The 55,788-nt window shown below is 28.8% G+C and carries 54 protein-coding genes and 3 tRNA genes; 20 read left to right on the forward strand and 37 right to left on the reverse strand.

The window, feature by feature from the left end; translation table 11 throughout:
* Positions 1-151: 151 nt before the first annotated feature.
* Together DS884_RS02575 and DS884_RS02580 are read right to left on the reverse strand one after the other, a co-directional pair.
* Positions 152-1,051, reverse strand: a complete 900-nt coding sequence (locus tag DS884_RS02575) for a hypothetical protein (protein ID WP_113785676.1) — start codon at positions 1,049-1,051, stop codon at positions 152-154.
* A 380-nt stretch (positions 1,052-1,431) separates the two neighbouring features.
* Complete coding sequence (locus tag DS884_RS02580) at positions 1,432-1,878, reverse strand: GNAT family N-acetyltransferase (RefSeq protein ID WP_113785677.1); 447 nt, start codon at positions 1,876-1,878, stop codon at positions 1,432-1,434.
* 98 nt (positions 1,879-1,976) lie between these two features.
* Here DS884_RS02580 and DS884_RS02585 point away from each other — a divergent pair, with 98 nt between their 5' ends.
* Positions 1,977-2,411 (forward strand): GNAT family N-acetyltransferase, encoded by a 435-nt coding sequence (locus DS884_RS02585; protein ID WP_113785678.1) that lies wholly within the window; start codon positions 1,977-1,979, stop codon positions 2,409-2,411.
* 2 nt (positions 2,412-2,413) lie between these two features.
* Here DS884_RS02585 and DS884_RS02590 read toward each other — a convergent pair whose 3' ends face one another.
* The 5 genes from DS884_RS02590 to mtaB all read right to left on the reverse strand — a co-directional run bounded on the left by DS884_RS02590 (position 2,414) and on the right by mtaB (position 6,425).
* On the reverse strand, positions 2,414-2,620 hold the full coding sequence (locus DS884_RS02590; protein ID WP_113785679.1) for a hypothetical protein: 207 nt from the start codon (positions 2,618-2,620) through the stop codon (positions 2,414-2,416).
* On the reverse strand, positions 2,621-3,526 hold the full coding sequence (locus DS884_RS02595) for a lytic transglycosylase domain-containing protein (protein WP_093871792.1): 906 nt from the start codon (positions 3,524-3,526) through the stop codon (positions 2,621-2,623).
* A 27-nt stretch (positions 3,527-3,553) separates the two neighbouring features.
* Positions 3,554-4,219: an alpha/beta fold hydrolase gene (locus DS884_RS02600; RefSeq protein ID WP_113785680.1), complete on the reverse strand. Its 666-nt coding sequence runs from the start codon at positions 4,217-4,219 to the stop codon at positions 3,554-3,556.
* Positions 4,219-4,974 carry a DUF6438 domain-containing protein gene (locus tag DS884_RS02605; RefSeq protein ID WP_113785681.1) on the reverse strand — a complete coding sequence of 252 codons (756 nt, stop codon included), beginning with the start codon at positions 4,972-4,974 and terminating at the stop codon, positions 4,219-4,221. Before DS884_RS02605 ends, DS884_RS02600 begins: the two co-directional genes overlap by 1 nt.
* A gap of 134 nt (positions 4,975-5,108) precedes the next feature.
* Positions 5,109-6,425: a tRNA (N(6)-L-threonylcarbamoyladenosine(37)-C(2))-methylthiotransferase MtaB gene (gene mtaB / locus DS884_RS02610; RefSeq protein WP_093871789.1), complete on the reverse strand. Its 1,317-nt coding sequence runs from the start codon at positions 6,423-6,425 to the stop codon at positions 5,109-5,111.
* A 123-nt stretch (positions 6,426-6,548) separates the two neighbouring features.
* On the opposite strand from mtaB, the gene DS884_RS02615 reads away from it, so the two are divergent.
* The 4 genes from DS884_RS02615 to DS884_RS02630 are packed head-to-tail and all read left to right on the forward strand — an operon-like array spanning position 6,549 to position 9,480.
* Positions 6,549-7,049 carry a GNAT family N-acetyltransferase gene (locus DS884_RS02615; RefSeq protein ID WP_113785682.1) on the forward strand — a complete coding sequence of 167 codons (501 nt, stop codon included), beginning with the start codon at positions 6,549-6,551 and terminating at the stop codon, positions 7,047-7,049.
* Positions 7,046-7,366, forward strand: coding sequence for an antibiotic biosynthesis monooxygenase family protein (locus DS884_RS02620; protein WP_113785683.1), 321 nt, complete (start codon positions 7,046-7,048; stop codon positions 7,364-7,366). Before DS884_RS02615 ends, DS884_RS02620 begins: the two co-directional genes overlap by 4 nt.
* A 4-nt stretch (positions 7,367-7,370) precedes the next feature.
* Positions 7,371-7,883 (forward strand): DUF4442 domain-containing protein, encoded by a 513-nt coding sequence (locus DS884_RS02625; protein ID WP_113785684.1) that lies wholly within the window; start codon positions 7,371-7,373, stop codon positions 7,881-7,883.
* Complete coding sequence (locus DS884_RS02630) at positions 7,840-9,480, forward strand: ABC transporter substrate-binding protein (protein ID WP_233487097.1); 1,641 nt, start codon at positions 7,840-7,842, stop codon at positions 9,478-9,480. Before DS884_RS02625 ends, DS884_RS02630 begins: the two co-directional genes overlap by 44 nt.
* A gap of 22 nt (positions 9,481-9,502) precedes the next feature.
* Here the strand turns inward: DS884_RS02630 and DS884_RS02635 are convergent, their stop codons facing one another.
* The 6 genes from DS884_RS02635 to DS884_RS02660 all read right to left on the reverse strand — a co-directional run bounded on the left by DS884_RS02635 (position 9,503) and on the right by DS884_RS02660 (position 14,356).
* Positions 9,503-9,934, reverse strand: coding sequence for a hypothetical protein (locus DS884_RS02635; RefSeq protein WP_113785685.1), 432 nt, complete (start codon positions 9,932-9,934; stop codon positions 9,503-9,505).
* A 164-nt stretch (positions 9,935-10,098) separates the two neighbouring features.
* Entirely contained in the window at positions 10,099-10,995 is an 897-nt protein-coding gene (locus DS884_RS02640) for a sterol desaturase family protein (protein ID WP_113785686.1), read from the reverse strand.
* A gap of 64 nt (positions 10,996-11,059) precedes the next feature.
* A complete protein-coding gene (locus DS884_RS02645; RefSeq protein ID WP_093871783.1) occupies positions 11,060-11,647 on the reverse strand; it encodes an alpha-ketoglutarate-dependent dioxygenase AlkB in 588 nt (195 codons plus the stop codon).
* A 27-nt stretch (positions 11,648-11,674) separates the two neighbouring features.
* Entirely contained in the window at positions 11,675-12,673 is a 999-nt protein-coding gene (locus tag DS884_RS02650; RefSeq protein WP_113785687.1) for a phytanoyl-CoA dioxygenase, read from the reverse strand.
* A gap of 55 nt (positions 12,674-12,728) precedes the next feature.
* Entirely contained in the window at positions 12,729-13,601 is an 873-nt protein-coding gene (locus DS884_RS02655) for a trypsin-like peptidase domain-containing protein (protein ID WP_093871781.1), read from the reverse strand.
* Between the two features lie 134 nt (positions 13,602-13,735).
* Entirely contained in the window at positions 13,736-14,356 is a 621-nt protein-coding gene (locus DS884_RS02660; RefSeq protein WP_113785688.1) for a hypothetical protein, read from the reverse strand.
* 344 nt (positions 14,357-14,700) lie between these two features.
* Between DS884_RS02660 and DS884_RS02665 the strand changes: the two genes are divergently transcribed.
* A complete protein-coding gene (locus tag DS884_RS02665; RefSeq protein WP_113785689.1) occupies positions 14,701-17,343 on the forward strand; it encodes a T9SS type A sorting domain-containing protein in 2,643 nt (880 codons plus the stop codon).
* Positions 17,344-17,399: 56 nt separating this feature from the next.
* On the opposite strand, the gene DS884_RS02670 is transcribed toward DS884_RS02665, so the two are convergent.
* The 5 genes from DS884_RS02670 to DS884_RS02690 form a co-directional block, all read right to left on the reverse strand.
* Positions 17,400-18,275: a zinc-dependent peptidase gene (locus DS884_RS02670; protein WP_113785690.1), complete on the reverse strand. Its 876-nt coding sequence runs from the start codon at positions 18,273-18,275 to the stop codon at positions 17,400-17,402.
* Positions 18,276-18,368: 93 nt separating this feature from the next.
* The gene (locus DS884_RS02675) at positions 18,369-19,406 is read right to left on the reverse strand and encodes a M28 family metallopeptidase (protein ID WP_176974434.1); all 1,038 of its coding nucleotides are present in this window, start codon (positions 19,404-19,406) and stop codon (positions 18,369-18,371) included.
* Between the two features lie 70 nt (positions 19,407-19,476).
* Complete coding sequence (locus tag DS884_RS02680) at positions 19,477-20,277, reverse strand: ABC transporter ATP-binding protein (protein WP_317047319.1); 801 nt, start codon at positions 20,275-20,277, stop codon at positions 19,477-19,479.
* A gap of 15 nt (positions 20,278-20,292) precedes the next feature.
* Positions 20,293-21,324, reverse strand: coding sequence for a FecCD family ABC transporter permease (locus DS884_RS02685; protein ID WP_113785691.1), 1,032 nt, complete (start codon positions 21,322-21,324; stop codon positions 20,293-20,295).
* Entirely contained in the window at positions 21,325-21,903 is a 579-nt protein-coding gene (locus DS884_RS02690; protein WP_113785692.1) for a non-canonical purine NTP diphosphatase, read from the reverse strand.
* A 222-nt stretch (positions 21,904-22,125) separates the two neighbouring features.
* Here DS884_RS02690 and DS884_RS02695 point away from each other — a divergent pair, with 222 nt between their 5' ends.
* Positions 22,126-22,986: a hypothetical protein gene (locus DS884_RS02695; protein WP_113785693.1), complete on the forward strand. Its 861-nt coding sequence runs from the start codon at positions 22,126-22,128 to the stop codon at positions 22,984-22,986.
* 5 nt (positions 22,987-22,991) lie between these two features.
* On the opposite strand, the gene rlmH is transcribed toward DS884_RS02695, so the two are convergent.
* On the reverse strand, positions 22,992-23,465 hold the full coding sequence (rlmH, locus tag DS884_RS02700) for a 23S rRNA (pseudouridine(1915)-N(3))-methyltransferase RlmH (protein WP_113785694.1): 474 nt from the start codon (positions 23,463-23,465) through the stop codon (positions 22,992-22,994).
* A 123-nt stretch (positions 23,466-23,588) separates the two neighbouring features.
* Here rlmH and DS884_RS02705 point away from each other — a divergent pair, with 123 nt between their 5' ends.
* The 8 genes from DS884_RS02705 (at position 23,589) to DS884_RS02740 (ending at position 32,158) form a co-directional block, all read left to right on the forward strand.
* Entirely contained in the window at positions 23,589-24,962 is a 1,374-nt protein-coding gene (locus DS884_RS02705; RefSeq protein ID WP_113785695.1) for a glycoside hydrolase family 71/99-like protein, read from the forward strand.
* A gap of 83 nt (positions 24,963-25,045) precedes the next feature.
* Positions 25,046-25,906 (forward strand): carboxylating nicotinate-nucleotide diphosphorylase, encoded by an 861-nt coding sequence (gene nadC / locus DS884_RS02710; RefSeq protein WP_093871770.1) that lies wholly within the window; start codon positions 25,046-25,048, stop codon positions 25,904-25,906.
* A gap of 39 nt (positions 25,907-25,945) precedes the next feature.
* Complete coding sequence (locus tag DS884_RS02715) at positions 25,946-28,051, forward strand: M3 family metallopeptidase (RefSeq protein ID WP_113785696.1); 2,106 nt, start codon at positions 25,946-25,948, stop codon at positions 28,049-28,051.
* A 20-nt stretch (positions 28,052-28,071) separates the two neighbouring features.
* Positions 28,072-28,641 carry a pentapeptide repeat-containing protein gene (locus DS884_RS02720; protein ID WP_093871768.1) on the forward strand — a complete coding sequence of 190 codons (570 nt, stop codon included), beginning with the start codon at positions 28,072-28,074 and terminating at the stop codon, positions 28,639-28,641.
* A 14-nt stretch (positions 28,642-28,655) separates the two neighbouring features.
* Entirely contained in the window at positions 28,656-29,597 is a 942-nt protein-coding gene (locus tag DS884_RS02725; RefSeq protein WP_113785697.1) for a YihY/virulence factor BrkB family protein, read from the forward strand.
* A gap of 83 nt (positions 29,598-29,680) precedes the next feature.
* Positions 29,681-31,045, forward strand: coding sequence for a histidine--tRNA ligase (gene hisS / locus DS884_RS02730; protein WP_113785698.1), 1,365 nt, complete (start codon positions 29,681-29,683; stop codon positions 31,043-31,045).
* A gap of 44 nt (positions 31,046-31,089) precedes the next feature.
* Positions 31,090-31,782, forward strand: coding sequence for a GTP cyclohydrolase I FolE (folE, locus tag DS884_RS02735; RefSeq protein ID WP_093872081.1), 693 nt, complete (start codon positions 31,090-31,092; stop codon positions 31,780-31,782).
* A 184-nt stretch (positions 31,783-31,966) separates the two neighbouring features.
* Positions 31,967-32,158 (forward strand): cold-shock protein, encoded by a 192-nt coding sequence (locus DS884_RS02740; protein ID WP_093871765.1) that lies wholly within the window; start codon positions 31,967-31,969, stop codon positions 32,156-32,158.
* A gap of 314 nt (positions 32,159-32,472) precedes the next feature.
* Here DS884_RS02740 and DS884_RS02745 read toward each other — a convergent pair whose 3' ends face one another.
* Together DS884_RS02745 and gyrA are read right to left on the reverse strand one after the other, a co-directional pair.
* Positions 32,473-33,717 (reverse strand): tetratricopeptide repeat protein, encoded by a 1,245-nt coding sequence (locus tag DS884_RS02745; RefSeq protein WP_113785699.1) that lies wholly within the window; start codon positions 33,715-33,717, stop codon positions 32,473-32,475.
* A gap of 14 nt (positions 33,718-33,731) precedes the next feature.
* Positions 33,732-36,248, reverse strand: coding sequence for a DNA gyrase subunit A (gyrA, locus tag DS884_RS02750; protein ID WP_113785700.1), 2,517 nt, complete (start codon positions 36,246-36,248; stop codon positions 33,732-33,734).
* A gap of 319 nt (positions 36,249-36,567) precedes the next feature.
* On the opposite strand from gyrA, the gene DS884_RS02755 reads away from it, so the two are divergent.
* Positions 36,568-39,123, forward strand: coding sequence for an ATP-dependent Clp protease ATP-binding subunit (locus DS884_RS02755; RefSeq protein ID WP_093871762.1), 2,556 nt, complete (start codon positions 36,568-36,570; stop codon positions 39,121-39,123).
* A 53-nt stretch (positions 39,124-39,176) separates the two neighbouring features.
* On the opposite strand, the gene DS884_RS02760 is transcribed toward DS884_RS02755, so the two are convergent.
* Positions 39,177-39,944 carry a C40 family peptidase gene (locus DS884_RS02760; RefSeq protein ID WP_113785717.1) on the reverse strand — a complete coding sequence of 256 codons (768 nt, stop codon included), beginning with the start codon at positions 39,942-39,944 and terminating at the stop codon, positions 39,177-39,179.
* Between the two features lie 22 nt (positions 39,945-39,966).
* Positions 39,967-41,142, reverse strand: coding sequence for an acetyl-CoA C-acyltransferase (locus tag DS884_RS02765; RefSeq protein WP_113785701.1), 1,176 nt, complete (start codon positions 41,140-41,142; stop codon positions 39,967-39,969).
* Positions 41,143-41,248: 106 nt separating this feature from the next.
* Between DS884_RS02765 and DS884_RS02770 the strand changes: the two genes are divergently transcribed.
* From DS884_RS02770 to DS884_RS02785, 4 genes are all read left to right on the forward strand, one after another.
* On the forward strand, positions 41,249-43,312 hold the full coding sequence (locus tag DS884_RS02770; RefSeq protein ID WP_113785702.1) for an HD family phosphohydrolase: 2,064 nt from the start codon (positions 41,249-41,251) through the stop codon (positions 43,310-43,312).
* Between the two features lie 95 nt (positions 43,313-43,407).
* Positions 43,408-43,491, forward strand: a tRNA-Ser gene (locus tag DS884_RS02775).
* Positions 43,492-43,508: 17 nt separating this feature from the next.
* Positions 43,509-43,583: transfer RNA gene (locus tag DS884_RS02780), tRNA-Pro, on the forward strand.
* 29 nt (positions 43,584-43,612) lie between these two features.
* Positions 43,613-43,686 (forward strand) — tRNA-Arg (locus DS884_RS02785).
* A 133-nt stretch (positions 43,687-43,819) separates the two neighbouring features.
* Here DS884_RS02785 and DS884_RS02790 read toward each other — a convergent pair.
* The 14 genes from DS884_RS02790 to DS884_RS02855 form a co-directional block, all read right to left on the reverse strand.
* Positions 43,820-44,737, reverse strand: coding sequence for a hypothetical protein (locus DS884_RS02790; protein WP_113785703.1), 918 nt, complete (start codon positions 44,735-44,737; stop codon positions 43,820-43,822).
* Positions 44,738-45,013: 276 nt separating this feature from the next.
* Positions 45,014-45,709: a hypothetical protein gene (locus DS884_RS02795; protein ID WP_113785704.1), complete on the reverse strand. Its 696-nt coding sequence runs from the start codon at positions 45,707-45,709 to the stop codon at positions 45,014-45,016.
* Positions 45,710-46,201: a DUF3592 domain-containing protein gene (locus DS884_RS02800; protein WP_113785705.1), complete on the reverse strand. Its 492-nt coding sequence runs from the start codon at positions 46,199-46,201 to the stop codon at positions 45,710-45,712.
* Positions 46,202-47,878, reverse strand: a complete 1,677-nt coding sequence (locus DS884_RS02805; RefSeq protein WP_113785706.1) for a S8 family serine peptidase — start codon at positions 47,876-47,878, stop codon at positions 46,202-46,204.
* Positions 47,879-48,024: 146 nt separating this feature from the next.
* On the reverse strand, positions 48,025-48,501 hold the full coding sequence (locus DS884_RS02810; protein WP_113785707.1) for a hypothetical protein: 477 nt from the start codon (positions 48,499-48,501) through the stop codon (positions 48,025-48,027).
* A gap of 51 nt (positions 48,502-48,552) precedes the next feature.
* Positions 48,553-49,224, reverse strand: coding sequence for a hypothetical protein (locus tag DS884_RS02815; protein WP_093871753.1), 672 nt, complete (start codon positions 49,222-49,224; stop codon positions 48,553-48,555).
* A 35-nt stretch (positions 49,225-49,259) separates the two neighbouring features.
* Positions 49,260-49,784, reverse strand: coding sequence for a hypothetical protein (locus DS884_RS02820; protein ID WP_113785708.1), 525 nt, complete (start codon positions 49,782-49,784; stop codon positions 49,260-49,262).
* A gap of 532 nt (positions 49,785-50,316) precedes the next feature.
* On the reverse strand, positions 50,317-50,925 hold the full coding sequence (locus tag DS884_RS02825) for a barstar family protein (protein ID WP_158530811.1): 609 nt from the start codon (positions 50,923-50,925) through the stop codon (positions 50,317-50,319).
* Positions 50,926-51,202: 277 nt separating this feature from the next.
* The gene (locus tag DS884_RS02830) at positions 51,203-51,670 is read right to left on the reverse strand and encodes a hypothetical protein (protein ID WP_113785710.1); all 468 of its coding nucleotides are present in this window, start codon (positions 51,668-51,670) and stop codon (positions 51,203-51,205) included.
* Positions 51,671-51,983: 313 nt separating this feature from the next.
* Entirely contained in the window at positions 51,984-52,550 is a 567-nt protein-coding gene (locus DS884_RS02835; RefSeq protein ID WP_113785711.1) for a hypothetical protein, read from the reverse strand.
* 50 nt (positions 52,551-52,600) lie between these two features.
* Complete coding sequence (locus DS884_RS02840; protein WP_113785712.1) at positions 52,601-53,299, reverse strand: hypothetical protein; 699 nt, start codon at positions 53,297-53,299, stop codon at positions 52,601-52,603.
* Positions 53,300-53,452: 153 nt separating this feature from the next.
* On the reverse strand, positions 53,453-53,905 hold the full coding sequence (locus tag DS884_RS02845) for a hypothetical protein (protein ID WP_113785713.1): 453 nt from the start codon (positions 53,903-53,905) through the stop codon (positions 53,453-53,455).
* A 209-nt stretch (positions 53,906-54,114) separates the two neighbouring features.
* Entirely contained in the window at positions 54,115-54,810 is a 696-nt protein-coding gene (locus DS884_RS02850) for a hypothetical protein (RefSeq protein ID WP_113785714.1), read from the reverse strand.
* 148 nt (positions 54,811-54,958) lie between these two features.
* A complete protein-coding gene (locus DS884_RS02855) occupies positions 54,959-55,648 on the reverse strand; it encodes a tetratricopeptide repeat protein (protein ID WP_113785715.1) in 690 nt (229 codons plus the stop codon).
* Positions 55,649-55,788: the final 140 nt, after the last annotated feature.

A 55,788-nucleotide genomic window follows, 5' to 3' on the forward strand; every position in this document is an offset into this window, starting at 1 on the left:
TCGAGTACTTGTTGCTAACGTGTTTGTATAAGATTAGTTGCGTTGTTTAAGCAACTAATTTAGCAAATACAAACTGAATAGAAAATCCGCGAGGATTTTCGTAAGTAGGCTTGCACTAGCAATTAATTTTATACGGTGTTGTAAAATGTATTTATTCCATTTTCATTGTTCGAAAAAGTCCGTTCAAATAATTTTGATTTTTCGAGTATTCATAATAATTCTTTTCTTTTAGTATTGAGCTCAAAGCAAGATTTTCAGCTTTTTTTCTTGTTCTCCTTTTTTTAATTAAACACTGATGATGATAAATTAAGGTATTGTAAAACCTATTGATGAAAAAGTATTTAAAACTTTCATTGTCATTGTCTTTCCTTATTTTCATCTTAAAGTCTTTGAAACCAAAATCTAAATATTTATAGTATTCTTGTCCATTAAATTTTGGAAATTTTTCAATGTTTTTTTTAGCTTTTTTATAATTTGGTGGTTTTACTACATTCATATAACCCCAAATTGTGTGATAGCATAAATTCATAGCAGTCAAAAAGAAAATTCCTTTTTCGGTTTCATCTTCAAGATTATAATTGTCAATTACAAAGTCGACATTCGATAAATCGAATGGTTGATTTTTGTTCCCAATTCCTGTAAAAACCATACTATAATAGTTTTCAATTAATTCGTAACGAGAAACATTCTTATTTCTCCATTCGGTTAATAGTTCAATATTGTCTTTGGGTTCTTTTTTTCGAACATTTGCGTTAACTTTCATTATTAGATAAAGATTAAGCAAAGTTATTTCATCTGGTAGTTTAAGAAATTCCTCCGAAGTCAGTTTGTTTTTTGGACTTATGCATTCTTTTATAAATAGTTTAGTTGTTTTAAGCTCAGATGAATTTATTTTATCAATTTTTTGAAAAGTCAATTCGTTTGGGTTGTTTCTAAAAACGAAGTTTCTGTAAATTTTTCCAAGTTCAATTATTCCGTTATTCAAATCCAATGCGAATGTTGATTGAATACTAAATATTAATAAAAGAATTAGTGTTATTCGTTTGTTCATAGGTTTCTTTATATGTTTTACAACTCGTTATATAGAGAACAAAGTTCTCGTTTATTGGATTATAGTTCCGGATAAAAGAAACTTTAGGTAAATATATAAAGAATTACAGAAATTACTTAGGTAACCTGTAAACCTTTATTTTTGATAAATATATAACCTAAAAAAATAGATATAGCAATTGAGTGCTCTAACAATTCTTAACAATACCAAACATAAGAAATATTATTACTATTTACAATCATATTTGTGTTATAGCTCGCTCATAGGAAACTAGAAAATCAAACCTTATCTAGAGAAATTATCACTCAATTATACTATATATATTGTTGAAGAATGCAGATAGAATTTACTATTTCACTTAAATAGAAACTTAATGTCGATTAATAAAAAGAGTTATCTTCTCTTAAAACTTTTAGAAAATGAAAACCATAGATTTCGAAGCCTTCATTATAATAGAATTTATGAGACTTTCTATTTCCTGTATAGGTATTTAATTCCATTGCTTCACATCCTTTTGATTTAGTGTATTCATAAATCCAATTAAAAAATTGCTTACCAATGTTTTTCCCACGATATGTTTCATCTATAACAACATGATCAGGTTCAACACTTTTACCAATATAATGCCTTGTGCTATACCAAAGTCCGCAAATGCCTATTAATTTATCATTTTCAAAAGCACCTACACATTCGTAGTTTGAATAGGTAGTCATTTCTTCAACACGTAATTTTAAAATATCACTAGGAGTAGTAGTGTTTACAACTGTTAATAAAGGTATGATTTTAGAAATACGTTCTTTATCAATAGGTTTAAATATTAAATTCATCAATAAATAGTTAAATATTAAATGCTTCTTATTTTTTAGATTAGATAAGAATTTTTTTATACTAAATTTGTGTAAAATTAAGGGATAAAATTATAAAAATGGATACTGTAATTAAAAAAATTAAGACAGAAGACACTTATTTGATAAGAAAAGAAGTTTTAAGAAAAGGAATTGACTTACCGTATAAGTTTGTGGGTGATTTTGATGATGAAACATACCATTTAGGAGCTTTTTTTAATGATAAGCAAGTAGGTATTGTAACATTGATGAAAAGTGAAAATAATATCTTTGTAGATAATCAATATCAATTAAGAGGAATGGCAACTTTAACAGAAGTAAGAGGAAAAGGAATTGGTAAACAAATTGTAAATGAAGCACTATCCTTATTAAGGAATGATGGAGTTACTACTTTATGGTGTAATGCACGAGAAGAAGCTTCTTCTTTTTATAAAGGATTGGGTTTTAATATAGTAGGAGAGTCCTTTGTTGTAGAAAAAGTAGGTGTACATTATGTAATGACTATTGACTTATAAAGCTATTCTTTATTTCTTAATTTTTTAATACCGTCAAACAGAAACCAACTTGCAAAAAGGGCTCTTACAACCAGAAAAATTAATTTATTCTCGGTATGGAAGTTAAGCAATACTCTATAGGAGTTTTTTTCTTGTAAAACACTGTTAATTGTACCAACAATTATAAATACACCAATTACGATATATAGGTAAGGAAGAATTTTTTTCATTTATTTAGAGGTAGGTATTTTTATAATATATTCTTTTCTACTTTTATTATTTAATTTTGTTTCTCTAAGCCAAGGATTTACTATTTTTAAATCTTTATAGGTAATTCCATAATTTTTAGCAAAGCTTGCAATGTTAGTAATGGCAGTGTCAACTTTAACTTCATAGGTTGAAGGAAATGTATATAGATCTTCTTGATCAAAAACAAATCCATATTTTTTAGGGTTTGATAAAACTTCTTTTAAAGCCAATATTCTGAAAATATACCTTCCTGTTTCGGTATTCAATAATAAATCGTAATAATCAGTTACTTGTTGTTGCTTTAAACGTTGAGAAATTCTTCCATTCCCAGCATTATAAGCTGCAGCAGCAAGTGTCCAAGAGCCAAATTTTCTTTTAGCTTTTTTTAAGTAAGCAGCAGCAACTCTAGTTGATTTTTCTAAATTATAACGTTCATCAACATTTCTATTAACTTCTAATCCAAACTCACGACCAGTTGATGGTAAAAAATGCCAATAACCAGCAGCCCCTTTTGATGACGGTATGTTTATTAAAGCACTTTCTGCTACGCATAAGTATTTAAAATCATCAGGTAAGTCATATTTCTTTAATAAAGGTTCAATGATAGGAAAAAACTTATGAGCACGTTTTATAAGTAATAAACCGTTTGATTGCCAATAGGTATTCACCAATAACTCACGATCCATTCTTTCTTTAATATCGTTTCTATCTAAAGGAACTTGTTCTCCAGCTAACTCCATTCTTTCAGGAACTTTAATAGCTTTTATCTCATAGCTTTCAGCAACGTTTTTTATAACTGGCTCTTTATCTTTACTAATAGTATTCATTAGTAAAAGAGCTAAAGTAATGATGGTTATTGTAGGTAAAAATCGTACTAGCTTATTCATTTTCTTTTCTTTTAACTGTTCCTTTTACTAAGTTAGCAAAAAACATTCCCTTTCTAAAATTTTTGATATAGTTTTTGCTTTATTTAATATCATAATGTGCGTACCATTCTTTACAATAATTGAGTTTTTAATGTTTTTGATAGGGAAAATCTCATCTTTATCGCCATGAATGTGCACAATGTCAGTTAGTTGGTTTTGTTGTTCCCAGTGTAGTACATTATATATAGCCCAGTGTAAATAATCTTCATGCCTTATTGATAAATAAACTTTATATAACTCAGCTCTCTTTTTTAAGTAGTCATTAAAGAAGTATTGTTCATATTTTTCAATATTGGAAATTATCTTGGTAGGAAATAATTTATAAGCTTTAGTTACTTGAGCAAGTTTTAAACGTTTAGGTAGCTCTTCATTACTTTTAATACTTGAAATAATAATAACCTTTTTATGTTGAATATGTTTACTCATTTCTTGTACCATAATTCCACCAAATGAAACCCCTATTAAAATAGGGGTTTCATGTTTAATATTAGCACACATACGTTTAGAATAATCTTGTATGCTTTCATCAACAGATGTTGGTAGAATCCATTCTAAAAAATGAAGTTGAAATTTATCTTCAGGTAAAGAAATGTGTTCAAATATTTTGGTATTAGCTGCTAAACCAGGAACAAAATAAATATGCTGTTTTTGCATTATTCATAGAATTTTTTCTCTAATAATAAACCTTCAATGTATTCATGGATGTCGATTAATTCATCAGGAATATCATTCCATAAACGGATTTTAATTTGTTTATTTTCATAAGTAATAAAAGTACTTGCTAAATCCATTACTCTTGGGTTGTCATAAACATCATTAAAACTTTCAAAACTCTTTTTTGATAGTTTTTCTTTCAATGTTTTAAATTCTTTTTCTGTAAGCTTAAACTTATGTATTCCTTTTACAGTAACCGATTTAATTCCGTTGTACAAAGCATTACCATCTTTATCTATAGAAAAATCAAATTCAGGGCAATCTCCAAAACAGGCTGTTTTTCGAAGGCTTATTAAGGTGTTTTTTTCTTTTTCTATTAAGTTATTCAAGGTTTTAGTAGAGTTCTTAGCTATAAATCTAAACTCACCAGTTTCTTGTAAGCGTTTAATCCAAATATCTTGTTGGTCATTAGGAACAGTAATAATTCCTATTGCGGTAGCTTTAGTATCATAGGCAGTTTTACTCCAAGTTAAACCACTGTTTTTTACTAAGCTTTTAACATCATTGCTGCTTTTACTATTTTTAAGAACAACAATTAGCTCGTTATTATTAGTTTCCGTAGCTGTTACTTTTTTAGTTTTTGTAGTTTCTACATTTTCTGTAGCTTCTTTAATTTCTTCTTTAGCAGGAACTGTTTTTTTGGGAGAACTACAATTTAAGATTAATAAAAAAATTGAGGATAAAAGGTACTTCATAATATGATTTTGTTAGATTGAAATAATTGTACACTAAAAGTACATTATTTCAATCTAACAAAAAGTGTAAATTGAATTTTTTATCAGTTAATGGAACTATAAAATAGAAAAGAGCTTTGAATTATTGTTTTAAACTAACAAAATTCAAAACGAACAATACCATCTTCATCAATTTTAGTTAAGGTAACTTTATGAAGGGTGTTAACTAACTCTGGATTCCAAGGTGTTTTTACTTTTACATAGTTTTCAGTAAAACCATGTATATACCCTTCTTTATTTTCACTTTCAAATAAAACAGTTAAGGTATTATTGATTTGACTTTCATAAAAAGCTCTTCGTTTTTTAACAGATAAACCACGTAACATTTTACTACGTTTTGCACGAATGTTTTTAGGTACCACACCATCCATTTCAACGGCTTCTGTATTTGGTCTTTCAGAATATGTAAAAACATGTAAATAAGAAATATTCATTTCACTTAAATAGTTGTAAGTTTCCAAGAATAATTCATCTGTTTCACCAGGGAAACCAACAATAACATCAACACCAATACAAGCGTTTGGCATTACTTCTTTAATTTTTGTAACTCTGTTGGTGTATATTTTTCTCATATAACGACGCTTCATTTTTTTTAATAAAGTATCGCTACCAGATTGTAATGGGATATGAAAATGAGGAACAAACGTATTTGATTTTGAAACAAAATCGATAGTTTCATCTTTTAATAAGTTTGGCTCAATAGAAGAAATACGTAAACGATGGATACCTTCTACTTTATCTAAAGCTTGTACTAGCTCTAAAAAGGTATGTTCGTGTTTTTTATTCCCAAATTCCCCTTTCCCATAATCACCAATATTTACACCAGTAAGTACAATTTCTTTAATTCCTTTTTCAGAAATTTCTTTGGCGTTTTTCAAAACATTTTCTAAAGTATCACTTCTAGATATTCCACGGGCTAACGGAATAGTACAATAAGTACATTTATAATCACAACCGTCTTGAACTTTTAAAAAAGCACGGGTTCTATCTCCAATAGAATAAGAACCTACATAAAAATCAGCTTCTTCAATTTCACACGAATGAACTTCACCTATATCATTTTTTGTTAAATCATTAATATAGCTGGTAACATTAAATTTTTCGGTAGCACCTAATACTAAATCTACTCCATCAACATTAGCTAACTCTTCAGGTTTTAATTGTGCATAGCAACCAACACCTATAACAAAAGCTTCTTCATTTTGTTTTAAGGCAGATTTCACTACTGATTTAAATCGTTTATCAGCATTATCAGTTACTGAACATGTATTGATAACATATACATCTGCTTTTTCTTCAAACTCAACACGGTTAAAGCCTTCGTTTACAAAGTTTCTAGCAATTGTAGAAGTTTCTGAGAAATTTAATTTACATCCTAATGTGTAAAAAGCTACTTTTTTATCTGCGTTCATTCTTCTTTCTATCCTTAATAAAAAACAAAAAACTTGTATAAGTCTTTAATTTTTTGGAAGTTCGTATGATTGTATTACTTATTCTGTCTGAGACAGATTTTAAACTGCAAAAGTACTTAATTTATGATAATTTTTGAAACGGAAAGATTACTCGTTAGAAAACTTGTTTTAAGAGATTTAAATCCTTTTTATGAGTTAGAAAGTAATCCATTGGTTTTGCAATACGCAACAGGGGAAGTAAAAACACTAACTGAATGTGAAAAAGAACTAAAAGAGTTGATTGTTAAGTATGATCAACCTAATAATGATTTTTGGATTTATGCTATTGAAAGAAAAGCAGACAATGAGTTTATAGGTACTCTTGCTTTGGTTAAAGATGGAGAAGATGATGAAATTGGGTATCGTTTTTTAGAAAAGTATTGGGGAAAAGGATTTGCTAGTGAAATTTGTGCAAGTTTAATTACCTACTGTAGGGCATTTGGAATGAAAAAATTAGTGGGCTATGTAGTTGATGATAATATTGCATCTGCTAAAATTATAGAACGCCATAATTTTAAAATTGTTAAGAAATTTGTTAGTGAAGATATTGGCTTACCAGAAACTAAATATGAACTTTATTTATGATTGAAGATACACTTAAACCACCTTATTATGCTGTGATTTTTACCACTCAATTATCTGAAAATATTGAAGGTTATTATGAAATGGCAGAAAAAATGGATGAGTTAGCTAAAAAGCAAGATGGATATTTAGGAGTTGAGTCGGCAAGAAGTGATGTTGGAATTACTGTTTCTTACTGGAAAAATTTAGAAGCAATTACTAATTGGAAAAATAATATTGAACATACCGAAGCAAGAGATATAGGAAGAGATAAATGGTATAAAAAATATCAATTGCGTATTTGTAAAGTAGAACGTGAGTATGGATTTGAAAAAAAATAAATAAATGTACGCAACAATTTCATCTATTTTAAAAAAGTTTTTAAAGGAAAGTACTATATTTAAGTATGGCTTTAACTTGTCGCCAATGTATAGGAGGTCTACTGGTAGAATAACAAGTGTTTCTGATGACTTATTTCTGGTTAAGGTAAAAATTCCTATTAGTTATAAAAATAAAAATTATGTAGGTTCAATATTTGGAGGTAGCTTGTTTTCTGCTACCGATCCTGTTTTTATGATTCAGTTGATGCATATTTTAGGAAATGACTATGTTGTTTGGGATAAAAATGCGACGATTAATTTTAAAAGACCAGTAAAGGAAAATGGATATGTTGACTTTATTTTTACCAAAGAAGAGATAGAGAATATAAAAGAACGTATTTCAAAAGAAAATGAAATAGATTTAGTAAAAAAGATACAAGTTTTAAATAAAGAAGGTTCTACTGTTTTTGTAGAAGTATCTAAAACCATATACATTGCAAACAAAAAGTATTATAAAAATAAAAGAAAAAATAAATAGTCTTTTATTAATTTTCACAATTGTATTAATACTAGTTTCATGTAAAAATGAGAAAAGTAATTTTACTGAAACACAAGTGTTTCGTTATAATGAGCATTCTAATATCACATCATTAGATCCTGCTTTTGCAAAAGATCAGCGAAATATTTGGGCTGTTAATCAATTGTTTAATGGATTAGTACAGTTAGATGATAGCTTACATATACAACCAGATATAGCTAAAAGTTGGACTATTTCTAATGATGGAAAAAAATATAAATTTACTTTAAGAAAGGATGTTTTTTTTCATCCGCATACACTGTTTGGAGAAGAAAAAACAAGAAGTGTAAATGCTGTTGATTTTGAATATTCATTTAACAGATTGTTAGATAAAAATGTAAGTTCACCTGGAGGTTGGGTATTACAAAATGTAGATAGTTTTAAAGCAGTAAACGATTCAACTTTCTATATAAATTTAAAACAACCATTTCCGCCATTTTTAGGTTTATTAGCAATGAAGTACTGTTCAGTGGTTTCTAAAGAAGCTATAGAATATTTTGGAGATACATTTAGAGCAAATCCAATTGGTACGGGTCCGTTTCAGTTTAAATTATGGGTTGAGAATACGAAATTAGTATTACGTAAAAACCCGTTATATTTTGAAAAGGATTTTCAAGGAAATCAATTACCTTATTTAGAAGCTGTTGCTGTTACTTTTCTTCCTGATAAGCAAAGTGAGTTTTTACAATTTATTCAAGGTAATTTAGATTTTATGAAAAGCTTAGATGCTTCTTACAAAGATGATATTTTAACTACAAATGGTACTTTGAAAGAGAAGTATATTAATGAAATTCAGATGCAAACTGGACCTTATTTAAATACAGAATATTTGGGTATTTATTTAGAAGGTGAAAAAAGCTTGCCAACTCAATCTAAATATATTCGACAAGCAATTAATTATGGATTTGATCGTGAAAAGATGATTAAATTTTTACGCAATGGTATTGGGATTCCAGCTTTAAATGGATTTATTCCAAAAGGATTACCGTCGTTTAATAACCAAACGGGATATTCTTACAATCCTTTAAAAGCTAAAGAGTTAGTAGAGCAATATGTCGAAGAAACAGGAAACAAAACACCTGAGATAACAATAACTACTAATAGTAATTATTTAGATCTGTGTGAATTTATTCAAAGAGAGCTACAAAAAATAGGATTACAAACTAAGGTTGATGTAATTCCTCCATCTACATTACGTCAAGGTAAAGCAAGTGGTAAGTTACCTGTTTTTAGAGCTAGTTGGATTGCAGATTATCCAGATGCTGAAAATTACGTGTCATTGTTTTATAGTAAAAACTTTACGCCAAACGGACCTAATTACACTCATTTTAAAAATGAATACTTTGACTTTTTATATGAACTATCTATTAAAGAAGTAAATAATAAAAAGCGATATACCTTATATCAAAAAATGGATAGTATTATTATTAATGAAGCTCCAGTAGTTCCTCTATATTATGATGAAGTAATTAGATTTAGTCAAAAAAACATACGAGGATTAGGTATTAACCCCATTGATTTATTAAATCTGAAACGTGTTAAAAAAACGAAGAAATAATATTTTTCACATATTGTCTAGCTTACTTTAACCATTCTTTATGTATTGAAGAGCTTGAAAACCATAATGCAAATACTCCAAGTAGAATTACTAGTATTGGCATTGTAATAGTTTGTATTATTCCATATACTTCTATAGATTTTGTAAATAGTACATTGTGTACCATTTGTGGTATTATTGCACATAATGAAATAAGAAAGGCAGGTTTTGCGAACTTCTTTTTTAATAGTAAAGCAATAGATCCAATAAAACCAAAGAATACAGCTATTGCAAAAACAAAAGTTGTCCAAGTAGGATAGCTGCTATAAAGTTCTTGTTGTTCTATTGGTAACAGTGCTAAAGCTTCTTCAGAGATAAAAGTATGTGCAAAAAAAGAAAAAACTCCCATGATATTCCATAAAAGTAAAAAAAGAGCAAGTCCCCAGAACCATTTTGGTATTGTTATTTTTTTCATAATTTTTGTATGAAATTGAGATTGATAAAAAATGAACTTATTTAGTTGAATTATAGTTTTTTGTGAAGTTAGTAAATAAATAAGAAAACACAAAAAAGTGATCTAAGATTACTGGAAGTATAATAATCAATTGAATATTCTTTTGTGTTTTCTTAATTTAATAATTATTTGCAACAAGTTTTAAAGCTCAGAAATGGATACATTATATGTTTTAAATAGTTATTCTTTTTAGGGTAGTTATTATTTATCTCTTCAATAACACCTACCTCTTTAACTGTTCCAATTCTATTGTAGTATGTACCTAATAATAGATCCCAAAAAGGGAAAGTATTACCAAAGTTTTTAGCCTCTTTTATTTTTTTACTATGATGAAAATGATGAATGTGTGGGGTAACTATTACATAATCCCAAAAACTTTTTTGAGTATAAATATTAGCATGAGAAATATAGGCTACTATTATATGAGTAATACCTACTAAATAAATTACTTCTTTGTTAAATCCTAATAACAAAAGAGGGAGCATTTTAAATATAACGTTTAAAAACATATTGATGGGGTGTACCCAGTTAGTTTTAAACCAATTTAGTTTTGTTGGTATATGATGTATAGAGTGAATTTTCCATAAAAAGATACTTAAATATGAATTTTTAGTTCCTTTATGACTAATTCTATGATACAAATAAGGAAGGAGTTCTCCTATTAGATTAGCTATAATATATGTAATTATAAGGGGGGATGTGTCCCATAAATTTAGAGAATAAAAAAATGTTTCTTGTAAGATTAGTACAATATACAATGTCATCATTTTTCCTAAAGCATCAAATAAAGCTGCTGAAAAAATAAAATGTTTAAGGTCTATCCAGATAGATTTTTTTGTAGGATTCCATTCTTTTTTTAAAGGGATTAAACTTTCCAAAAATAGAATATAAATTAAAGTGAAAAGGAAAATACTATAGGATGAAAGTTCAAAATTCCAATTATTTTTTAAGGTTAAAAAACCAAAAATACTTGTTGATGTTAAAAGTAAAGGTACTGCTAAAAGTGATAGTGTTTTGTGCATCGTTTTTGTTTTATTTTGTAGACGTTAAGAGGGAACAAAAAGATGCAAGAATGTGTTTTTTAAATTATTTAAAACCAGATTCTCTAAAAGTAATATTTATTCTACCGTTTTTATAGGCTGGGTTTTTAGGTAAACTATGGGTGTACCTTTCTTGCGAGTAATCTTTCATTACCAACAAACTTCCATTAGCTAAATCTAAAGAATAAACTTCTTCTGTATCGTTTTTCTTAAAACTAAATTGACGAGTTTCACCTAAACTAATGGAAGGTAAAATAGTTTTGTAACCTGAGGTTTGTTGGTCAAAATGATAAGGAGCAAAATAATTTCCATTAGGGTAAAATAAACACATGGCAAGTTCAAATTGATTTCCTGTGAATTTTTCTACACGTTCTTTAAGTGTAGCCATTAAACCAGACCATAAAAATGCTTTTCCGTGAATACTTTCCGGATGATTATTAAGCTGTATTAATCTTTCAGTAGCAAATAATATTTTAAAACTATCGGTCACTAATTCTTTATCGCCTACTGTAACAACTAATTGGTTTTTGTGTAAATTATATTCATTTATTAAAATTTCATAAAGAGTATCAGCTTCATTTTGTGTTAAAAAATCTGGGGTGTATTCAACTAAACAATCTAAAGGGAGTTTCATATTAATTTATTTTTTATGAAAATTTTCTTATTCTAATTTACATTTTAATTCTATGTCAGGTTCAATTTGATAAGTGAAAATAATAGCATTATTTAGAAAAGGTTGTTCTAAGGTCATTTCTAATGGCAATGTTAAAGAAGATTCATTTCTGTTTAGCCAAATATCATTATAAACATGTACTTGAGTATCTAATAACATACTTTTATATGCACTCATGTTTAAAGAGGTAAAATCTATTTTTTTATCGGGTAATTGTATAGGTGTATGCTGTTTTCCTTTATGTGAAGCTATAACTTGTCTTACATCTAAAATATTTCCCATTTTATGTTCAGATAAATCTGAATTTGCTTTAGTGTTATTTGATAAGCTCATATTTATGAGTACATTTTCAGGAATTAATGTAACATCTTTATTGAATTGAGGAAGCAAATTGTAAAGAATGGGTACGTATGATTCTCTGTATAATAAAGCATCTAAGGTTTCGCTAAAAAGAATATGGAATTTATTAGCTTCTGGAACTTTAAATGTTACTGCATCAGCCAAATAGAATTCTTGAACATAATCAGTTAAATCTAATGATTTAATTAGTTTTTTAGCAGAATCAATTGAAGCTTTATTTATTTCTAATAAGGTAAATTGTATTTCTTCTGGAGTAAAAAGAGGTGCTATTAGGCTAATAAATGGAGCGTATGGGCCACAACCTGCATAAAAAAAATGGATAGTTTCTTTTGGATGTTTTTTTTGCTTTTCTTTAATTGCTAATACTACAGCTTTTAAAAATTTTACAGTTCTTTTATAGTCCAATAAACACTGAGCAGCATGGTTTAAACCTAAAGCTTTTCCTTTTGCAGAAGGAACTGCAGCTAAATGTTCAATTTTATTGTCAAAACCTGTTATTTCTGTAAGTTTTTGAAAATGAAGATGGATGTCATTTAGTTCTTTTTCAACTTCCTCTTGATTAAGAGGTGATTCTAATAAAGTTAGCGTTGATTTTTTTAGGCTATTAATTATTTCTTTGTTGCTCATTTTAAGTTGTTAGGTTTAGTAGTTAAAGAAGCTGAGTTTTGTAGGTGTGTAATTTTTAGGTTTTGGTATATTTAATACTATGGAAATCAAGAAAATTAAGTATTGTTTCTACATGTGCTCCCCAACCAACATTAAGAAATTGGTTTTCCTCAATATCTTTATTCCCTTTTTTTATTTTAGGAGAAAATCCAAGAGGTAAATGTCTTGTTTGTGATTGTATTGCCCATATGTTTCCATCAGTATCAAAAATTGGCCCACCACTTTGACCTCTTAAGCCTGGGGTAGAAGTCTCTATATATTTGATGTCAAATTTATTATCTAAAGATTTTCCAGCAACAATATTTCGAGTGAAAATACCATCTATTGGAAATCTTGGGATTGGGAATATTGATGAATCAAATGTAAAAGAATTGTTTTGTTCATTAAATGTGGATTTAACATCATAAAAAGGATATCCTAATTTACAGAGGCTAGTACCATATTTTAAATCTTTAGGGTTTTTAAAAATGGGGTAATTATTACAAAATGCTGGGTTGTAATTTTCTATTTTGCCAATAGCAATATCATTTTCTTTTAGAATATGAAAATTTTTAATTCTATGACTGTCATGACCCCACCAATGTGATGAATTTATTACCCAATTAGGTTTTGAACTTAATTTTTTAATTTTTTTTAATTTCTCTTTCTTATTAAGGTTAGAGTCATTTTCAATTTGAGTTAACTTGGTGTTAAAGTCTTGAATTTCTTTATTGTTTTGATTAAAAGCAATTAGAGAGTCAAGCATATGAGCAACAGTAATAATCCAACCTTCGTCATTTATTATTACAAAACTACCCAAGTTGTTTTTAATTTCTCCATTAAATAAACGAGAAGAAACTAAAAGAGGTTGAGTATAAGTACTTGCTATTTCATAAGCTTTTGAAAACATGTATTTTGTTTTTTTAGTTCCTACAAATAATGTTTTGTTTGTAGGATGTAGAGTATTGATAAAAATACAAATATTTAATGTTTTAAGAGTTGAATTATTTATAATACTAAGATTCTTGAAAGATTAAATACTATTTAGCTTATAGGAATAAAAGTACCAGATGTAGCATCATATTTTAATGATATTTGAGTCTCTCCTCCTGAAAAATCAATTTTAGTCATTGGCGAGGTTACGTTGTTTACAATAGTTGCAGTTTGTAAGTTTGATTCTATCCATAAATATAATGAATTAGCTGGTTCCATAGTAATGGTACTTCTGAATAGAACTGAGTTTCCAGAAATAGGATTGTTATTTATTACTTGACCATTTACTACGGCATTTTGATATAAACCAACAGTCATATAAGGATTGTTACTAAAATTATTTTGTAGTGCATAACTATTTGGAGAACCTCCATTGCTTGGGCCACTAATTGTTCCATTGTCTTCAAGAGTATACAGTTTGTTTTGTGCAGAAGGAATAGGAGTGCTGGATAGCATAGTAATTTTAGCACCAGTTTGAACTTCAGTATTAGATACATAAATACCTAGTTCTTCTTTAAATTCAAGAGTATTGTTTTGAAAGGGTTTAAGTATTAGCCATGCAACAGACGGCTTGCCACCTCCAACAGGTTTTGCAATTGCAACATTACTATTAGTTTCATAGATGTGTTTTAAATCTTGATCTGTAAAATTAAAGTTTAATTGAAAAGTCATGATGTTTGTAGTTTTTAGGTTTTTGTAAAAATGTAAAGACAATTTATAAGTCAATACTTAGATTAAAAGTATAGTAAGAATAATAGAGAATGTTTTTTTATTCCTTAAGCGTTTGATTTTTGAGTATTGATGTTAATTTCATTTAACCAGAAAGTATATATGTTTCTTAAGTTAAAGAAGAGTTTCAATTAAATGGTAACATGTTTTTAATCGATAGAATTATAGTCTCTGTATTTTGTTTTGTGTTGTTAGTGGAATTTCTTTGTAAAGAATAAAATGTATATCTACCTTTTTATTTCCTACTACACCCCGTAAACTCCGTTTAATTTAAAATACTTTACAAAATGAGAAACAAGCTTCTACTAGCATGCTTATTTTTTAGTTACGTACTTTTTTCACAAACTTTTGTTCGTAATTATAGTAATGCATCAACAACGTATCAATTAAAAATAGAATTCCAAGAGCAATCGTGGGGTGATGTTTATTTAGATGTTGAGGTCACTAATAAAGGAACAAGTAATCTTAACATTAGAAATTCAAAAGTTATTTTTCTTTCAGATATGAAAGCAAGTTTGGTTAATTTTTTCACGAATGGAAAAATTTCATATCCAACTGCTACTTTAAATCAAATTCCTGATGGGAACCAACATATTAATACATTAACAATCGGGTTACCTAATGAGTCTTGGGTAGATAATACTTTAGGAGTTAATGAAAATTTTAAATTTAGAATAGATTTAAAAACAGTAACAACTTCTTATGTAAATATTGCCAATACTGTTCAGTTTTTTCTTGAAAATGAAGAGCCTTCATTATTTACAGATGTAATAACTTCTATTTCAGGAAATGAGATTAATGAAGTAATAGTTAGTTTTAAGAATACGGTAACTAATAAAATAAGTACTGAAATCATAACAACATCAAGTACCAACTCGTTAAAAGTTGATCAGAAATATAATATATGGAGTAAAAACTTTGCAAAAGGAACCACTAAATATGTTAGTCAATATACTAAAGAGTCTCCATTAAACTTTATCCCATCAAAGAACAACAATACTGTTGTAATTCCTTTTACAAAAGAAGCGATAGCGTCTTCGAGTTTAAAAGTAATAGTTAATGGATTGCCAAGTGGTATATCAACAGAGTTATCCCTTAAAAACAATGAACTTGAAGGTGTAGATAAGACCCAACAAATAGTTAATGGAAATGTAAATATTCCTGATGTTTTAGTTGGAAGTTATACAGTAAATGTAGCAACCTATTCTGATGCTGTTAATAATTTAGTATATACCCCTAAACATACTGCTTCTGTTGCTATAGTTTTAGGAGAAAATAATGTGATTAGTATTAATTATGAATCAACTTCTGTTCATGAATTTACAGTAAAGGGGTTCCCAAAATATTTATCTCATGGTACTATAACCAATGCTTCAGAAGCATTTGATGATAATTTTAAAAACTCACCTTTAAGTGTCATTTTTAAGTACTCTGGACTAGACGGTGCTGGTGATAGAGGAAAAATACCTGATATGACACCGACAAAAAATACAATTGAGCAGGCAAGAAGATTAGAAGCAAGCCAAGGCGGGAGAGTTATTCTACCAGTTATGGTTCATTACACAGCAAATGCTAGTGGAGGAGGTTCATTAGAAGCTATAAAAGATATGGAAGAAAATCAAAATTTATATTATCATTATAGAAATCTCATACAAGAAATAAAAGTTATTTTGACTTATGAAGATGATAAACACCCAAACCCTGGAGCATTTGTTATAAGTCCTGATTTAATAGGAGCAATTCAACAAGATGTAGCTTTTGGAAATGATCACGATATTAGAACGATGTTAATAAAAGTGAATGAAGAAATAAATAAAGCATTTACAGATGAAGGATTAAGTACTCAATCAATACCAGTTTTCACCAATAATTTAAAAGGGTATTTTCAATCTATTAACTTTTTAATTTATCATGTAGGTGAATGTAAAATACCTTTTGGTTACCAACAAAATGTTTGGGCTGGAGGATCTGCTAGGTGGGTGTATGAAGGGGCTGGTGAGTTTAATAGTCCTGTTGATGAAGCTATTGAAATAGCTACTTTTATGAATGAATTGGAATTATATACAGGTGAATGGAAACCTGATTTTATAGCTTTTGATAGGTATGAAAGGGATTGTTTTGGTCCAGCTGCTATTCAAAATTATGCTTGGACTGCAAAACATTGGGATAAGTATTTGGTTTTTTGTAAAGAAATTTCAGAAAGAATAGGTAATGTGCCTATAATGTTATGGCAAATTCCAGGAGGTCATATGGCTACTAAAAGTGAGGTTACTATTAATTATAACGTAGCACAACATTCTTCAGCTGCTGCACCTTATTTTTTAGGAGATGATAGAATTGGAACAAATATAAATACAATTAAAGATGAGTTAAGAAATTTACCATTAACATTAGCGCATTATCAAGCTAGTTCTATTGGGGAGCACTTGATGAATGATAATGGGTATGATTGGAGTACATCAAACTTACAACGTTTGGCTAATATGAATGTTTTTTCAATTTTATGGGGTGGAGGTTCAACAACTGGTGTTGGCTCTATAGGTACCAATGGCGATGATGATAAATGGTTAGCAAACAAAATAAAAACATATTATGAGAACCCTCCAGTTTTTAAAACAACTTCAATTCCTGTTTATTCAAAAGGATCGTTTTGTTCAAATATAAACACTGGGAGTGAAGTTAAAACAAATGAGTTTAAAGTTACTTTATTTCCAAGTCCAGCAGAGGATTATTTACAGATTAAAAGTAATGAACTTGATGATGAAATTGAGATTGTAATTTCTGATGTTTTTGGAACTGAGTTAAATCGTTTTAAAAAAATAGAAAGTTCAATTTTAGATGTTTCAAATTTGTCAAAAGGAATATATCTAGTTAAAATATACTCAACAAGAAAAGAGAAGAGTGTTACTAAAATGATTTATAAAAAGTAGTAAGGGAGAAGAGAAAAGAGGTGGCATATTATTAGTGCTACCTCTTTTATTTGTTATTATGCGCTAATGCAACACTTCTTATATTTTAATCCACTATTACAAGGACAAGGACTATTTCTTTTCACAATAATGTCCTGTTTAATATGCAAGTTCATGTCATCCATATCTTGCTTAAAAATTTTTTCTAATAAGTAATATAGTTGAGGATGCTTTTTTGCCAATAATTTAGGGCGTTCAAAAAAGTATTCACTAGCAACTGAAAAAAACTCAGCTCTGTTAGTGCCACCATAAGGATTAATATCAGATGTTTTAGTATATATTTCACCCATTTTTTTATTCATTAAATCAATCCAAGGTATAATATATTGTTTTTCTAGAAGTACTTTGGGTATGCCATCAATTGTTCCATCTAATTTGTCAATTAAATGAATAAATTCGTGAATGGCTGTGTTTTTTTTATCAGATTCATTCTGAAAACTAAGATGCAAAGCAGGTTTAGATAATATCATTTTACCTTCTAAGTACCCATTGCCTACCATTCCTAAAATGTTTCGGTTTGGCCCTTTAGTTTGAAAATTTTCATTAAAAATTGTAGGGTATAAAATAACTTCAGAAATATTAGGATATTTCCATTCAGGAAAGTTAAATATAGGAATGATAGCACTTGAGGCTATAAGTACTTTATCAACATCATTAACTACAGTATTAACACCTATAACGTTGCAGTTTAATAAAAACTCTTGAATTTTGTATTGAAATATTTTTTTTTCATTGTTAGAAAGAGCATTGTAAAAAGCAACGTTTTTAATTAAAATAATTTCCCATGCCTTTTTAAAAGGTAGTTTGGAAATGTTAATTTGTATATGTTTTTTATTGTTTACTGTTACGATTAAATATCCAATTAAAGAAATGATAATAATGCTAAAAATCATTATATTAAGTATTGGTTGGTTTTTATGAAATAAAATAAAAAACTCACCTTTTGGTGAGTTTTATAAACGAGTAACTTAAATAATCAATAACTATTATTTTTCAGCTTTATCAACGATAATACGTTTTTCACGGTTAGCTACTTCCCACGCAGTATGAAAAACTAAACGTGTTCTATTCTCTAACAGTTCGTAGTTAATTTTATCTGGCGTATCAGTTGGTTTATGATAGTCAGCATGTGTGCCGTTAAAGTAGAAAATAATAGGAATATTGTGTTTGGCAAAATTATAATGATCAGAACGATAGTAAAAACGATTAGGATCGTTTTCATCGTTATATTTATAATCTATGTCAATATTAGTGTATTTTTTATTCATAGCTTCTGATATATTATGAAGCTCAGTACTTAATTTATCAGAACCAATAAGGTAAACATAGTTAGGTGTACCTTTATGACGTTCATCAACTCTACCTACCATGTCAATGTTTAAATCAGTAACTGTATTAGCTAAAGGAAAAATAGGGTTTTCAGTATAGTATTTTGATCCTAATAAACCTTTTTCTTCACCGGTTACATGTAAAAATAAAACAGAACGCTTAGGTCCTTTGCCAGCATCTGAAGCTTTTTTAAAAGCTTCTGCAATTTCTAATATAGCTACAGTACCTGAACCATCATCATCCGCTCCATTATATATTTCACCATTTTTAACACCTTCGTGGTCTAAATGAGCAGAAATGATTACAATTTCATCTGGCTTTTCTGTACCTTTAATGAAAGCAACAACGTTTTCAGAATCTTTAAGTTTCATACCTCTACGGTTATTACTTAAATAAGCAGAAGGAACTTCTTGGAAGTAGTCATTACCTCCAATTGGAGATTTAATCCCTTTACTAATGTAAAAATCTTTTAAGTATTTTACAGCTTTTTTTTGTCCAGGTTCACCCGTATCTCTTCCTTCAAACTCATCTGAAGCATATACAAATAAGTGTTGTCCTAAATCTTTAGCTGTAATTGTTTTAGCGAATTTTTCAGCATAATCTGTCGTATCATCATTATCAATAGCAATGGCTTCTTTACTTGAGCTACACGCTACAAGAATTGCTGAACTTGCTATATAAAGTAATTTTTTCATCAATAGTTTAATTAAGTAAGGTTGGTTTTATTGAATGCTAAAAGTATTAAAATAAAACCAACCATCAAATTTAGGATTTCTTAATAACGAATTGTTCTAATGTTTTGTTAAAACTTATAAGTTCTTTAGGGAAAAGTGTTTCAAAAGCATTCTTAGAAATAAGTTCTTTTGAGGTACCTGTATAAATTTCTTCTTCAGAGAGTAATATAAATTCATCTGCTAATTGAATGGCTAAGTTTACTTCATGCGTTGAAATAATAATGGTTTTTTGAGTGTTTTTTACAAGTTTTTTTAAAAGAGAAAAAACTTTAAAAGTATGATGAATATCTAAATGAGCAGTAGGTTCATCTAAGATAATAATTTCAGTATCTTGAGCGAGTGCACGAGCAATAAGGACACGTTGAAGTTGACCATCACTCAATTCATGAAAACGCTTATCTTTTAAATGACTAATTTCTGTTTCATCAATAGCCCAAAGAATTTTTTTTAAATGATTAGGAGTAAGTTTATCAATCCAATTTGTGTATGGTTGACGCCCCAAAGAAACTAATTCAAATACGGTTAATTGACTAAGAGGTAAGCGTTCTGTTAATACTAAACTCAATGAAGTAGCCAGCTCTAAATGTGAATATTCTTCAAGGTTTTTATTATTTACCCTAATAACTCCACTAAGCGGTTTTTGTACTTTAGATAAAGTACGAAGTAAGGTAGATTTTCCAATTCCATTTTTACCTAATAAAGCTACAAATTTACCTCTTTCAATTGTTAAATTAATATTCGAGGCAATGCTGTTTTGTTGCTTTTTGGTATTATAACCAATTGCAAGGTTTTCAGTTTCTAAGACGCTATTTTTAGTGATTTGTGTAATTATATAACTTTTTAAATGTTAAACATAACTTTTCTTTTTTCGTACTAATAGCCAAATAACTACAGGAGCTCCAAATAAAGAGGTAATAGCATTAATTGGAAGTATAAAAGCACTAGTAGGCAATTGTGCTATACTGTCACAAATAAGTAAAATTATTGCGCCAATTAGGGCAGATGCAGGTAGTAATATTTTATGGTTTGAGCTTGAAAATAACATTTTAGCAACATGAGGTACTGCTATTCCTACGAATGCAATAGGACCTGAAAAAGCAGTAATAACACCAGTAAGTAAACTTGTTATTAATAAAATAACATTCCTACTTCTTTTAATGTTTATACCTAAGCTCTTTGCATAATTTTCTCCTAATAAAAAACTATTTAAAGGTTTTATTACGGTAAATGTACTTGTTAAAGCTATAAAGTAAATGATAGCAAAAACGATTATTTCATTCCATGTTAAATTTCCTAAACTACCAAAACTCCAAAATTGATATTGCTGAATTTGTTCTGCTTCACTAAAATAAGCTAATACACTTATAATTGCTGAAGTTAACGAGCCAAACATTAAACCAATAATTAAAATAGACATTGTATTTCGTACTTTATTTGCTGCAATAATAATAGCAGAAAGTACTAAAAAAGAACCTAAACTAGCTGCAAAAGCTAATGACCAATTTGAAAAAATAAATGATGAAAATATACCCCCAAATATTCCGGAACCTAATATAAATAAAGCTACACCTAAACTTGCTCCTGAAGAAATACCTAAAACAAAAGGTCCAGCTAATGGATTTCTGAACAATGTTTGCATTAATAAGCCACTAATTGATAGCCCGGATCCAACTAAAATAGCAGTAATAGCTTTGGGTAATCGATAATTAATAATGATTGTTTGCCAACTATCTTTAGAGGTACTTCCTCCTGTTAGAATGTCAAAAATATTTGATAAAGGGATTTTTACAGATCCTAAGCTGATATTTATAAAGAGAAAAAGTATCAGAAGTACTGATAAAATAACAAAATATTGTGTGTATGTTTTAGAAGCACTCAATTAATTTAGTTGTTTTAAAAAATCAATTAGTTTTTGAATAGCTAACCCTCTATGACTGATTTTATTTTTCTCCTCTGAAGACATTTCAGCAAAGGAATTATTATAACCTTTTGGTTGAAAGATAGGGTCATAGCCAAATCCCTTTTCTCCTTGTTTTATGGTTAAAATTTCACCAGTACAAATGCCATCAAATAAAAATTGTTTTCCATTTAAATTTAAACAAATAGACGTTCTAAACTGTGCTTCTCTGTCAGTTTTTTTATTTAATTCTGAAAGTAATTTTAGCATATTATTTTCAGAGTTACTTGGTTCACCTGCATATCTTGCAGAATATACGCCAGGAGCCCCGTTTAAGGTTTTAACCTCTAGTCCAGTATCGTCAGCAAAACAATTATAGCCAAATTTTTCGGTAATATAATTAGCTTTAATTTGAGCATTTCCTTCAAGAGTAGTTGCTGTTTCTTCAATGTCTTCAAAACAGTTTATATCTTTCAAAGAAAGAAGTTCAATTGAGTTTGGTAACATTTTTTGAACTTCGGCTAACTTATTTAAATTATGAGTTGCAAAAACTAATTTCATTTGATACAAATTTGTTGCCAACAAATGTAGTATTTTTTATCATCTTAAGGGGAAAAGCTGTTATTTATTATGTGAGTATATAGTGGTTGAATGTGCTATAAATAAAGGAATTATACTTTAAAGAATAAAGGAGTAATATGAAATGTGTTTTTGTCTTAAAGCTTTAGTAAGTCATCTTTTTTTGAATTTATGTAGTATATTGTTGACATATAAATATTTGAGATGAAAAGAATTGGATTGCTAATAGTTATTTTTTGTGTATCGTGTAGTTCTGTTGATGAACCAACAAAGTCAGATGAACAAGGACAATTTATTGATGATTGGACCTATGAGTTTTTTATGGGAAAACCAGATGAGAATGCTTTTAAGTTATGGGTGCCTGAAGGCGTTACTCCTAAAGCAATTTTAGTACTAGCCCCAGGAGGAGGAAATAATGGAACTGGTTTAGTTAATTCTAAAGAATGGCAAGTGTATGCGAAAGCTGAAAAGCTTGCTCTTTTAGGGGTTTATGTTAGGTCTGATTTAGAATTAGCATCTTCTAATATGATAAAAGCATTAGATAAAATCAGTATAAAAAACAAGATAAGTTATATAAGTAATTTACCAGTTTTGTTAAGGGGGTTTTCTCATGGAGGTAGATTTAGTTACACCTTTGCTCAAATATATAGTACTAGAACGGTAGCTTATGTAAATATAAAAGGAAGTATTGGTAATTATAGTACAAATTCACCACCGGGATTATTAATAACTGGAGAGAAAGATGTAAAAGAAAGAAATGAAACAGTAAAAAAAGCATTTTTAATACACAGAGAGAAAAAGAATGTTGTTTGTTTTGCTGAAGAACCCAATATAGGACATAGTGTTGGAGATTCAGATGTTTTAGCTAGATCGTTTTTTTCATCAGTAATGAAACAAAGGTTAAAGAATAACCAGCTGCAAGAAATTAAAGAAGAAAATACTTTTCTTGGAGATAATATAAATTATAGTTTTTTTGAATACTCTTCTTTTCCTAGTGATAAGAAAAAAGCCAGCTGTTTGGTAGATTCTCAATTTGCGAATGCTTGGAAAGATTTTATAAACTAAAATATTTATTCGTGGTGATATGGTTCATTTTTAAGAATGGTAAATCCACGATAAATTTGTTCAACAATAAATAAACGAATCATTTGATGAGAAAATGTCATTTTTGATAAAGAGATTTTTCCGCTAGCTTTTTTATACACAGTATCTGAAAATCCATAAGGCCCACCAATAACTATTACTAATTGTTTAAGTCCAGAGTTCATTTTCTTTTGTAAATATTGAGAAAACTCAATAGAAGTATAATGCTTACCCTTATCATCCAATAAAATTAGTTGGTCTGTAGGTTGAAGTTTGGATAAAATTAAATCACCTTCTTTTTCTTTTTGTTGTTGTTCACTTAAGTTTTTTACATTTTTTATATCAGGAATTATCTCTAAAGTAAATTTAATATAATGCTTTAATCTATTTTGATATTCATCAATAAGTTGAATCAGATGTTTATTATCTGTTTTTCCTATGGCAAGTAGTTTTATTTTCATCTAAAATTTAAAAAAGTATAAAAGTATATTAAAAAATATAAGCTTTTTATAGTTTTTAAAAACTTTTTTAAATATATTTATAAAGGCTATAAGTGTTTGTTAATTAAAAAGTTAAAGAAAAAAATGAAAGTAGGTTTATTAAAAACACTACTAGCCTTGATGTTTTTATTTGTCGTGGCTTGTAGTAATGACAACCTGATTGAAGAAAAAAAAAGTAGTGTAGTAAATCAGGAAATAAAAAATTATTATAAAGAGTGGGTAAAAGAGCCAGAAAGTTATGATTTAAACAAAATTCTCAAAGAAGAAGAGATGAATGTATTAAATCGTAAAACCACTATTCAAAGAAAAAAAAAGAAATCCAAAAGACCAATTTTAGTACATTACATGCCCTGGTTTCAATCACTTGAAGTGGATGGAGTTTGGGGGCAACATTGGACAATGACTAATAAAAATCCTAATTTAATTAATTCTGAAGGAAAAAGAGAAATTGCGTCTCATTATTACCCTTTAATAGGTCCTTATTCAACAAAAGATAAAGATTTACAGCAGTATCATTTATTGTTAATGAAATTGGCAGGAGTTGATGGGGTTATTTTTGATTGGTATGGAAAAAGAGATGTTTTAGATTTTGAAGTTATAAAACAAGGAATGGAAAGTTTTGTTTCAGAATTAGAAAAAACAAATCTTGAATTTGCTGTAATGTATGAAGATCGAGTAATTAAAGAACAGGCAAGAAGTTTGAGTCAAGTTCAAATTAATCAAGCTATAGGTGATTTAAAGTATATAAAAAGAAAATATTTTAAGAATAATAATTATGTTCATATAAAGAACGATCCTTTATTAATGGTGTTTGGACCTAGTTATATCGATAGTTCCGAAGATTGGAATATTATATTAAACTCAATAAAAACAGACGTTAATTTATTAACATTATGGAACTCAAAGGTAATGATAGGTGATGGTAATTCTTCAGGAGAATATACTTGGGTTGATAAAAATCATTTGCAAACATTGTCTCAATACTATATAAGTAACATAGATTTTAATACCAATATTGTTGGAGGAGTCGCTTATCCAAGATTTAATGATTTTTATATTGAAGGAGGTTGGAAATTACCTTCAGATAACGATTGGGAGTTAGCAGATAAAGGAATGCAAGTGTTTAAAGAATCGTTTGATGAATCATTAAAATATCCAACAGATTTTATTCAAGTAGTTACTTGGAATGATTTTGGAGAAGGAACTCAAATAGAACCGACAAGAGAACATGGATTTGAGTATTTAGAAATGTTACAGATGTATACAGGTACTAAATATAAAAAAGAAGATTTAAGTGTTGCTTACTATATATATAAGTTGAGAAAAGAACATCCAAATAGCTATGTAGTAAAATTTTTGATGAATGTGGCGCATTATTATGCAATGAATAATCGAATTTCAAAAGCAAAGCAATTGGTTGGTTTAACAATTTTCTATTTCGGAGAAGATTTTCTGTAAACATAGGTGCATAGCTAACTTTTTATATAGTATTCTTTAATTCTTGATGAAAACACTATTTTTACAACAAGAATAAAAGAACAATGATTTCAAAAGAACAATTTAATAAAGAGTTAGATTTAATTATAACGAATGCTATTAGAGAAGATATAGGAGATGGAGATCATACTTCATTATCTTGTATTCCGCCTGAAGCCCAAGGAAAAGCTAAACTTTTAGTAAAAGACGAAGGTACCATAGCAGGAGTAGAATTTGCAAAAAAAGTTTTTGAATACGTAGATAAAGATTTAGAAGTTGAAACTTTAATTCAAGATGGAGAGAGTGTAAAATATGGAGATATTGTTTTCTATGTTTCAGGACGTTCTCAATCTATTTTACAAGCGGAGCGTTTAGTTTTAAATGCTATGCAACGTATGAGCGCTATTGCAACTAAAACTCGTTTTTTTGCTAATTTATTAGATGGAACTGGAACCAAAGTTTTAGATACTCGTAAAACAACTCCAGGAATACGTGCATTAGAAAAATGGGCCGTAAAAATTGGAGGAGGAGAAAACCATAGATTTGCATTGTACGATATGGTGATGATTAAAGACAATCATATTGATTTTGCTGGAGGAATAACACAAGCAATTACAAAAACAAAAAAATACTTAGCTGATAAAGAAATTGACATTAAAATAATTGTGGAAGCTAGAAGTATAGATGAAATTAAGGAAATTTTAGCTAATGAGGGAGTTTATAGAATTTTAATAGATAATTTTAATTATGAAGATACACGTAAGGCTGTAAAAATTATAGGTGATACATGTTTAACAGAATCTTCAGGAGGAATTAATGAAAAAACTATACGAGAGTATGCAGAGTGTGGTGTAGATTTTATTTCCTCAGGAGCATTAACACATTCAGTTTATAATTTGGATCTAAGCCTTAAAGCTGTCGAGTAAATATACTTTCCAATTAATACAACTATAATTTATACTAAAATGAAAAAATATATAATAGTAGTTGCAACTTTAGTTTTTACAATTTCATGTAATACAAAAGAAGCAAAAAAAGAAACTAAAATGGATACACCTGAAAATCCTTTACTTGTTAAAAGTAATTTAGAATATGGGACACCTGATTTTACTAAAATAAAAAATAGTCATTTTAAACCAGCCATTTTAAAAGGAATGGAACTTCAAAATGAAGAGATAGCAAAAATTGTAGTTAATAAAGATGAGCCTACTTTTGAAAATACAATTCTTGCTTTAGAAGAAAGTAATAGAGTAATGGATAGGGTTACTTCAGTTTTTTATGCCTTAGCAGGAGCTCATACAAATGATACTATTAAAGATGTTCAAAAAGAATTAGCGCCAAAGTTTTCACAACATTCAGATGATATTTTTTTAAATACGGAGTTGTTTAAAAGAATAAAGAAGGTTTATGATAACCTAGAAACTATTAAATCAGATGATGCTGAATCAATTCATTTAGTAAAAGAAAATTATAAAAACTTTGTAAAATCTGGAGCTAATTTATCAGAAGAAAAGAAAAAAGAATTGAAAGAAATCAATTCTGAATTAGCTAGTTTATCTAATGATTTTGGAAAAAAACTATTAGATGCAAGTAAAAAAGGAGGAGTAACAATTATCGATAAAAAGAAGTTAAAAGGGTTTTCAGAAGATAAAATAAAAGCTATTGAAAAAGATGGCAAATATGAAATTCAATTAATTAATACTACGCAACAACCATCGTTACAAACTTTAGAAAATAGAGGCGTAAGAGAAGAGCTTTTTAAAAAATCTATTTTAAGAGCTGAAGGTGGAGATTTTGATACTAGTGATTTGGTAAAAAAGATGGCGTTATTACGTGCTAAAAAAGCAAAAGTTTTAGGGTTTGATAATTATGCAAGTTGGAGTTTACAGGGCACTATGGCATCTAAACCAGAAAAAGTTTTTGAAATGTTTAACGGATTAATTCCAGGGTCTTTAGAAAAAGCATCTTCTGAAATAAAAGAAATTCAAACTGAGATTAATAAGGGTAAAGAAGGTTTTAAATTAGCTCCCTATGATTGGAATTATTATGCTGAGAAAGTTCGTAAATCTAAATACAATTTAAATGAAGAAGAGGTGAAACCTTATTTCGAATTAACAAATGTTTTAGAAAAAGGAGTGTTTTTTGCAGCTACAAAATTGTATGGTATTACTTTTAAAAAGCGTACAGATATTCCAACCTATCATCCTGATGTAGTGGTTTATGAGCTTTTTGAAGAAGATGGAAGTAAATTAGGACTTTATTTTGGAGATTTTTTTGCAAGAGATAGTAAAAGAGGAGGAGCATGGATGAGTTCATTTGTAAAGCAATCTAAGTTACGTAATCAAAAACCTGTAATTTATAATGTGTGTAATTCTGAGAAACCAGCTGATGGAGAACCAGCATTAATTAGTTTTGATGAGGTTGAAACAATGTTTCATGAATTTGGACATGCATTACATGGGTTGTTTGGAAATCAAAAATACGCTTCTATTTCAGGTACAAGTGTAGCTAGAGATTTCGTAGAGTTTCCATCACAGTTTAATGAAAATTGGTCTACGCACCCAGATGTATTAAACAATTATGCTTTACACTATAAAACAGGAGAAGTAATACCAGCTGAATTACTGCAAAAAATTAAAAATGCAGGAACTTTTAATCAAGGATATTCTATGATTGAAAATTTATGTTCGTCTAATTTAGATATGCAATGGCATACAATTTCGTCTGATACTAAAATTGATGATGTTGTTAAGTTTGAAGAAGCAGCATTAGAAAAAATGAAATTAAAGGTAGAAGAAATACCACCAAGGTATCGTTCAACATATTTTGCCCATATATTTAGTGGAGGCTATGCCGCTGGGTATTATTCATATTTATGGACTGAAATGTTAAGCCATGATGCATATGATTGGTTTAAAAATAATGGTTTATTAACTCGTGAAAATGGACAAAAATTCCGTGAACAAATTTTGTCAAAAGGAAATACTATGGATTATGCTGAGATGTATAAAACATTTGCTGGTCGTGACCCACAAGCCAAACCAATGTTAACAGCAAGAGGATTGAAATAATTATTAATAAAGTTCAATTGATGAACGATTATTTTAACAATGAAACTTTTAATAAAGTCAGTTTTACTAGTAAGCAACTAAGTAAAACTGACTTTGATTCTTGTGTGTTTAAAAATTGCGACTTTTCAGAGTTACACATAAATGGTTCTGAGTTTTTAGAATGTGAATTTATAGATTGTAACTTAAGTAATACAAAACTAAAAGATAGTAGTTTTAAAGAAGTACATTTTAGCAATTCAAAATTAATTGGGATTGACTTTTATGAGCTAAATCCATTTTTATTGAGAATCAATTTTTCAAAATGTCAATTAAACTTCTCTTCGTTTTATCAATTAAAAATGCAAAATTTTCAATTTGTAGATTGTCAAATTAATGAAGTTGATTTTACGGAAGCAGATTTACAAAATAGTTATTTCGATAATAGCGATTTGAGCAAATCAATATTTGATAATACCAAGTTAGAAAAAGTGAATTTTGAAACTGCTATTAACTTTAGTATTGATGTAGAGAATAATAATGTAAAAGGAGCTATTTTTTCTAAAGAAAATATAATAGGATTGCTAACAAAATATCAAGTGATTATAAAGTAAAAAAGAAAAAGTAAATGACTAAGCCAATTGAAAATAAACTAGAAAAAATACCAATTATAAATTTATTGGTTCGGTTTGGAAAAACTATTAAAATTCCAGGCTTAGAAGGTATGTCACTTTATGATGTTTTGGAAATGTATGTTTTAGGTATTGTAAAAGGAGCATTAACAACTAGAGCAGGAGGAATTGCTTTTAGTTTTTTTATGGCAATTTTCCCATTTCTTCTTTTTATACTAACCTTAATACCGTATATGCCTATTGAAGGTTTTCAGGAAGGATTGTTTTCATTAATTCAAGAAGTGTTACCACCAAAAACATTTGATGCTGTTGATGGTGTTTTAAAAGATATCTTAAATAACCAATATGGAGGGTTGCTTTCTTTTGGTTTTTTAGCGTCTATATTTTTAATGACTAACGGAGTAAATGCAATTTTTGGAGGCTTTGAATATTCTTATCATGTTAAAGAGTATAGGAACATAATAAGAGCATATATGATTTCATTGGCAGTATCATTGTTAATGTCTTTATTTTTAATTATTACAGTAGTTTTTGTTATTCTGTATCAAGTTGCTTTAGCTAAAATAGATGAAAAAGGATGGTTCAATACCAGTGATTTAGACTTGTTTTATTACGGAAGAGGCTCTTTATTTTTATTAATGATTTTTACTATCGTTTCACTGTTATTCAGATACGGAACCAAACAAGGGAAAGAAACTCGTTTCTTTTCACCTGGTGCGATTTTAACAACAGTTGTATCAATGTTTTCTTTCTATCTTTTTGGTATTTATGTAGTGAAATTTGCTAAATACAATCAATTATATGGGTCAATAGGAACATTGCTTATATTAATGTTGTTTGTTTGGTTGAATGCTATTATATTATTGCTAGGCTTTGAATTAAATGCAAGTATTTATCGATTAAAACGAAAAAATAAAACTTCTTATTTTCGTGATTAATTCAGATATTTGCTTATTCAATTATTAAATAAAAATTAATTACTACGTTTTTAAACTAAAGACGTGATTTATAATTAAAAAATATGAAACCAAGTATTCCAAAAGGAACAAGAGATTTTTCATCAACCGAAGTAGCAAAAAGAAATTACATATTTAGTACTATAAAACATTCGTTTGAAAATTTTGGATTTCAACCTATTGAAACGCCAAGCTTTGAAAACTCATCTACCTTAATGGGGAAGTATGGAGAAGAAGGGGATCGTTTAATTTTTAAGATTTTAAATTCTGGAGATTATTTAAGTAAAGTTGATGATAATATATTAACTGAAAAAAATAGTCAAAAATTAATATCAAAAATTTCAGAAAAAGCATTAAGATACGATTTAACAGTGCCTTTTGCACGGTATGTAGTACAACATCAAAATGATATTACCTTTCCATTTAAACGTTATCAAATTCAGCCAGTTTGGAGAGCAGACCGTCCACAGAAAGGACGTTTTCGTGAATTTTATCAATGTGATGCTGATGTTGTTGGAAGTAAATCTTTATGGCAAGAAGTAGAGTTTGTACAATTATACGATACTGTTTTTAGTAAGTTAGGATTGAGTGGTACGACTATCAAAATCAATAATCGTAAAATTTTATCTGGAATTGCTGAGGTAATTGGAGCTAAAGATAAGTTAATAGATTTTACAGTTGCTTTAGATAAATTAGATAAAATTGGGAAGGAAGGAGTTGTAAAAGAAATGCTTTCTAAAGGAATCACCGAAGAAGCAATTAAAAAAGTTGATCCATTATTTGATTTCTCTGGTACTAATACTGATAAATTAGCCTCTTTAGAAGGAATGTTACAAGGTTCTGACGAAGGTATAAAAGGAGTAGAAGAGTTACGTTTTATAAATAATTCTATAACTGAGTTAGGGTTAACTTCTGCAAGTTTAGAAATAGATGTTACTTTAGCTCGTGGACTAAATTATTATACGGGTGCTATTTATGAAGTTTCGGCTCCGAAAGGAGTAAAAATGGGCTCTATTGGTGGAGGTGGAAGGTATGATGATTTAACGGGTATCTTTGGTTTAAAAGATGTATCTGGAGTTGGAATATCTTTCGGATTAGATAGGATTTACTTAGTAATGGAAGAACTCAATTTATTTGAAACTGTTGAGTTACCTAAGCCAAAGGTATTGTTCTTGAATTTTAATGAGAATGAGAGCTTGGAAAAAGTAAAAGCAATTAGAGTTTTAAGAGAAAACAACATAAAATCTGAGCTATATCCTGATACCGCAACTAGTAACAAACAACAAAAAAAACAATGGAAATATGTTACTAACAGAGGTATACAGTTTGTAGTAACCGATGTTGAGAACGATACATTTGTTCTAAAAAATATGATAAATTCTGAGCAAACTACTTGCTCTTTAGATGAATTGATAACTAAAGTACAGTAAATTAATAACAAAGTTGTAAATTTGCGCCCTAATAAATGAAAGAAATGTTTGAAGTGAACAACAACAAAATGAATGACGAAAGGATAGAAGAAATTGGAGAAAATCACATAGGAACGTCGGCTGAATCGCCAATACGTAAAGATGCGTTTGATATTTCTGATGAAGAAAAGATAGAAAAAATACAAGAAAGTGTTAAAGATATTTTAATCACTTTAGGAATGGATTTAACAGATGATAGTTTACAAGGTACACCTAAGCGTGTTGCAAAAGCTTTTGTAAATGAATTATTCATGGGATTAAATCCAAAAAATAAACCGAAGGCCTCTACATTTGACAATAATTATAATTATGGTGAAATGTTAGTAGAAAAAAATATTATCGTGTACTCTACTTGTGAACACCATTTATTACCAATTATAGGTAGAGCACATGTGGCTTATATTTCTGATGGAAAAGTAATTGGTTTATCCAAAATGAATAGAATTGTTGAGTATTTTTCTAAAAGACCTCAAGTACAAGAACGTTTAACAATGCAAGTTGTTCAAGCTATGCAAGAAGCCTTAGGAACTGATGATGTAGCTTGTGTTATAGATGCAAAGCATTTATGTGTTAATTCTAGAGGAATTAAAGACATTGAAAGTAGTACTGTTACTGCTGAATTTGGAGGTAAGTTTAAAGATAAAGAAACTAAAAGAGAGTTTTTAGATTACTTAAAAATGGATACAAGTTTTGACTAATTTTTGAGATGTTGTCAAATTTTAAAATTAAAAAAGCCGTAAATTAAACGGCTTTTTTTTATGTTTAATTTCGGCTTAATTTAAAATAATTTATATTTTTTTTTAACATTTAAAATATTGGCATTAGATTTGCAATACAATAAACGTTGTTAGCACTAAAGCAAGCAACATATAATTTTTTACAATGAATAAAGGTACCGTAAAATTCTTCAACGAATCAAAAGGATTTGGATTTATCACAGAAGAAGGATCAAACAAAGAACATTTTGTACATGTTTCAGGATTAATCGACGAAATTCGTGAGAATGACGAAGTTGAATTCGAATTACAAGAAGGAAAAAAAGGATTAAACGCAGTAAACGTTAGAGTATTATAATATATATTTTATTACTAGTTAATTTTTTAATGAAAACCTATCAAATTTTTGATAGGTTTTTTTATATCCAAAAATTAAGAATACTATGTAAGCTAATGTTAAACAATTAAGTTTAGTTTATAGAGAGAGGTATTTAATACTGATTTAATGTAATCAGAAAAGCAAAAGGAAATTAGCATCCAAGTATAAGTCAATATTCTTTTAGGGCAAGTTTAAATACTTAATTAGAATAAATCGATTTCTGTACTTTAAAAAACACAAAAAAAAAGAGATTACCAAAACGGTAATCTCTTTTTTTATATGATGGAGAGTTTTTATCTCATCGATTTGTATATTCCTCTGTATTCTTTAGCTTTTCCTTCCATTTCTAAAACTTCATATATATTCATTAAAGTTTTAATAGTGTCAATGTTTCTGCTTAAGCTATCAGCTTTTTCTAAATAAGGTAAAGCTTCTTTGTAAACTTCTTTTTGTTTTAGAGCTAATTCGTCATATTTTTTGAAGTTAGATAAGTTTTTGTTCATCTCTTCAACAATAGATTTGTCTTTATCTAATACAACAACTGCTAAATTCATATACGCATCAGCATAATCTGGTTTTAACTCAACAGCTTTTTGATAGTATTTTTTTGCGTCATCAGCTCTACCTTGATTAAAGTTTACAACACCTAAATTGTAGTATAATGTAGGGTTTGTAGGATCTAATGCTACAGCTTCAGTCATTAACTCACCAAATTTATCCATTTGTTTAAGTTGAACATACATATCAGCTTCATTAAGTAATAAGTTTAAATCTTTAGGATTTTGTTTACGAGCTTCAGATAAGGCAGCGATGGCTTCATCAGTTTTACCTTGTTCTTTTAAAATTAAAGCAATGTTTTTTGTTAACGTAGCTGATTTAGACTTAGAAAGCTTGTTTTCTGGTTTGATGTACTGCTTTGATTTTACCATTAAGTCTCTTTGAGATTTAGAACCAAAAGCTTCCACTTTACCAGTTTCCTTGTTAGTAGCAACAAACTTAGTTTCTATACCAGTATATCCAATTCTTCTTAACTCATTGTAATATTTAAGAGCAGTATCATATTCTTTTGCCTGAGTAGCAGATATTGCTGCATTGTATGCAAAAGAAGTATCTTTAGGACTTAATAAGTATGTTAGGTAGAAATTCTCAGAAGCGTTCTTGTAATCTTTTAAGTTGTTATATAAGTTAACAGCTTTATTAGATACCTCTTGAATTAATTGATCTAACATTGGTTTAGCGTCAGAAGAATATCTGTCTTTACCAATTTGTTTTTCAAAATCAAATAAGTTTTTGAAAGCATCAGCAGCTACTTTGTAATCTTTTTTAGCAGCATAAGCTTTACCTTTTAAAAAGTAAAATTTAGCTTTATACTTATCATCAGCGTTTGCAATTAACTTTTCAGCTGCATCAATAGATACAATTGCGGTATTAAACTCTTGTTTTTTTATGGCCTTCTCAGCAGCTTTAAGTTCTGACTTTTGAGCAAAAGTACCTAATGATACTAATCCTAAAGAAAGTGCTATAATTTGTTTTTTCATTTTTAGATTCTTATTTATTGTTGTTCTTGATTCTCGTTATTATCATTTTCATTTTCAATTTCCATGCCATTTTCATCTTCATCTATTTCTTCTTCTTCATGCATAACTTTAGCAACTGCTGCTATACTGTCATTATTTTTAATGTTGATTAAACGAACACCTTGGGTTGCACGTCCCATTACACGTAGGTCTTCTACAGCCATTCTAATAGTAAGTCCTGATTTATTAATAATCATTAAATCATTAGAGTCATCAACATTTTTTATAGCAACTAATTCACCTGTTTTTTCAGAAATGTTTAAAGTTTTTACACCTTTACCACCGCGGTTAGTTATTCTGTAATCCTCTAACTTTGATCTTTTTCCATATCCTTTTTCAGAAACAACAAGTATATTGCTTTCCATGTCGTTTACAGCAACCATTCCTATTACTTCATCTTGTTCATGTTGTAAAGTAATACCACGAACCCCAGAAGCAGTTCTACCCATAGGTCTCGTTTTAGCTTCTTCAAAACGAATCGTTTTACCTGACTTTAAAGCTAACATTACTTGGCTATCACCAGTAGTTAATTTTGCTTCAAGTAACTCATCGCCATCCTTAATGGTAATAGCGTTTATACCATTTGCTCTTGGTCTTGAGTATTGTTCTAAAGAGGTCTTTTTTACTTGTCCTTTTTTAGTAGCCATAATTACATAATGATTATTTATGTAATCTTCATCTTTTAAATCTTGAGTAACTAAAAAAGCTTTTACTTTATCATCTTGCTCAATATTTATAAGGTTTTGCATAGCTCTTCCTTTGGTGTTTTTACCACCTTCAGGAATTTCGTAAACACGCATCCAGAAAACTTTACCTTTTTGAGTAAAGAACATCATGTACTGATGATTGGTACCTACGAATAAATGTTCTAAGAAATCTTCATTTCTTGTAGCAACACCTTTTTGTCCACGACCACCTCTATTTTGAACTTTATATTCATCAAGATTAGTCCTTTTTAAGTATCCTGCGTTTGAAATAGTAACAACAACTTTAGAGTTAGGAATCATGTCTTCAATACGCATGTCACCTCCAGCATACTCAATAATTGAACGACGATCATCACCATATTTATCTCTAATATGGATTAACTCATCTTTTATAATGCTATAACGTCTAGGTTCGTTTGCTAATATGTCTTTTAAATCAACAATAGTAGCCATAATATCATCGTACTCAGCACGTAATTTATCTTGCTCCAGTCCTGTTAACTGACGTAATCTCATTTCAACTATTGCTTTTGCTTGAATTTCAGTTAATTCAAAACGAGCAATTAATTTTTCACGAGCTTCATCAGCATTAGAAGACCCTCTAATGATAGCTATAACTTCATCAATATTATCTGAAGCAATGATTAAACCTTCTAAAATATGAGCACGGGCTTCTGCCTTTTTTAGCTCAAATTCTGTTCTACGAACAATTACTTCATGACGATGTTCTACGAAGTAATGAATTAATTGTTTAAGGTTTAATTGCTCAGGACGACCGTTTACTAAGGCGATATTATTAACGCTAAACGATGTTTGTAATTGAGTGTATTTGTATAACTTATTTAATACAATATTAGGAATCGCATCACGCTTTAAAATATAAACGATTCGCATTCCTTTTCTATCAGATTCATCGCGAATATTAGCGATTCCTTCTAACTTTTTATCATTTACTAACTCAGCAGTTTTTTTAATCATTTCTGCTTTGTTAACTTGGTAAGGAATTTCTGTAACAATAATACATTCACGTCCTTTTACTTCTTCAATAGTAGCTTTAGCTCGCATAACAATACGACCTCTACCAGTATGAAAAGCATCACGTACACCATCATATCCATAAATAATTCCACCAGTAGGAAAATCAGGAGCTTTTACATGTTGCATTAGCTCGTCAATTTCAATATCTCTATTGTCTATGTATGCAATGGTACCATTAATAACCTCGGTTAAATTATGAGGTGCCATGTTTGTAGCCATACCAACTGCAATACCAGAAGCCCCGTTTACTAATAAGTTAGGTATACGAGTAGGTAATACTGTAGGTTCTTTTAAAGTATCATCAAAATTTAATTTATGATCAACAGTATCTTTTTCAATATCAGCTAACATATCTTCTGATATTTTTTGCATACGTACCTCAGTATAACGCATTGCTGCTGGGCTATCACCATCAACAGAACCAAAATTTCCTTGACCATCAACCATCATGTAACGTACACTCCAGTTTTGAGCCATACGAACCATAGAGTCATAAACGGAAGTATCTCCATGTGGGTGATACTTACCTAATACTTCTCCAACAATTCTTGCTGATTTCTTATATGCTCCTGTAGCTTTAATTCCTAATTCATGCATTCCAAATAAAACTCTACGATGAACTGGTTTTAAACCATCTCGAACATCAGGTAAAGCTCTTGATACAATTACCGACATTGAGTAGTCGATATATGCTGATTTCATTTGTTCTTCAATGTTGATAGGAATCAACTTTTCGCCATCTGCCATATATTTTTCTTTAAAATATTAGTACTTGTTATTTGATAAAAAAGTGAATTTTACATAAAATAAAACTCACTTGGAACATGTTATAAAAAACATGTGTTTTCTAAATCATTGCAAGATACAATAAAGCCAAGTTTTACACAAAATTTGTTAATGTTGTTTTAACCATAGTTATTAACAATTTTAACAATAATTTAATGTGTTTTTGTTAAAATCTGCGTCTTTTTGTAAAGCCAGAATGTCATTAAAATGTTATTGGCACCTTTTTTGTAATTTTTTGTAAAAAAATCTCACTAACTTTACACAGACACAAATTAAATTTATGGACGATAATTTTTCACCACAAGTTAGAGATGTGATAACTTTCAGTAAAGAAGAAGCACTACGTTTAGGGCACGACTTTATTGGAACAGAACATTTGCTTTTAGGATTAATAAGAAAAGGAGACGGTAAAGGTATTGAAATCTTAACTACATTTGATGTGGATTTAGATTTGGTACGTAATAAGCTAGAAAAACTAAACCCCTCATCTCCTTCAATAGGAAATAATCAAAAAAAGAGCTTACATCTTACTAGACAAGCAGAGAAAGCTATAAAAACTACATTTTTAGAAGCTAAATTATATCAAAGTAATGCAATTGATACGGCTCATTTGTTGTTGTGTATTTTACGCAATGAAAATGATCCAACAACCAAGTTGTTGCAAAAGTATGATATCGATTACGAGCAAGCTAAAGCATTATATAAAGAGCTACATGTTGAAGATTTTTCTTCAGATCCAATAGCTGAAACTCCTTCAGATGATGAGTTTTCTGATGAGAAATCAAATCCTTTTGGGCAGCAAACACCTAGAGGAAAGCAGACGAAAAAATCTAAAACACCAGTTTTAGATAATTTTGGGCGTGATTTAACATCTTTGGCAGAAGCTGATAAGTTAGATCCTGTAGTTGGTCGATTAAAAGAAATTGAGCGTGTTTCACAAATTTTAAGTAGGCGTAAAAAGAACAATCCAATGCTAATTGGTGAACCAGGTGTAGGTAAATCAGCAATTGCTGAAGGATTAGCTTTACGAATTGTTAATAGAAAAGTATCTAGAATTCTATTTGATAAGCGAATTGTTTCACTTGATTTGGCAAGTTTAGTAGCTGGTACAAAATACAGAGGACAATTTGAAGAGCGTATGAAAGCGTTAATGAATGAGTTGGAAAAAAATGATGATATCATTTTATTTATTGACGAAATTCATACAATTGTTGGAGCAGGAGGAGCAACGGGTTCTTTAGATGCATCAAATATGTTAAAGCCAGCATTAGCTAGAGGAGAAATTCAATGTATTGGGGCTACTACTTTAGATGAATATCGTACTAATATAGAAAAAGATGGAGCTTTAGAACGTCGTTTCCAAAAAGTAATTGTTGATCCAACTACTGTAGAAGAGACTATCCAAATTTTACATAATATAAAAGGTAAATATGAAGCGCATCATCACGTGAATTTTACAGATGAAGCTATTGAGGCTTGTGTTAAATTAACAAGCCGTTATATGACGGATAGATACTTGCCAGACAAAGCTATTGATGCATTAGATGAAGCAGGATCTCGTATTCATATAACAAATATTGTAGTACCACAACAAATTTTAGAATTAGAAGCTAAGTTAGAGGAGATTAGAGATCGTAAAACAAAAGCTGTAAGTGGTCAGAAATATGAAGAAGCTGCTAAGTTGCGTGATGATGAGAAGAATATGGAAACAGCTTTAGATTCAGCTCAAAATCAATGGGAAGAAGACTCTAAATTACATCGTGAAACTGTAACTGAAGATAATGTTGCAGAAGTGGTTTCTATGATGACTGGTATCCCTGTTAATAGAGTAGCCGAAGCAGAAAGTAGCCGATTGGCAGAATTACCAAACTTGATAAAAGGAAAGGTAATAGGTCAAGATGAGGCTGTAACCAAGGTGGTAAAAGCTATTCAGCGTAACAGAGTTGGATTAAAAGATCCAAACAAGCCAATTGGGTCATTTATATTTTTAGGTTCAACTGGTGTAGGTAAAACACAGTTAGCTAAAGTGCTTTCTAAAGAATTATTTGATTCAGAAGATTCTCTTATTAGAATTGATATGAGTGAATACATGGAGAAGTTTGCGATATCTCGTTTAATAGGTGCGCCTCCAGGATATGTTGGATATGAAGAAGGTGGTCAGTTAACTGAAAAAGTTAGAAGAAAACCTTATTCGGTAGTACTTTTAGATGAAATTGAAAAAGCACATCCTGATGTTTTTAATATGATGCTTCAAATTTTAGACGACGGGTTTATTACTGATAGTTTAGGAAGAAAAATTGATTTTAGAAATACCATTATTATTATGACTTCAAATATTGGAGCTCGTAAGTTGAAAGATTTTGGTGGTGGAGTTGGTTTTGGTACTTCTTCTAAGAAAGATCAAGAAGATGCTCATGCTAAAAGTATTATTGAAGGAGCTTTGAAAAAATCTTTTGCACCTGAGTTTTTAAACCGTATTGATGATGTAATAATTTTTAATAGTTTAGAGCGTGAAGATATTCATAAGATTATTGATATCGAGTTAGACAAGTTATTACACCGTATTTCAGATTTAGGGTATCATTTAACATTAAGTGAAAAAGCGAAAGATTATATTGCTGACAAAGGATTTGATAAGCAATATGGAGCTAGACCATTAAAAAGAGCTATTCAAAAATATATTGAAGATGCTTTAGCTGAAGAAATAGTAAGTGCTAAATTAGATGAAGGAGATGCTATTTTTATGGATTTAGATGAAAAAGATAAAAAGCTTGTTATTAAAATTGAAAAAGGAGAAAAGTCTGTGGAAACTAGGACTGAGTTTGACGATGAATAAAAATAAATAAGTGAATAAAAAAAGGGTTGAAATTTTCAACCCTTTTTTTTGTTTTATATAAATCGTTTAATAACCCTTAGTTTATGAGTATGTTGCTGCGTATCTACATTGTAAATACCGCTATGGTCTAATTTATCAATTCGAACTTTTCCATGGGCATGAATAATATTATAATCATTCATAATAATACCAACATGGGTAATATGGCCTTCATCATTATCAAAAAAAGCTAAATCACCTGGTTCACTTTCTTCTATAAAACTTAATACTTCACCTTGGGTAGCTTGTTCTCTTGCGTCTCGTAAAAGATGATGTCCGCAAAGTTTATAAACTGTTTGGGTAAAACCAGAACAGTCAATTCCAAAAGGAGATTTACCACCCCATAAATAAGGAGTATTTAAAAATAAATAAGCAGTCTCAATAATTGAAGGTTTTGATAGTTTTGTGTAACAAACGTTGCCTTCATAAGTGAAAATTCGCTCACCTATTTGTAACTTTTTATCTTTGAATAATGGAAGATGTGCACCTAAAGGTATTGTTGTTAAGTTGTTTTTATTATCTGTAATAAAATCAATCAACTCACCAGCGTAATATTGTTTACTCTCAGATAGAAACTGATAACTTTCTTCAGGTATTTCTTTGTATTGTTTGTTATCTATGAAGCCTTCATAACCGTCAAAAAACAGTTTTATTTTACTCCATTTTTTATGTTTTTCTAATATTGTAAAATGCTCGCCAAATAAAACTTGGTTTACCATTTCAGAAGTATCAGAAGCAGTTAAACGTAAAGGAACAATACTAAGGTTACAAATTCCAAACATTAATAAATGTGCTTTTAAAAAATTAAATTCTTTCAATAACCATTGCACTAGCACCACCACCACCATTACAAATACCAGCAGCACCAATTTTTGCATTGTTTTGTTTTAAAATAGAAGTTAATGCTATAATGATTCTTGCTCCAGAAACACCTAATGGATGTCCTAAAGAAACAGCACCACCATTTACGTTTACTTTATCAGATGATAATCCTAAGATTTTCATATTTGCTAATCCAACAACAGAGAAAGCTTCGTTTAATTCAAAATAATCTACATCATCAATAGAAACTCCAGCTTTTGCTAAGGCCTTTGGTAAAGCTTTTGCAGGAGCAGTAGTAAACCATTTAGGTTCATGAGCAGCATCTGCATATCCTGTTACTTTTGCTAAAGGAGTAATTCCTAATTCTTTTGCTTTTTCAGCAGACATTAATACCAAAGCAGCACCACCGTCATTAATTGTTGAAGCATTAGCTGCAGTAACAGTTCCTTCTTTAGTAAAAGCAGCACGTAATGCAGGAATTTTTTCCATTTTCACGTTTTTATACTCTTCATCTTCAGAAAAAATTAAAGGTTCACCTCTTCTTTGTGGAACTTCAATAGGAACAATTTCATCAGAAAACTTTCCTTCGCTCCATGCTTTAGCAGATCTAGTATAAGACTCTATGGCAAAAGCATCTTGATCCTCTCTTGAAAAATTATATTCAGTGGCACATTCATCAGCACATACTCCCATAGGAACTTGCTCATAGGCATCAACTAAACCATCTTTTTGCATACCATCTTCCATCTTGATTGGTCCAAATTTTGAGCCACCTCTAGCATGTTGGTAGTGAGGTATCATACTCATGTTTTCCATTCCTCCAGCAACAACGATACTAGCGTCACCTAAAGCAATTGATTGAGCAGCTAACATAATAGATTTCATTCCAGAAGAACATACTTTGTTTACAGTAGTACAAGGTACAGCATCAGGTATTCCAGCAAAAATTGCAGCTTGACGAGCAGGAGCTTGACCTAATCCAGCAGAAACCACATTTCCCATAAAAACCTCTTCAACCAATTCAGGTTTCAAGTTAATTTTATCTAAAGCCCCTTTTATAGCTACAGCCCCTAGTTTAGTGGCAGGTATTTTAGATAAAGTTCCTAAAAAGCTTCCTATTGGAGTTCTTGCAACAGATGCGATTACTACTTCTTTCATATCTTGAATGTATATTTACGTTAAATTTTGTCTTGCGAAAATAACCATTTTATAGCAAGTACTCAAATAATACAGAAAGGTTATCTTTACATTTTAAATCAAAAAAATGAATAAAATCATTAACAAATTATATAAAAACAATGCTATTATTTATAAGGTATTATTGTTTTTAATTACAGCTACTGCCATTGTATATTTATTTCCTAAAGGAGGGCAGTTTAAATACGATTTTTCTTCAGGTAAACCTTGGCAGTATGATAATTTATATGCTCCGTTTGATTTTGCTATTCATAAAAGTGAAAAGGAAATTGAAGTAGAAAAAGAAGTGTTATTAAATGAGGCAAAAAAGTATTTTGTTTATGATGAAGCTATAAAACAAGAAGTTGCTTTAGAGTTTAAAGAACAGTTAAAAAAGATAAAACCCTCGGACTCTTTAGTAATAGATGATGTGGTTGTTATAGCAAAAAGAGGAAGATCAATTATAAACTTAATTTACCAATACGGATTTATTGACAGTGGAAGCATTGTGAAATACGCCAGTAATAGCGATGAAATTATTGTATTAAGAAAAGGAAATTCTATTGAAGATGTATTGTTTTCTAAATTTATTGAATCGAAAGAAGTATTGCCAACAATTAATAGTAAAATTCAAGATTTAAGCCAATTTAAGCAACAACTAATACTAAGTGTAATTGCGAACGTAGTGCGACCTAATGTTTCATTTGATGAGAAGTTTACAAATAAAGGAAAAGAAGAAGCACTAAAAAATATATCGTATACAAAAGGAAAAGTATCAAAAGGAGCATTGATAATTTTAAAAGGAGATATTGTAGAAGGGAAGAGGTACAATGTGTTAAAATCATATCAGTTAGCATCTCAATCTACAATTTGGTCAAAATCTAATTACAATTGGATTGTTTTTGGATATGCTGTTTTAGTGTCATTAGCCTTGTTAATGCTATTATTGTTTTTGTTGCGATACCGTAATGATATTTACAATGATAATAATAAAGTAACCTTTATTTTTTTCAATGTTTTTATTATGATTTTAGTTCAAACAATGGTTGTAAAAACAAATTCAGATTATTTATACGTTGTTCCATTGAGTATCCTTCCCATTGTACTAAAAGCTTTTTTTGATGCAAGATTGGGCTTATTTACACATGTATTAACCGTTTTGTTATTAGGTTTTATCGTTCCTAATAGTTTTGAGTTTATTTATTTACATATTATAGCAGGGATTGTAACAATTTTAACGGTTTCTGAACTATATAAAAGAGCAAACTTATTTATATCTATAGGGCAAATAACACTTATTTACATGCTTACGTATTTTGCTTTTTCAATTATAAAAGAAGGGAATGCTGATAAAATTAGTGTTTTGTACTTCGGATTATTTGCTGCCAACGGATTGTTGTCTTTTTTAGCTGTATTCTTTATTTATTTTTACGAGAAGGTTTTCGGGTTAGTTTCTGATGTAACTTTATTAGAGTTATCAAATACCAATTCTAAATTATTAAGAGAGTTAAATGAAAAAGCACCAGGAACATTTCAGCACTCAATGCAAGTGGCTAATTTAGCAGAAGCTGCTGCGAATGAAATAGGAGCGAACTCTATGTTGGTAAGAACAGGGGCTTTGTATCATGATATTGGTAAAATGGTAAATCCAATGTATTTTACTGAAAACCAATCAACAGGAGTGAACCCGCACAATGATTTATCAGCAAAAGATAGTGCTCGCATTATTTTAGATCATGTGATTAAAGGAATAGAGATAGCGAAGAAAAATAACTTACCAGATAGAATAATAGATTTTATCCGTACACATCATGGAACGAATGTAACTTACTATTTTTATAAAAAGGAATTAGAAAACAACCCAAATACTGAGGTTGATATAAAGAAGTTTCAATATCAAGGACCAATCCCTTTTTCAAAAGAAACGGCAATTTTAATGATGTGTGATGCTGCAGAAGCTGCTTCTAAGAGTTTAAAAGAACCCACAGCACAATCTATAGATAATTTAATTGATAAGATCATAGAGAAGCAAAAAAACGACAATCAGTTTAGAAATTCTGATATTACGTTTAGAGAAATAGAAAAAATAAAAAAAATTATTAAGAATAAGTTAATGAATATCTATCACTTACGTGTTGAGTATCCAGATTAGTGATTTTTTTTATCAAAAAAGTTTGTGAGAACGTTTAATAAGTACTAGATTTGCACTCGCAATTTGAAATTCATACATTGAGTTTCTAATCGCAAGGAGAGGTGCCAGAGTGGTAATGGAGCAGATTGCTAATCTGTCGACGGGTAACTGTCGCCAGGGTTCGAGTCCCTGTCTCTCCGCAATTAAGATGGCTTTTCGGGGTGTAGCGTAGCCCGGTCATCGCGCCTCGTTTGGGACGAGGAGGTCGCAGGTTCGAATCCTGCCACCCCGACACTGTTTTCGTAGAAACATAAAAACTACGGGCTCTTAGCTCAGCTGGATAGAGCACCTCCCTTCTAAGGAGGCGGTCGAAGGTTCGAATCCTTCAGGGCTCACATAAAGCTTCACTATTTCTAGTGAAGCTTTTTTGTTGTATGTAAGTTTTTAAATACTAAAAAAATAGTAGAACAGCACAATTCGTTAGAGGTTATACTGAACTACTATTTTATAAGCAATTTTGTAAATTGCTTATATATTTACACTAAAATTCATAAATACTTCTGACTCTTCCTTTGCTAGGTCTTCTAGGTTTTCGTCAATAGTTTTAAGGGCATTTTCAAAATCAGTAATCAATATAGCAAGTTGCGACTCAAGTTCTTTAACTTTATCTGTTGCATTTGCTTCTTTTAATCTTTTAATAGATGTTTTAATATTAGTAATACCAGTATTATAGTTGACAGATATTTCTTCTCTAGATTTTATTAAGCTATTTTGAATTTCATCAAAAAGGTCTTTAATATCTTGTTTTAATTCTGTATTTATTTCATTACTAAAATTATCTGATAGTTTTTTAGCTTCAGAATTCATATCATTTCCTATTTCTTGTACATCTTCAGAATAGTTTTTAATTTCTCCTTCAACAGATGTTAAATAAAATTGAGGTAAATGCATTTTTATTTCAATCGTTTCCATCTTTACGACTGGTTTGTCAAATTTTATTTCAATTCTCTTTGAACTAAATTTTGGAATATCCGTTTTAAATTCAACTCTTTTAGTGTATATCTCAGGCTTATTACCATAAACACATTTCATGTAAACTTTAGGTGGAAAACCATGAAATTCGGGTTTTTTGAAAAGGCAAGCTCTTTTCATTCTTATTGCTGGCACATCAAAACTAATTTTTTCGGTTTCCATTTTTACTTCTGGAATATCAAAGCTAATTTTTTCAAGCTCCATTGAGAATTTAGGAATATCAAACTTGATGGAAGTAATTTTCCATTTAATGTCAAATTGTAAGTCAATTGCAGCTTCAAAGTCACTTGGATTTGGTTTTTCTAAATCATCTATTCTGCTCTTTGCTGATTTTTGTAAAGCTTCAATCTTCTCTTTTAGTAAAGCTTCTTTTTTCTTTATTTTTTCTTGGATTCTTTTGTCAATTTCACTCATTCTTTCTTGATTTTTGAATTTATAGTAAGATCATTTTCAACAATAGAATATATGTACCGGTATATATATAATTTATCTGGGACTAAATTATAAAAGTTAATCAATTAGTTCAATACCTACCGATAGGTATTTTTTAATTTTAGCGAAGAATAATATGGGAAAGCGGAGTTATAATAAACAAAAAATTGCTCCAAAATATGAAGTTTAGGAGCAGGTTTTTAGTGATTGTTTTGTGTAAAAAATATTATATAATTACAGATACTGTGCCCTAAAATGTTATTTTAATTTAAATAATTCAAATTGATAATCTTTTCCTAACCAATTTAATCGTAGGAATACCGAATTCTGATTGTTTTGTAAAATTTCATATTTGTAAACATCACCTTTTTTACTTATTTCTCTCTTAATCGGATCATTACTCTCTTTAAATAATAAGTCAAATTCACAATTTTTTTTCCATTTTATTTTAAGCAAAGAATAAGTTCTTCCATTTTTCATTCGCTCAAGAAACATATTATTTGAAATTGTTACAAATGTTGTGTCCAAAACTTTAGGATTTAAACTAGGCGTTAAGTAATAAAATTCACCTTTTCTCAAGTTACTACATTTTAGGTCAGATTGTTTTTTTACTTTCTTTTCATTTCCAATAGTACCAGTAGTAAATGTATTCAACGCATATTTACATTCTAAAATTAACTTAGCACCAATTTTATTGCCAATTTCCACCATGTTTATTTCTTCAATTGTTTCTACATTGTAATGTTTTTTTATTTCTTTGATATTATTAATTATAATATCTTCAAAACATGGAGCCAATTTATTAGGGTCTTTTATTTGTTTTTTCTCAAGACATTGACAAAGTTCGGTGGAAAGTTTATCATGAATATCTTGAGAATAGATAATATTATTAGAGCTAATTAGAAAAAGTATTAAAAAAAAGATATTTTTTTTTATTTTGTTATTAGTAGTCATTTAAAAATCAATTTGTATAATGTTTAATAAACTTAAAGTTCCTATAGTTAAAAATACTATTCCGACTAAAATAACAAATATTAAACTAAAATAATTAAAACCTTTTTCATTTAGTATAACAAATTTTTCAGGTTTATTTTTGTCATATAATACTGAAACTGATTTATTAAGTTTTTCTTTATAAGTTCTAATTATACTTAAATCAGTTGAAGCATAATAATATGGTTTTTCTTTTATTTGATGTCCATTTTTGGTTTTAAACTCAATTATTGGTACTTTATGACTGTCTTCGTCCGATTCATAGTATAATATTCTCCCAACGCTTTCAATCCCTTTTTTTTGGATGTTAATTATGAAAAACCATGTATCTATTCCAATTATTGTAGCCAAAAAACCAAGAATTAAAACACAAATCAGTGGCTTGTAAAACATACCAAAAATGAAAAAAATCAAGATCGGTATTTCGTATTTTTTATTGTTTAATAATTTCATTTAATTTTTTAATGCTGGTTGTTTTTGTAACTTAGATGCCATTAAAAAAGCATTATACGCATTAATAATTTTACCTGATTTACTTAGTCCAGTAAAGGGGATTTCTTTTTTTATATCATTTTCATCAATTATGGTAACAGGAAGGTGAAAAGTACTACCTGATTCCATAAGTATATTTTTCAATTGGTTTGCCGTAAGATTAGGGAAATAAGACCATAATAAACCTGCTAATCCTGACACCATTGGAGCTGCTAATGATGTTCCTCTTGAAAATTTAAATTCGTTGCCTTCTTTTGTGGTGTAAATTTTTACTCCAGGAGCAAAAACATCTACTGTCTTTTTTCCATAATTAGAAAAGCTTGCTCTCAGATTTTTGGTCAATTCATAACTGCTTGCTCCAACAACAATAAAATTATCAACTAACTCTAAATCATTTAAATAATCATTTGGGTAGTATGTGTTATAATCTGTATTAAAACCATTGTTTCCGGCTCCATGAACCAAAAATACATTCTTACTTTCAGCATATTTCATAGCTTCTAAAATCCATTTTTGATTTAATGAAAGTTTTTTACCCCAACTCATATTAACTATTTTAGCACCATTATCAACTGCGTACCTAATTGCTAAAGCAATATCCTTATCATGTTCGTCACCAGAACCAACCATAACAATTGGCATAATTTTAATGTTTTTTGAGAATCCCTTAGCTCCAATATTATTCGTTCTATTAGCCCCAATAACTCCTGATACAACAATAGAATGATTGAAAGGAACTTCCCCATAAACTATATTATTTCCGTAAATAGAATCTTTGATGTTATTAGGGTTATCACCCATAATAGCCCGTTCGTTATAATTTAAATCAAAAGTAGTATTGAGCATTTCTTCAAACCACTTTACATAATGTTTGTACAACTCTATTGTATGATCTTTTAACTTTGCAGACTTTAAAAAGCGTGCATGTGAAATAACTGTAGAATCTTTCGATGATTTAAGTATTTTCTCAAGATCGCTAATATTAATATCTGCTTTTTTTGTTATTTCTTGTATAGTTTTTGTAGCTACTGGAAATTTATTTATAGATCCTTTAAAATAAAGGATAGAGGATTCTAATCCTTTTATTTCATTTTTGTAAGCAATCTTGGCTTTTAGGTATAACCTATAGTTTGGTAATTCGTTCTTATTAATTTCAGTAGAATCTTTTAATTCAAATTTTTTTTGGTATTTTTTAATAATTCGTACGATTTCAGAACTTTGATACTTTAAATATTTTCCATTAGGGTTACCTAAAAAGTTCCACCCATTTATATCATCAATATATCCATTGCCATCATCATCTATTCCATTATTAGGAATTTCATCTTTATTTACCCAAAGTTGTCCTTTTAAATCAAAATGATGAATATCTATCTTGGTATCAATAACTGCAACAATTATCTCTTTTCCTTTACGTCCATGCAATAAATTAGATTCATATAATTTATCTAAACTAATCCCAGGAATTGTATCTTTTTTATAATCTTTATGATACCAATCTTGTAGTTCTTGATTGGATAAGTGTTTTGTTTTTGAAATTACGCTTTTATTTATAGATGTTTTTTTATTTTTCTGACAATAAGTGTAGTTTATTGACAACATAAAAAAAACAGTTAAAAATGCTCCGTTTGTATTCATATTAAATTTATTTGTATTCAACTTTTTCCTTTATTTATTTTTGACTAGTTAATTTTTAAATTCCTTACGAATATAACTTGCACAACTTGTAAAAAATAATAAAATGTGTTTGATATTTTTCATTCAGTTGATTTTGGTTTACCATATTATTTATTCGGATTAAATATTTCATCTACTTTAATGTTACTCAAACATTTAACAATCATTGGATAAAGCTCATTTAAATTCAATGTATGCTTTAGTTCTATTTCATCTTCTTCATTCATATCAGAGTGATGTATATTCAGCCCAATAAATTCTCCATTAACATATAGCGAATAATTTTGAACACCACTATACTCAGTAAATTCAATATAACCGTCAATTACCCTTTTATTTGGAAGTTCAAATTTAGCATAATACCTAGTAAACATATACGGGGTTACTTTTTTGGTATGGAATGATTTAAACCAATATTCATCAGACCAATCTACCTTTTCTAATTCAGATTCAATTTCTTTTCTATTATAACCTTCTTCTTCTATAAAGCCAAGCTCTCCAGCAGAATAATATTGAACCCAAATATTATGATTTATAAAATCTTTTGGATTAAAATCGTCTCTATGTTTAAGTTCAAATTTCATTTTCTGTAATTGGTAATAATATTTTGTGTTAAAGTTAGTCTTAATACCGTTTTATAGTTTTTTTCTTTTTTCTATCCAATTAATGTATCTATTCGAAAAACTCTTATATTTTTTATTTTCTAGTTTTAAAAACTCCTTAGCAATAGGCAAAACTTTGTCATAAATTTCCTCAAAATTAATACTCTTATCTTGAGTTGAATTCCATTCATTTTCATTCTGGTGGCTAATCGGTGTATTGGACATCATCTCACACATTGCTGTAAATCTTAATCTTTTATTTTCTGATTGAAGCCCAGTCAATAAAATTTTAACTCTATCTTTAGTTCTTTTACTAAAATTACCTCTGCCAATGGCATAAGTAATTCGAATTTTAGTATTGATTGCCCCAGAGTAATATTTCTCAATCAACTTATCAAGTGCTTTATCACCAATAATACTTAAAGCCCAAGTAGCTCTGTCAGCAATAGGTGCATACTTATCAAACAATGAGTTATAAATGTCGTCAATCAAAACACCTTCTGCACCTGAAAGAGATATAGAGAACTTATCAATCAAATGAAATATGGCAAAAAAACGATTATGAGAACTATTATCTTTCAAAAGATCAAATAATAGATAGAAAATTTCGGCATTGAGTAATTTTGGGTTAGCGTAAGATATTGCCTTATGTTTAGCTTCATCTGATCCATTTATTAATATTTCTTTGAAATTTTCTAATGTCATATTTAGTTTTGACTAAGATTTGTTTTAATACATAGTTAGTTTTTAAGCCCTAGAATGTATTGTTTTATGATATATTTAATTTCACAAATGTCTTTTTTGGTTGGTTTTCTATCAGCAGCTAAGTAAAACATCCAAACCCATGGATTATTTTTAGTTTCAAAGTGAAATGTATATTTATGAAGTAATTTTTTTTTATACATTCCTTTCGGGTGTTTTAAAATTACTATTTCTTGAGTTTCTATATAATCTATTCCAACGAATTTTGGGTCTTTCTTTTCAGTTTCAATCCTGTTACCTTGAACATCATAGGCTGAGCTTCCCTTTAATCTAAAAATGGAAGAATAGGGTGTTTTATAAACACATAAACTATTATTATCACCTTCTAATTTTCCTTTCCATTTTTTAGGTAGTTTTAAAGTAAAATTTCTTAGATTATCATATATAGAAATAGAGTCCTTTATCAAATTGCTATTACAATCTTTAAAATCTTTAAAAAGACTGTCAACTTGAGCATTACAAATAAACGATGTTAAAAAATAAAATAGTATACAAATTTTCATTCAATTAATTACAACGTGTTTGTATATAATTTGTAAGGTGAGAAAATTTTGAGAATTTTCTGGCAGTTACAAATTATATTAAAGTGTTATGTTTTTCAATTTTTGCTTAAATATAGTAATTAATTATACATTATGTTGTACAGCGTTTTATTAGTTCAGACAAGGTTTTATTGAATTCTGATAATGTTCAATTCCAATAATTTTTTCTTTTTTGTTTTTCCACCTAATTAAGGAGAAAGTAGTATCCGATTCTTTAAACATTCAGTTTTCTAATTGATTATTTTGATGTCTGTCAATTCCACTTTCTAACAAATAATAAGTCAATATAGAAGCAAATACAGAGTTTATTAAAAACAGTTTAAAATATTTTTTCTTTTTTAAACCGTATAGAACTCCAGCAATTATTAAATTGATTATTAATACAAGAGGAACATAAACTACAATTGCTATTGAAATACTTGGAGCGGGATCTATTTTGTAAATCCATAATCAAATTAACACAAAATAAATTATTCCAAGTACTAATGTTTTATTAAACAATCATATAATTTAGTTTGCGGTCTTTGAAAATTTCAAGTATTGAACTTCCATAATCTATATTGTTTTTTTTAGCCTTTTTTGATTGATTCATTTTTTTATTAAAACTATCAAAATCAAATAAGTATATTTTTGTTTTTCTTATGCTTTCTTCACTTATCTCAATTAACATATCATCGAGTGCATCTAAATTACTTCCTATATATCCTCTATAGCCTAAAAATTTATCTCCCAAATAGCAATAGAAATCTAACATAGTTTTTATATTTTTAAGGTGTAGATAAATATTAGAGGTTATAAGATTTTTGCCATATCCAGTGTTTTTTATGGAGCAACACGAACTCAGCCACAATCTTTTTTTATTTTTACTCAACTCATACCATTGATACTTTACTTCATTTATTTTCCAAGAATAAAGTAATTCTGCAAGAAAATTATTGTTTTTTTCACACAAGTAACTTTTAAGAGATGTTTTTATTTGTATCTTATCAGAAGTAATTAAAGTGTATTCCTTTATAGTAAAATATATATTGACAAAACAGTCTTTAAAAGAGATTATTACTTCATGACCTATATTTAATATATTATTAATTTTTTCATTCACACCATAAAGTATTATTGAAAAATGATCTCTTTCCTTTTTTACTTTATAGAAATCAAAATAGAAATTATTTTCTTTTTCGTCTTTAATGTAAAATGTAAATTGTTTAACCATTAATATCTTCCTGATTTTTTTAATTATTACTAACGTGTTTGTATATGATTTGTTAGGTGTTTTAGTAACTAAAGTTAGCAAATAAATCACAGATAGAAAGTCTGCGAGAACTTTCGTAAGTAAGCTTTTACCAGCAATTAACTTTATACGGTTTTACCAGACGTTATTATGCTAATTCTTCTGAAACAATTTCCATTTTAACTCCATTTTCGTTAATTCCCCAAATTTGTAAAGTATCAAACCCATTTCTTTTCACTTCTTCAAAGTCAATTTTTTTACCACTTATCAATTCTATTTTTCCATTTGAATCAACAACCTCTCTAAATTCATCCTCGTAGTCAATTCCGTAATAAGTTGATATTATTAATTCAAACCTCTCATTACCATTTTCAGAAGTGTATACATTTTCTGCTTTTCTGTTTTTTATTTGTTCTTCTGAATATTTATCACAAAACATTGCGTTATAACCATGAAAACAACCGTCAAATAATAAAAATTCCTCTTCATTTGAAACATCAACAGCAATTATTTTCGAAGGTGCAAATTCCGTTTGAACAATTAGGTTTTTGTATTTGGAATGAAGTTCTCCGTAATATTTTATTCTGAAAATTTTTCCACCAGATTTTGTTTTCAATTTTCTTCTCCATTCGTGTGAATAAAGTTTTTCGGGATTAATTATATTTTCAACGTTATTCTCAAGAAAAGTTGGGCTTAAAATTCCATTTTCTGTTGTGTTAATTGAATTTTCCTTTTTTTTTTTTAATATTAAATATTCCCATATTTAGATTTTGAGTGTTTTTTAATGTGTGGTAACGTGTTTGTATATGGTTTGTTACGTGGTTTAATCAACTAATTTAGTAAATAAATACTGACAAAGAAAATCCGCGAGGATTTTCGTAAGTAAGCGTTTTACTAGCAATAAATTATATATGGTGTTGTGGGTAGTTTTAATTTATTTCAACCTTATATTTCAGCTCTTTTTTCCCATCTAAATAAAGCTTTATTTCAAATTCTTTTTCAAATTCCATAAACCAACTATCTGCTTTGTAGTATTCACAAATTTGTTTAACTATTTTGCCAATAATAGCCATTAGAATTATTTTGATGTCGTTTTTGTGTTTATTAAAGTTTGGAAATATTCCTAACATATTCCATTTTTGTTTTTCAATTTTTCCAGCATTAGGTTTGTATTTCACATTGCGAGAATTTCTATTTTCTGAATCATATTCAACTGAAGCTAAAGCATCGTTTTTGTTAGAATCAAATTCAATTCTAATTTCTGTAATTACTTCAGGTTCCCTAATAAATATTATTCCACCTGCAAATGTATTGTGAACGTAAACTCTTCCTTTGTTATTTAAATAATATTCAAAGTCTTCATTCAGTAATACACTTTCATTTTCTGTAAGGTCAGGAAAAATAATTCCAGAAGCTATTTTAAAATCTTTAGATAATTTTTCTCCGGATAATTTATGAAAATCTAATTCTTCTATTTGACTAAGTATTGAGTTCATTTTTAATTACCTACGTTCCAGCTAAAAAGTGTTGCTGTTCAGCAGGGCAGCTATGATTTTTTAGCCATTATTAGCTTTTCGTTTTTTATTCTTTCGTTTATTCTATGTTTATCTAGCTTTTCAGGTTCTATCAAGTTGTTGTTTTTAACGAAATGATAAACCCCTTGAAATAGTTCTAGACATTCATTTAAATACTCTTTTTCGATTTCCTTATTTCCATCTTTTTCTAAATAGTCTAGACACCTTTTTACAAATACAGTAGCGAAATCAAATTGCTTCCCCTGAGATAAGGATATTATGTGATTGATATATGTTGCAAACTCATACTCTGGAATGTTTCTTTTAAAATATCTTAAGGGAACATGTTTATTTATTCGTTCTATATGATAATCTATATTAAAATTAATTGGAGACCAATCTAAAAATAAAAATTCATCTCTATGTTCTCCATTTAGATCCGTTAATTCTGTGTAGTGTCCAATTGGTACGTCACAATCTGGTCCGTAAAGCTTTTTTGAATAGATATTTATTTTAGTAGCAATTAAAGGGGTATTGTCTTTGTCTATTTGGAATTCATATCTCCCAAATTCATATATCAAATCAGCTTTATCATGTCCATCTAAGAAATCGACACCAAGTTCTTTGTCAAATTCAATACAGGCATCTATTTCTCCTTTTACAGATTCTAACGCTTTCTTTTTAAGAGAATACTTTTCTACAATGAGTATGAATTGGTTCTTAATATCCATTTTTTTTAATGAAAGCTAACGGTTTAGGCTATGATTTTGTTGTGGAAAATGTCGAAGACTTTTCCGCTTATGAAATCAGCCGTTTGGGTTGTTAAATTATTAAATTTTGTTATAATGCCACAATGAATTATAGCGATTGTTGTGCAACGTATTTTATTTGAATTCAATTCTTAATTTTTCATACTGACTCACCATTCTTTTTGTAAAATCAGAATTAAATTCTTTTTCGTTTATTTTCCCTCCAATTAAGTTCTCAAAATTCTCCAGCTTGTAATAAGTCCTTTTGTTTTCATTGTTTGTTCCTAAGTCAAAACTATTTTTTGTTTTTTTAAAAATATTTCCAATAAAATTTGATTCCGTTTTAGAGTTATAAAACAATGAATCATTTTTCAAAATCATTTTTCGTGGAATAATTCTCAACATATATTCAGAACAAATATGAACAGTGTCATTTTTTATGAAAATTTCTGCATAATCAATTGTATTGCCTTCAAGTTTTTCAGAGCTACTCGAATACCAATTTCCAGAAATATTCCATTTTTCCTTTTTTTTATTGCAACCTAAAAGCAAAATAATTATTAGTAAAAGTATTAGTTTTTTAGTCATTTGTGATTTTTCGCCTTATGTTGCACAACGTCTCGGCTATGATTAGTACTGGAATAAATAAGCGATTAATTTCCGATTAAGCACTTAGTTAAAACTTTTTATTTTGTTTTATTTTTTTATTTATAAAGCCAAATCAAAAAGATTTGGCTTTATAAAAATACACTAAACTTTGGTCTAAGTACCAAAACCCGTGTTAATTTTAGCCATTGTTATAAACAGGCTTTTAGTTCTGTTAGATTCGGTAAAAAATCAAACTCAATTAGTCCAATAAGTTTGACAACATTTCTTTCAATAGACTTAATTTGGTAAACATTATATTCTCTATTTTTTATATTTATACAGATTCCTATGAAAAACATAGAATCCTTTTCAGTTAAATACCAATTTCCAATTTGTTCTTTATTTTCAAGAAACTTACTTTCCAATTTCATCATTTTTCCCAATTCTAAATTAGGATTTAAACTTTTTGACTTATTAAATTCTAACTTAAGTGAATCTCTTATTGGTAAAAAACATTTTTTATCAAAGAATTCAATGATTTTGTTTTTAGGTTTTGTAATATTCTTAATGACATTAATTTTATGAAATGTAGAAATTGTATTTGATTCAGGGAACCTAATCCGTATAGAGTCATTCTTGAATCTTTGAAATTTTAAAATATCAATTTCTCCTGTTTTACTGATAATATTATTTTTGTAGTCAATATTAATTTTTACCACAGAATCCATTGAAATATGGGAAATTTCAGATTTGTCAAAGTCAATTAATAATCCTTTCTTCATAGGTTTCCAACCTTGACTTCGGTTAATAACTTTTTCAGATTTTAAATACCATAATCCAGAAATTTCTTGACTAATTAAATGGTTTATGTTTAGCAATATTATTATCAGTAATAATTTTTTCATCAACTTGTTTATAACGTGTTTGTGCATGATTTGTTTGCGTGAATTTAGCGAATAAATAGTTAATAATTACAAGCCTTTAAAGTTCATGGGGTTTTTCCGAAGGAAAAACTTATTAAGCAATTAATTATGCACGGTGTTATAAGTAGTATCATTCAGAGCAAAATTTATTTATTCGTATTAATTCATCTTGTTCAACACCACTCAGTATTCCTGTTTTCAAAGCTTTTTTAAAGTTTAAACACGCATTAATTGTATCTTTTAAATATTCATATGACCTTCCTATATAATAATAAGAAGTTCCGTCAAGTGTTCTATTCTTAACATCAATAATCTCTTTAAAATCTAAAATAGCTTTTGAAGTTTTTTTCAATTCAAGGTATGTTAATGCTCTTTCAAATATAAGCTCATCAATTTCAACGTAGTATTGGAAATCTTTATCGAAGTCGCCATTATATACAGTATAGATTTTTTCTTGTTTATCAGTAGCTTTAATTGCTTTCGAATAATAATAAACAGCAGAGTCATTTAAATTTAAGTTTTTGAAGTTATTAGCAATATTGGCTAGAGCAAGAGTATTGTCATAGTCAAAGCCAATAATTTTTTTATAGTCTGAAATTGCCCCATTAAAATCTCCAGTCGATGATTTATTTGCTCCTCTGTTAATTAGTGAAGGTCTAAAGTTTGGATTCTTTTTTAAGATTCTGTCATGAATTAAATTAGCTTCTTTATAAGAATTTAAGTTCTCAAAATATGAAGCTTTGAAGTAAAGTTCTTTGTTTGTAACAGGTCTTTCACAACTGATTAAAATTAATAGGATAATTATTAAGTATTGTTTCATTTTTCAAGTATGTCTCGTCCTGAAATATGGCTACAGGTTAAAATTGAATTTACGCTGATAATTTATATACCATATTAGGAGTTTTAAAGTCTAAAGATAAATGTAATCTTACTTCATTTTATAAATTAATTGCATTTTTT

It is taken from the genome of Tenacibaculum sp. E3R01, assembly GCF_003318185.1.
Taxonomy (GTDB): Bacteria; Bacteroidota; Bacteroidia; order Flavobacteriales; family Flavobacteriaceae; genus Polaribacter; species Polaribacter halocynthiae.

What these genes read in the sequence shown, in the direction of transcription:
- DS884_RS02575 (WP_113785676.1), bottom strand. Translation starts at nt 1,051, where the DNA reads ATGAACAAACGAATAACACTAATTCTTTTATTAATATTTAGTATTCAA.
- DS884_RS02580 (WP_113785677.1), bottom strand. Translation starts at nt 1,878, where the DNA reads ATGAATTTAATATTTAAACCTATTGATAAAGAACGTATTTCTAAAATC.
- DS884_RS02585 (WP_113785678.1), top strand. Translation starts at nt 1,977, where the DNA reads ATGGATACTGTAATTAAAAAAATTAAGACAGAAGACACTTATTTGATA.
- DS884_RS02590 (WP_113785679.1), bottom strand. Translation starts at nt 2,620, where the DNA reads ATGAAAAAAATTCTTCCTTACCTATATATCGTAATTGGTGTATTTATA.
- DS884_RS02595 (WP_093871792.1), bottom strand. Translation starts at nt 3,526, where the DNA reads ATGAATAAGCTAGTACGATTTTTACCTACAATAACCATCATTACTTTA.
- DS884_RS02600 (WP_113785680.1), bottom strand. Translation starts at nt 4,219, where the DNA reads ATGCAAAAACAGCATATTTATTTTGTTCCTGGTTTAGCAGCTAATACC.
- DS884_RS02605 (WP_113785681.1), bottom strand. Translation starts at nt 4,974, where the DNA reads ATGAAGTACCTTTTATCCTCAATTTTTTTATTAATCTTAAATTGTAGT.
- mtaB (WP_093871789.1), bottom strand. Translation starts at nt 6,425, where the DNA reads ATGAACGCAGATAAAAAAGTAGCTTTTTACACATTAGGATGTAAATTA.
- DS884_RS02615 (WP_113785682.1), top strand. Translation starts at nt 6,549, where the DNA reads ATGATAATTTTTGAAACGGAAAGATTACTCGTTAGAAAACTTGTTTTA.
- DS884_RS02620 (WP_113785683.1), top strand. Translation starts at nt 7,046, where the DNA reads ATGATTGAAGATACACTTAAACCACCTTATTATGCTGTGATTTTTACC.
- DS884_RS02625 (WP_113785684.1), top strand. Translation starts at nt 7,371, where the DNA reads ATGTACGCAACAATTTCATCTATTTTAAAAAAGTTTTTAAAGGAAAGT.
- DS884_RS02635 (WP_113785685.1), bottom strand. Translation starts at nt 9,934, where the DNA reads ATGAAAAAAATAACAATACCAAAATGGTTCTGGGGACTTGCTCTTTTT.
- DS884_RS02640 (WP_113785686.1), bottom strand. Translation starts at nt 10,995, where the DNA reads ATGCACAAAACACTATCACTTTTAGCAGTACCTTTACTTTTAACATCA.
- DS884_RS02645 (WP_093871783.1), bottom strand. Translation starts at nt 11,647, where the DNA reads ATGAAACTCCCTTTAGATTGTTTAGTTGAATACACCCCAGATTTTTTA.
- DS884_RS02650 (WP_113785687.1), bottom strand. Translation starts at nt 12,673, where the DNA reads ATGAGCAACAAAGAAATAATTAATAGCCTAAAAAAATCAACGCTAACT.
- DS884_RS02655 (WP_093871781.1), bottom strand. Translation starts at nt 13,601, where the DNA reads ATGTTTTCAAAAGCTTATGAAATAGCAAGTACTTATACTCAACCTCTT.
- DS884_RS02660 (WP_113785688.1), bottom strand. Translation starts at nt 14,356, where the DNA reads ATGACTTTTCAATTAAACTTTAATTTTACAGATCAAGATTTAAAACAC.
- DS884_RS02665 (WP_113785689.1), top strand. Translation starts at nt 14,701, where the DNA reads ATGAGAAACAAGCTTCTACTAGCATGCTTATTTTTTAGTTACGTACTT.
- DS884_RS02670 (WP_113785690.1), bottom strand. Translation starts at nt 18,275, where the DNA reads ATGATTTTTAGCATTATTATCATTTCTTTAATTGGATATTTAATCGTA.
- DS884_RS02675 (WP_176974434.1), bottom strand. Translation starts at nt 19,406, where the DNA reads ATGAAAAAATTACTTTATATAGCAAGTTCAGCAATTCTTGTAGCGTGT.
- DS884_RS02690 (WP_113785692.1), bottom strand. Translation starts at nt 21,903, where the DNA reads ATGAAATTAGTTTTTGCAACTCATAATTTAAATAAGTTAGCCGAAGTT.
- DS884_RS02695 (WP_113785693.1), top strand. Translation starts at nt 22,126, where the DNA reads ATGAAAAGAATTGGATTGCTAATAGTTATTTTTTGTGTATCGTGTAGT.
- rlmH (WP_113785694.1), bottom strand. Translation starts at nt 23,465, where the DNA reads ATGAAAATAAAACTACTTGCCATAGGAAAAACAGATAATAAACATCTG.
- DS884_RS02705 (WP_113785695.1), top strand. Translation starts at nt 23,589, where the DNA reads ATGAAAGTAGGTTTATTAAAAACACTACTAGCCTTGATGTTTTTATTT.
- nadC (WP_093871770.1), top strand. Translation starts at nt 25,046, where the DNA reads ATGATTTCAAAAGAACAATTTAATAAAGAGTTAGATTTAATTATAACG.
- DS884_RS02715 (WP_113785696.1), top strand. Translation starts at nt 25,946, where the DNA reads ATGAAAAAATATATAATAGTAGTTGCAACTTTAGTTTTTACAATTTCA.
- DS884_RS02720 (WP_093871768.1), top strand. Translation starts at nt 28,072, where the DNA reads ATGAACGATTATTTTAACAATGAAACTTTTAATAAAGTCAGTTTTACT.
- DS884_RS02725 (WP_113785697.1), top strand. Translation starts at nt 28,656, where the DNA reads ATGACTAAGCCAATTGAAAATAAACTAGAAAAAATACCAATTATAAAT.
- hisS (WP_113785698.1), top strand. Translation starts at nt 29,681, where the DNA reads ATGAAACCAAGTATTCCAAAAGGAACAAGAGATTTTTCATCAACCGAA.
- folE (WP_093872081.1), top strand. Translation starts at nt 31,090, where the DNA reads ATGTTTGAAGTGAACAACAACAAAATGAATGACGAAAGGATAGAAGAA.
- DS884_RS02740 (WP_093871765.1), top strand. Translation starts at nt 31,967, where the DNA reads ATGAATAAAGGTACCGTAAAATTCTTCAACGAATCAAAAGGATTTGGA.
- DS884_RS02745 (WP_113785699.1), bottom strand. Translation starts at nt 33,717, where the DNA reads ATGAAAAAACAAATTATAGCACTTTCTTTAGGATTAGTATCATTAGGT.
- gyrA (WP_113785700.1), bottom strand. Translation starts at nt 36,248, where the DNA reads ATGGCAGATGGCGAAAAGTTGATTCCTATCAACATTGAAGAACAAATG.
- DS884_RS02755 (WP_093871762.1), top strand. Translation starts at nt 36,568, where the DNA reads ATGGACGATAATTTTTCACCACAAGTTAGAGATGTGATAACTTTCAGT.
- DS884_RS02760 (WP_113785717.1), bottom strand. Translation starts at nt 39,944, where the DNA reads ATGTTTGGAATTTGTAACCTTAGTATTGTTCCTTTACGTTTAACTGCT.
- DS884_RS02765 (WP_113785701.1), bottom strand. Translation starts at nt 41,142, where the DNA reads ATGAAAGAAGTAGTAATCGCATCTGTTGCAAGAACTCCAATAGGAAGC.
- DS884_RS02770 (WP_113785702.1), top strand. Translation starts at nt 41,249, where the DNA reads ATGAATAAAATCATTAACAAATTATATAAAAACAATGCTATTATTTAT.
- DS884_RS02790 (WP_113785703.1), bottom strand. Translation starts at nt 44,737, where the DNA reads ATGAGTGAAATTGACAAAAGAATCCAAGAAAAAATAAAGAAAAAAGAA.
- DS884_RS02795 (WP_113785704.1), bottom strand. Translation starts at nt 45,709, where the DNA reads ATGACTACTAATAACAAAATAAAAAAAAATATCTTTTTTTTAATACTT.
- DS884_RS02800 (WP_113785705.1), bottom strand. Translation starts at nt 46,201, where the DNA reads ATGAAATTATTAAACAATAAAAAATACGAAATACCGATCTTGATTTTT.
- DS884_RS02805 (WP_113785706.1), bottom strand. Translation starts at nt 47,878, where the DNA reads ATGAATACAAACGGAGCATTTTTAACTGTTTTTTTTATGTTGTCAATA.
- DS884_RS02810 (WP_113785707.1), bottom strand. Translation starts at nt 48,501, where the DNA reads ATGAAATTTGAACTTAAACATAGAGACGATTTTAATCCAAAAGATTTT.
- DS884_RS02815 (WP_093871753.1), bottom strand. Translation starts at nt 49,224, where the DNA reads ATGACATTAGAAAATTTCAAAGAAATATTAATAAATGGATCAGATGAA.
- DS884_RS02820 (WP_113785708.1), bottom strand. Translation starts at nt 49,784, where the DNA reads ATGAAAATTTGTATACTATTTTATTTTTTAACATCGTTTATTTGTAAT.
- DS884_RS02835 (WP_113785711.1), bottom strand. Translation starts at nt 52,550, where the DNA reads ATGAACTCAATACTTAGTCAAATAGAAGAATTAGATTTTCATAAATTA.
- DS884_RS02840 (WP_113785712.1), bottom strand. Translation starts at nt 53,299, where the DNA reads ATGGATATTAAGAACCAATTCATACTCATTGTAGAAAAGTATTCTCTT.
- DS884_RS02845 (WP_113785713.1), bottom strand. Translation starts at nt 53,905, where the DNA reads ATGACTAAAAAACTAATACTTTTACTAATAATTATTTTGCTTTTAGGT.
- DS884_RS02850 (WP_113785714.1), bottom strand. Translation starts at nt 54,810, where the DNA reads ATGAAAAAATTATTACTGATAATAATATTGCTAAACATAAACCATTTA.
- DS884_RS02855 (WP_113785715.1), bottom strand. Translation starts at nt 55,648, where the DNA reads ATGAAACAATACTTAATAATTATCCTATTAATTTTAATCAGTTGTGAA.